Annotated in this window: 45 protein-coding genes and 1 pseudogene (2 of these 46 running past the window's edge); 22 read left to right on the plus strand and 24 right to left on the minus strand. The window is 65.1% G+C overall.

Annotation, left to right across the window (positions count from 1 at the left end; translation table 11 throughout):
* Both ACZ5BO_RS16430 and ACZ5BO_RS16435 read right to left on the minus strand, forming a co-directional pair.
* A protein-coding gene (locus tag ACZ5BO_RS16430; protein ID WP_025128353.1) for an efflux RND transporter permease subunit crosses the window boundary here: on the minus strand, positions 1–2,642 show its 5' portion. Its footprint begins 457 nt before the window's first position; the window shows 2,642 of its 3,099 coding nt (coding positions 1–2,642); the start codon lies at positions 2,640–2,642; its stop codon lies beyond the left edge, outside the window.
* Positions 2,643–2,652: 10 nt separating this feature from the next.
* Positions 2,653–3,807 (minus strand): efflux RND transporter periplasmic adaptor subunit, encoded by a 1,155-nt coding sequence (locus ACZ5BO_RS16435; protein ID WP_025128354.1) that lies wholly within the window; start codon positions 3,805–3,807, stop codon positions 2,653–2,655.
* 202 nt (positions 3,808–4,009) lie between these two features.
* Here ACZ5BO_RS16435 and ACZ5BO_RS16440 point away from each other — a divergent pair, with 202 nt between their 5' ends.
* The 5 genes from ACZ5BO_RS16440 (at position 4,010) to nudC (ending at position 8,992) form a co-directional block, all read left to right on the plus strand.
* Positions 4,010–4,711, plus strand: a complete 702-nt coding sequence (locus ACZ5BO_RS16440) for a response regulator (RefSeq protein ID WP_025128355.1) — start codon at positions 4,010–4,012, stop codon at positions 4,709–4,711.
* 4 nt (positions 4,712–4,715) lie between these two features.
* Entirely contained in the window at positions 4,716–6,020 is a 1,305-nt protein-coding gene (locus ACZ5BO_RS16445) for an ATP-binding protein (RefSeq protein WP_464701070.1), read from the plus strand.
* Positions 6,021–6,398: 378 nt separating this feature from the next.
* A complete protein-coding gene (locus ACZ5BO_RS16450; RefSeq protein WP_464701072.1) occupies positions 6,399–7,175 on the plus strand; it encodes a class I SAM-dependent methyltransferase in 777 nt (258 codons plus the stop codon).
* Positions 7,176–7,342: 167 nt separating this feature from the next.
* Positions 7,343–8,155, plus strand: coding sequence for a crotonase/enoyl-CoA hydratase family protein (locus tag ACZ5BO_RS16455; protein ID WP_464701074.1), 813 nt, complete (start codon positions 7,343–7,345; stop codon positions 8,153–8,155).
* Positions 8,156–8,161: 6 nt separating this feature from the next.
* Positions 8,162–8,992 (plus strand): NAD(+) diphosphatase, encoded by an 831-nt coding sequence (nudC, locus tag ACZ5BO_RS16460; protein ID WP_025128359.1) that lies wholly within the window; start codon positions 8,162–8,164, stop codon positions 8,990–8,992.
* Here the strand turns inward: nudC and ACZ5BO_RS16465 are convergent.
* Both ACZ5BO_RS16465 and ACZ5BO_RS16470 read right to left on the minus strand, forming a co-directional pair.
* Positions 8,960–9,739: a TSUP family transporter gene (locus ACZ5BO_RS16465; protein WP_025128360.1), complete on the minus strand. Its 780-nt coding sequence runs from the start codon at positions 9,737–9,739 to the stop codon at positions 8,960–8,962. The genes nudC and ACZ5BO_RS16465 overlap by 33 nt on opposite strands.
* A 605-nt stretch (positions 9,740–10,344) precedes the next feature.
* On the minus strand, positions 10,345–11,580 hold the full coding sequence (locus ACZ5BO_RS16470; RefSeq protein WP_464701077.1) for an acyl-CoA dehydrogenase family protein: 1,236 nt from the start codon (positions 11,578–11,580) through the stop codon (positions 10,345–10,347).
* A gap of 356 nt (positions 11,581–11,936) precedes the next feature.
* On the opposite strand from ACZ5BO_RS16470, the gene sfnG reads away from it, so the two are divergent.
* The gene (gene sfnG / locus ACZ5BO_RS16475) at positions 11,937–13,031 is read left to right on the plus strand and encodes a dimethylsulfone monooxygenase SfnG (RefSeq protein ID WP_025128362.1); all 1,095 of its coding nucleotides are present in this window, start codon (positions 11,937–11,939) and stop codon (positions 13,029–13,031) included.
* Between the two features lie 411 nt (positions 13,032–13,442).
* On the opposite strand, the gene ACZ5BO_RS16480 is transcribed toward sfnG, so the two are convergent.
* Both ACZ5BO_RS16480 and ACZ5BO_RS16485 read right to left on the minus strand, forming a co-directional pair.
* Positions 13,443–13,922 (minus strand): nuclear transport factor 2 family protein, encoded by a 480-nt coding sequence (locus tag ACZ5BO_RS16480; RefSeq protein WP_025128363.1) that lies wholly within the window; start codon positions 13,920–13,922, stop codon positions 13,443–13,445.
* Between the two features lie 58 nt (positions 13,923–13,980).
* A complete protein-coding gene (locus tag ACZ5BO_RS16485; protein ID WP_025128364.1) occupies positions 13,981–14,544 on the minus strand; it encodes a TetR/AcrR family transcriptional regulator in 564 nt (187 codons plus the stop codon).
* A gap of 239 nt (positions 14,545–14,783) precedes the next feature.
* On the opposite strand from ACZ5BO_RS16485, the gene pssA reads away from it, so the two are divergent.
* Positions 14,784–16,127 (plus strand): CDP-diacylglycerol--serine O-phosphatidyltransferase, encoded by a 1,344-nt coding sequence (gene pssA / locus ACZ5BO_RS16490; protein ID WP_025128365.1) that lies wholly within the window; start codon positions 14,784–14,786, stop codon positions 16,125–16,127.
* Between the two features lie 80 nt (positions 16,128–16,207).
* Here pssA and ACZ5BO_RS16495 read toward each other — a convergent pair whose 3' ends face one another.
* The 8 genes from ACZ5BO_RS16495 to ACZ5BO_RS16530 form a co-directional block, all read right to left on the minus strand.
* Positions 16,208–17,413, minus strand: coding sequence for an MFS transporter (locus tag ACZ5BO_RS16495; RefSeq protein WP_464701080.1), 1,206 nt, complete (start codon positions 17,411–17,413; stop codon positions 16,208–16,210).
* Between the two features lie 397 nt (positions 17,414–17,810).
* Positions 17,811–18,635 (minus strand): iron uptake system protein EfeO, encoded by an 825-nt coding sequence (gene efeO / locus ACZ5BO_RS16500; protein ID WP_025128368.1) that lies wholly within the window; start codon positions 18,633–18,635, stop codon positions 17,811–17,813.
* Between the two features lie 35 nt (positions 18,636–18,670).
* Positions 18,671–19,981, minus strand: a complete 1,311-nt coding sequence (gene efeB, locus ACZ5BO_RS16505; protein ID WP_464701082.1) for an iron uptake transporter deferrochelatase/peroxidase subunit — start codon at positions 19,979–19,981, stop codon at positions 18,671–18,673.
* Between the two features lie 16 nt (positions 19,982–19,997).
* Positions 19,998–21,197, minus strand: coding sequence for an iron uptake system protein EfeO (gene efeO / locus ACZ5BO_RS16510; protein ID WP_464701084.1), 1,200 nt, complete (start codon positions 21,195–21,197; stop codon positions 19,998–20,000).
* 8 nt (positions 21,198–21,205) lie between these two features.
* Positions 21,206–22,054 (minus strand): iron uptake transporter permease EfeU, encoded by an 849-nt coding sequence (efeU, locus tag ACZ5BO_RS16515; protein WP_025128371.1) that lies wholly within the window; start codon positions 22,052–22,054, stop codon positions 21,206–21,208.
* A gap of 607 nt (positions 22,055–22,661) precedes the next feature.
* The gene (locus ACZ5BO_RS16520) at positions 22,662–23,567 is read right to left on the minus strand and encodes an AraC family transcriptional regulator (RefSeq protein WP_025128372.1); all 906 of its coding nucleotides are present in this window, start codon (positions 23,565–23,567) and stop codon (positions 22,662–22,664) included.
* Between the two features lie 179 nt (positions 23,568–23,746).
* Complete coding sequence (locus tag ACZ5BO_RS16525; protein ID WP_464701087.1) at positions 23,747–25,048, minus strand: glycosyltransferase; 1,302 nt, start codon at positions 25,046–25,048, stop codon at positions 23,747–23,749.
* A gap of 75 nt (positions 25,049–25,123) precedes the next feature.
* Positions 25,124–25,483, minus strand: coding sequence for a response regulator (locus ACZ5BO_RS16530; protein ID WP_025128374.1), 360 nt, complete (start codon positions 25,481–25,483; stop codon positions 25,124–25,126).
* 254 nt (positions 25,484–25,737) lie between these two features.
* On the opposite strand from ACZ5BO_RS16530, the gene ACZ5BO_RS16535 reads away from it, so the two are divergent.
* The 5 genes from ACZ5BO_RS16535 (at position 25,738) to ACZ5BO_RS16555 (ending at position 32,852) form a co-directional block, all read left to right on the plus strand.
* Entirely contained in the window at positions 25,738–29,232 is a 3,495-nt protein-coding gene (locus ACZ5BO_RS16535) for a response regulator (RefSeq protein WP_464701090.1), read from the plus strand.
* Positions 29,232–30,047, plus strand: a complete 816-nt coding sequence (locus ACZ5BO_RS16540; protein WP_025128376.1) for a CheR family methyltransferase — start codon at positions 29,232–29,234, stop codon at positions 30,045–30,047. The genes ACZ5BO_RS16535 and ACZ5BO_RS16540 overlap by 1 nt, the downstream gene beginning before the upstream one ends.
* Complete coding sequence (locus ACZ5BO_RS16545; RefSeq protein WP_464701092.1) at positions 30,044–30,649, plus strand: chemotaxis protein CheB; 606 nt, start codon at positions 30,044–30,046, stop codon at positions 30,647–30,649. Before ACZ5BO_RS16540 ends, ACZ5BO_RS16545 begins: the two co-directional genes overlap by 4 nt.
* Positions 30,643–31,827, plus strand: coding sequence for a hybrid sensor histidine kinase/response regulator (locus ACZ5BO_RS16550; protein WP_025128378.1), 1,185 nt, complete (start codon positions 30,643–30,645; stop codon positions 31,825–31,827). The genes ACZ5BO_RS16545 and ACZ5BO_RS16550 overlap by 7 nt, the downstream gene beginning before the upstream one ends.
* Before the next feature lie 647 nt (positions 31,828–32,474).
* On the plus strand, positions 32,475–32,852 hold the full coding sequence (locus ACZ5BO_RS16555; protein WP_025132190.1) for a response regulator: 378 nt from the start codon (positions 32,475–32,477) through the stop codon (positions 32,850–32,852).
* Positions 32,853–32,861: 9 nt separating this feature from the next.
* Here ACZ5BO_RS16555 and ACZ5BO_RS16560 read toward each other — a convergent pair whose 3' ends face one another.
* From ACZ5BO_RS16560 to mexE, 7 genes are all read right to left on the minus strand, one after another.
* Entirely contained in the window at positions 32,862–34,532 is a 1,671-nt protein-coding gene (locus ACZ5BO_RS16560) for an ATP-binding protein (RefSeq protein ID WP_464701095.1), read from the minus strand.
* Positions 34,529–36,031 carry an ATPase domain-containing protein gene (locus ACZ5BO_RS16565; protein ID WP_025132188.1) on the minus strand — a complete coding sequence of 501 codons (1,503 nt, stop codon included), beginning with the start codon at positions 36,029–36,031 and terminating at the stop codon, positions 34,529–34,531. The genes ACZ5BO_RS16560 and ACZ5BO_RS16565 overlap by 4 nt, the downstream gene beginning before the upstream one ends.
* 140 nt (positions 36,032–36,171) lie before the next feature.
* Positions 36,172–37,227: a tetratricopeptide repeat protein gene (locus tag ACZ5BO_RS16570; protein ID WP_464701097.1), complete on the minus strand. Its 1,056-nt coding sequence runs from the start codon at positions 37,225–37,227 to the stop codon at positions 36,172–36,174.
* Positions 37,228–37,300: 73 nt separating this feature from the next.
* The gene (locus ACZ5BO_RS16575) at positions 37,301–38,200 is read right to left on the minus strand and encodes a bestrophin family protein (protein WP_464701099.1); all 900 of its coding nucleotides are present in this window, start codon (positions 38,198–38,200) and stop codon (positions 37,301–37,303) included.
* 904 nt (positions 38,201–39,104) lie between these two features.
* Positions 39,105–40,526 (minus strand): efflux transporter outer membrane subunit, encoded by a 1,422-nt coding sequence (locus ACZ5BO_RS16580; RefSeq protein WP_464701101.1) that lies wholly within the window; start codon positions 40,524–40,526, stop codon positions 39,105–39,107.
* Positions 40,523–43,702 carry an efflux RND transporter permease subunit gene (locus ACZ5BO_RS16585; RefSeq protein WP_464701103.1) on the minus strand — a complete coding sequence of 1,060 codons (3,180 nt, stop codon included), beginning with the start codon at positions 43,700–43,702 and terminating at the stop codon, positions 40,523–40,525. Before ACZ5BO_RS16585 ends, ACZ5BO_RS16580 begins: the two co-directional genes overlap by 4 nt.
* Before the next feature lie 15 nt (positions 43,703–43,717).
* A complete protein-coding gene (gene mexE, locus ACZ5BO_RS16590; protein ID WP_464701105.1) occupies positions 43,718–44,971 on the minus strand; it encodes a multidrug efflux RND transporter periplasmic adaptor subunit MexE in 1,254 nt (417 codons plus the stop codon).
* A gap of 314 nt (positions 44,972–45,285) precedes the next feature.
* Between mexE and ACZ5BO_RS16595 the strand changes: the two genes are divergently transcribed.
* The 6 genes from ACZ5BO_RS16595 (at position 45,286) to ACZ5BO_RS16620 (ending at position 52,015) form a co-directional block, all read left to right on the plus strand.
* Complete coding sequence (locus ACZ5BO_RS16595) at positions 45,286–45,729, plus strand: CopD family copper resistance protein (protein WP_464701107.1); 444 nt, start codon at positions 45,286–45,288, stop codon at positions 45,727–45,729.
* 105 nt (positions 45,730–45,834) lie between these two features.
* On the plus strand, positions 45,835–47,178 hold the full coding sequence (locus tag ACZ5BO_RS16600) for an oxygen-independent coproporphyrinogen III oxidase (RefSeq protein ID WP_464701109.1): 1,344 nt from the start codon (positions 45,835–45,837) through the stop codon (positions 47,176–47,178).
* A 135-nt stretch (positions 47,179–47,313) separates the two neighbouring features.
* Positions 47,314–48,108, plus strand: a complete 795-nt coding sequence (locus ACZ5BO_RS16605) for an AAA family ATPase (protein ID WP_464701111.1) — start codon at positions 47,314–47,316, stop codon at positions 48,106–48,108.
* A 123-nt stretch (positions 48,109–48,231) separates the two neighbouring features.
* The gene (locus ACZ5BO_RS16610) at positions 48,232–48,672 is read left to right on the plus strand and encodes a c-type cytochrome (protein ID WP_464701113.1); all 441 of its coding nucleotides are present in this window, start codon (positions 48,232–48,234) and stop codon (positions 48,670–48,672) included.
* A 3-nt stretch (positions 48,673–48,675) separates the two neighbouring features.
* Positions 48,676–50,100 carry a cbb3-type cytochrome c oxidase subunit I gene (locus ACZ5BO_RS16615; protein WP_464701115.1) on the plus strand — a complete coding sequence of 475 codons (1,425 nt, stop codon included), beginning with the start codon at positions 48,676–48,678 and terminating at the stop codon, positions 50,098–50,100.
* A 76-nt stretch (positions 50,101–50,176) separates the two neighbouring features.
* Entirely contained in the window at positions 50,177–52,015 is a 1,839-nt protein-coding gene (locus tag ACZ5BO_RS16620) for a nitric oxide reductase activation protein NorD (protein ID WP_464701117.1), read from the plus strand.
* Between the two features lie 21 nt (positions 52,016–52,036).
* Here ACZ5BO_RS16620 and ACZ5BO_RS16625 read toward each other — a convergent pair whose 3' ends face one another.
* Entirely contained in the window at positions 52,037–52,219 is a 183-nt protein-coding gene (locus ACZ5BO_RS16625; protein WP_464701297.1) for a protein DnrP, read from the minus strand.
* A gap of 5 nt (positions 52,220–52,224) precedes the next feature.
* On the minus strand, positions 52,225–52,908 hold the full coding sequence (locus tag ACZ5BO_RS16630) for a Crp/Fnr family transcriptional regulator (protein WP_464701119.1): 684 nt from the start codon (positions 52,906–52,908) through the stop codon (positions 52,225–52,227).
* Between the two features lie 482 nt (positions 52,909–53,390).
* Here ACZ5BO_RS16630 and ACZ5BO_RS16635 point away from each other — a divergent pair, with 482 nt between their 5' ends.
* Together ACZ5BO_RS16635 and ACZ5BO_RS16640 are read left to right on the plus strand one after the other, a co-directional pair.
* Positions 53,391–54,581, plus strand: a complete 1,191-nt coding sequence (locus tag ACZ5BO_RS16635; RefSeq protein WP_464701121.1) for an NnrS family protein — start codon at positions 53,391–53,393, stop codon at positions 54,579–54,581.
* A gap of 17 nt (positions 54,582–54,598) precedes the next feature.
* Positions 54,599–55,036 carry a hypothetical protein gene (locus ACZ5BO_RS16640; protein ID WP_464701123.1) on the plus strand — a complete coding sequence of 146 codons (438 nt, stop codon included), beginning with the start codon at positions 54,599–54,601 and terminating at the stop codon, positions 55,034–55,036.
* A 71-nt stretch (positions 55,037–55,107) separates the two neighbouring features.
* On the opposite strand, the gene ACZ5BO_RS16645 is transcribed toward ACZ5BO_RS16640, so the two are convergent.
* Entirely contained in the window at positions 55,108–55,770 is a 663-nt protein-coding gene (locus ACZ5BO_RS16645) for a hemerythrin domain-containing protein (RefSeq protein WP_464701299.1), read from the minus strand.
* Here ACZ5BO_RS16645 and norR point away from each other — a divergent pair.
* A complete protein-coding gene (gene norR, locus ACZ5BO_RS16650; RefSeq protein WP_464701125.1) occupies positions 55,723–57,243 on the plus strand; it encodes a nitric oxide reductase transcriptional regulator NorR in 1,521 nt (506 codons plus the stop codon). The genes ACZ5BO_RS16645 and norR overlap by 48 nt on opposite strands.
* An 81-nt stretch (positions 57,244–57,324) precedes the next feature.
* Positions 57,325–57,538, plus strand: a pseudogene (locus ACZ5BO_RS16655) (pyridoxine/pyridoxamine 5'-phosphate oxidase); it runs 273 nt beyond the window's last position.

Raw genomic sequence — 57,538 nt, forward strand, 5'->3', positions numbered from 1 at the left:
CACAGGAACACGATCAGCAGCGACAGGCCCAGCAACAGTGGTGCCTGGCTGCCGGAGAGGCGCTCCTGCAGCGACAGGCCGGTCCATTCCAGGCCCAGCCCAGTGGGCAACTGGGCCACCAGGCGTTCGATTTCCTGCATCGCCTGGCCGGTGCTGTGGCCCGGGGCCGGCTCGCCGGAGACGGCAATCGCCGGGTAGCCGTTGTAGCGGGTCAGTTGCGCCGGGCCCAGGCTCCAGCTGGCGCGGACGAAGGCCGACAGCGGCACCATCTTGCCGGCGCTGTTGCGCACGTTCAGGCGCAGCAGGTCTTCGACCTGGCTGCGCTGGTCACCTTCGGCCTGGATCACCACTCGCTGCATCCGCCCCTGGTTGGGGAAGTCGTTGATGTAGGACGACCCCAGGGCAGTGGACAGCAGGCTGCCGATATCGGCAAAGGACACGCCCAGGGCGTTGGCCTGCTTGCGGTCGACCTCCAGTTGCACCTGCGGCGCTTCGGCCAGGGCACTTTCCCGGACGTTGGCCAGGATCGGGCTCTTTTCCGTAGCCTTGAGCAACTCGTCCCGGGCCTGCATCAGGGCCGCGTGGCCGACGCCGCCACGGTCCTGCAGGCGGAACTCGAAGCCGCTGGAGGTGCCCAGGCCATCGATCGGTGGCGGCAGCACGGCGTATACCACGGCATCCTTGATCGCGCTGAGGGCGGCGTTGGCACGGTCGGCGATGGACATTGCCGAATCCTTGCTGCCCCGTTGCGACCAGTCCTTGAGCGTGGTGAAGGCCAGCGCGGCGTTCTGCCCATTACCCGAGAAGCTGAAGCCGAGAATGATGGTGCTGTCGCCGACTCCCGGTTCACTGGCGTTGTGCGCTTCGATCTGCTCCACCACCTTGATCGTGCGGTTCTGGCTGGCGCCAGGCGGCAGCTGGATGTCGGTGATGGTGTAGCCCTGGTCCTCCACTGGCAGGAAGGAGGAGGGCAGGCGGCTGAACAGCAGCGCCATGATCACCAGCAGCACACCGTAGATCAGCAGGTAGCGGCCGCTGCGCTTGAGGGCATAGGTCACACCGCCCTGGTAGCTGTCGCTGAGGCGTTCGAAGCGCCGGTTGAACCAGCCGAAGAACCCCGTGCGTTCATGGTGTTCGCCCGCCGCGATGGGCTTGAGCAGGGTGGCGCACAGGGCCGGGGTCAGGGTCAGGGCGAGGAACGCCGAGAACAGGATCGAGGTGGCCATGGACAGCGAGAACTGCTGGTAGATCACCCCCACCGAGCCGGGCATGAAGGCCATGGGGATGAACACCGCCACCAGCACCAGGGTGATGCCGATGATCGCCCCGGTGATCTGCTGCATGGCCTTGCGCGTGGCTTCCTTGGGCGACAGGCCTTCGGTGGCCATGATCCGCTCGACGTTCTCCACCACCACGATGGCATCGTCCACCAGGATGCCGATGGCCAGCACCATGCCGAACATGGTCAGCACGTTGATCGAGAACCCCAGGGCCAGCATGGTGGCGAAGGTGCCCATCAGGGCCACCGGCACCACCAGGGTGGGGATCAGGGTGTAGCGGATGTTCTGCAGGAACAGGAACATCACCAGGAACACCAGGACCATGGCTTCGGCCAGGGTGTAGATCACCTTGGTGATCGAGACCTTGACGAAAGGCGAGGTGTCGTAGGGGATCTTGTACTCCACACCGGCCGGGAAATAGCGCGACAGCTCATCCATCTTGGCGCGGATCAGGGTCGCGGTATTCAGCGCGTTGGCCCCGGGGGACAACTGCACGCCCACCGCGGTGGACGGCTTGCCGTTGAGGCGGGTGCCGTACTGGTATTCCTGGCTGCCGACTTCCACCCGCGCCACATCGCCGATGCGTACCGTGGAACCGTCGGGGTTGGCCCGCAGGACGATATCGGCAAACTCTTCAGGGCTGGACAGCTGGCCCTTGACCAGGATGGTCGCGGTGATTTCCTGGCTGGCGGGGTTGGGCAGGTCGCCGATGCTGCCGGCCGGAACCTGGGCGTTCTGCGCTGCCACCGCGGCGTTGACGTCGGCCGGGGTCAGGTTGAAACCGATCAGTTTCTGCGGGTCGAGCCAGATCCGCATGGCCCGCTCGGCACCGTACAACTGGGCCTTGCCGACGCCATCGAGGCGGCGGATCTCGTTCATCACGTTGCGCGCCAGGTAGTCGCTGAGGGCAACATCGTTCAGGCGCCCGTCACTGGAGGTCAGGGTGATCAGCAAGAGGAAGCCGGCGGACACTTTCTCCACCTGCAGGCCTTGCTGGGTCACCGCCTGGGGCAGGCGTGGCTCCACCGCCTTGAGGCGGTTCTGCACGTCGACCTGGGCCAGTTCCGGGTTGGTGCCCGGCTGGAAGGTCGCGGTGATGGTGGCACTGCCCAGGCTGCTCTGGGACGAGAAGTACAGCAGGTGGTCGGCACCGTTGAGCTCCTGCTCGATCAGGCTGACCACGGACTCGTCCAGGGTCTGCGCCGATGCGCCAGGGTAGGCGGCGTAGATCTCGATCTGCGGCGGCGCCACGGTGGGGTACTGCGCCACCGGCAGCTGGGGAATCGCCATGGCGCCCGCCAGCAGAATGAAGAAGGCGACCACCCAGGCGAATACCGGGCGGTCAATAAAGAATTGCGGCATGTTGTACTACCTACTGGCCAGGGTTCTGGACGGACGCAAGGGGGCTGTCATCGATCTCGACCGGCGCGCCCGGGCGGGCATGCTGCAGGCCTTCGACGACGATGCGGTCGCCGGGCTTGAGGCCTTCGGTGACGATCCAGCGGTCTTTGAGCACACCACCCAGTTGCACCGGGTGTTGCACCACCTGGTTCTGGGCATCCACCAGCAGCACCTGGGCGATCCCCGCGCTGTCGCGCTGGATGGCCCGCTGCGGCACGCTGATGCCTTGCTGGTTGACGGCCTGCTCCAGGCGCACACGCACGAAGCTGCCGGGCAGCAGGTCGAGGTCCGGGTTGGGGAACTCGCTGCGCAGGATGATCTGCCCGGTGCCGGGGTCGACGCTGATGTCGGCGAACAGCAGCTTGCCCGGCAACGGGTAGAGGCTGCCGTCATCCTGGATCAGGGTGGCCTTGGCCTGGTCCTTGCCGACCTGCTGCAACTGTCCGGCACGCAAGGCTCGGCGCAGCTCGTTGAGTTCGCGGGTCGACTGGGTCAGGTCGGCGTGGATCGGGTCCAACTGCTGGATCAGCGCCAGGGGCGTGCTTTCGTTCTGGCCTACCAGGGCGCCTTCGGTGACCAGGGCGCGGCCGACACGCCCGGAGATCGGTGCAGTGACCGTGGCATAGCCGAGGTTGAGCCGGGCCCGCTGTACGGCTGCCTGGTTGGCGGCGACGTCCGCGGCGCTCTGGCGCGCATTGGCCCGGGCGTTGTCGTAGTCCTGGCCACTGATGGCGTGCTCGGCGATCAGCTTGGAGTAGCGCTGTTCTTGCAACTGGGCCTGGAAGGCCACGGCTTCGGCCTTGCGCAGGCTGGCCAGGGCGCTGTCGAGATCGGCCTTGAAGGGCGCCGGGTCGATGCGAAACAGCACGTCGCCCTGCTTGACGTCGGAGCCCTCGCGGAAGGTGCGCTGCAGCACCACCCCGGCAACCCGGGCGCGGACTTCGGCGATCCGCGGTGCGGCGATGCGCCCGCTGAGTTCGCTGGTGATCGACAATGCCTGGCTCTGGATCGTCTCGATCCGCACCTTGGCCGGCGGTGGTGCCTGTTCGCCCTCGTTGTTGCCACAGGCGCTCAGCGCCGCTGCCAGAACAATCAGGCAGGCTGGCGCAAAGAGTTTATTCGACATGCTGATACCCCAATAATGACCTCGGCATGCTAAGGGCATGGGTCAAGGCCCGCTGTGAAGCTGTGTAGGTGCTGTGTGAAAAAGTGTGAAGCGGGCGCGCCGCCATGGCCAGTGTTGTATATCCTTGGCGACTTGCTGGTGGTGCCCGGTGCTTTATAAGGGACGCCGGCGCTCTGTATTTCTTCAATAAAGACCCCATGTCATGCCCAACATCCTTCTCGTCGAAGACGACACCGCGCTCTCCGAACTGATCGCCAGTTACCTGGAGCGCAATGGCTATCAGGTCAGCGTGATCAGCCGTGGCGACCAGGTGCGGGAGCGGGCCAGGGCCACGCCGCCGGACCTGGTGATCCTCGACCTGATGCTGCCGGGCCTGGACGGCCTGCAGGTCTGCCGGTTGCTGCGCGCCGACTCGGCCACCTTGCCGATCCTGATGCTGACGGCCCGCGATGATAGCCACGATCAGGTCCTGGGTCTGGAAATGGGCGCCGACGACTATGTGACAAAACCTTGCGAACCGCGAGTGCTATTGGCTCGGGTCCGTACGTTGCTGCGCCGCAGCAGCCTCAGTGAACCGCAGACCGCCAGCGACCAGATCCTCATGGGCAACTTGTGCATCGACCTGTCGGAGCGCACCGTGACCTGGCGCGAGCAGCTGGTCGAGCTGTCCAGTGGCGAGTACAACCTGCTGGTGGTACTGGCCCGGCATGCCGGTGAGGTCCTGAGCCGCGACCAGATCCTCCAGCGCTTGCGAGGCATCGAGTTCAACGGCACCGACCGCTCGGTGGACGTGGCGATTTCCAAGCTGCGGCGCAAGTTCGACGATCACGCCGGCGAGGCCCGCAAGATCAAGACGGTGTGGGGCAAGGGCTACCTATTCAGCCGTTCCGAGTGGGAATGCTGAGACCATGCTGCGCATCCTGGTCCGGTTGTACCTGATCACCATCGTTGCGTTCAGTGCCTCGATCTACTTGATTCCCGACCTGGTGATCAAGGTCTTCCACGAGCGTTTCCTGGACTACAACCTGGACCAGTCCCGCGGGCTGCAGAGCCTGATCGTCAAGCAGTTCCGGGCTATGCCGGCGGTGCAGTGGCCGGCCCTGGCGGCAGAGATGGACCAGGAGTTCCACCCGTTGCAAGTGGCCCTGGTGCGCATCGACGACCCGGACTTCAGCAGCTACGAGCGTGAGCGCCTGCAGCGCGGCGAGAAAGTTGTGCGCCTGGGGGACTGGGGTTGGCGCACCCTGGCGGTGTCGCCGCTGGACGAGCAACTGGCGGTCAAGCTGGTGGTGCCGCCGGATCCGCTGGACGTCAACCTGCTGTACTGGAGCATCAACGTGCTCATCGTCGCGGTACTGCTGGCTTGCCTGCTGCTCTGGGTCCGGCCCCACTGGCATGACCTGGAGCGCCTCAAGCGCACCGCCGAACGCTTCGGCAAGGGCCACCTGAGCGAGCGCACGCAACTGTCCGCCCGCTCCAACATCGGCAGCCTGGCCCATGTCTTCGACACCATGGCCGGGGACATCGAGAACCTTCTCAACCAGCAGCGGGACCTGCTCAATGCGGTGTCCCACGAGTTGCGCACGCCCCTGACCCGGCTGGACTTCGGCCTGGCCCTGGTGCTCTCCGACGACCTGCCGGCCGCCAGCCGCGAACGCCTGCAAGGGTTGGTGGCGCATATCCGCGAACTGGATGAACTGGTGCTGGAGCTGCTGTCCTACAGCCGCCTGCAGAACCCGGCCTGCCTGCCGGAGCAGGTCGAGGTGTCCCTGGACGAGTTCATCGACAGCATCCTGGGCAGCGTCGACGACGAACTGGAATCGGACATCGTCATCGATGTGCTGCTGCACGGCACTCTGGAGCGTTTCACCCTGGACCCGCGCCTGACCGCCCGAGCCCTGCAGAACCTCTTGCGCAACGCCACCCGCTACTGCGAGAAGCGCATCCAGGTGGGGGTGCTGGTGAGCGATGAGGGCTGCGATATCTGGGTCGACGATGACGGCATCGGCATTCCCGACGACGAGCGCGAGCGGGTGTTCGAGCCGTTCTATCGCCTGGACCGCAGCCGCGATCGTTCCACGGGCGGTTTCGGCCTGGGCCTGGCCATCAGCCGTCGGGCCCTGGAGGCCCAGGGCGGGACCCTGACGGTGGAGGCCTCGCCCTTGGGCGGCGCGCGTTTTCGCCTGAGCCTGCCGCCCGCGCCCAGAGTCTGACTCCACCGCTCACGCCCGTAGGAGCCGGCAGCTAGACCGTGCCGTCCCCCGTAGGAGCCGGCTTGCCGGCGAAGAGGCCCTTGAGTCTTGCATCGCCCGTGTGGACGCCTTCGCTGGCAAGCCAGCTCCTACAGCAGTCAGACAGACCGTGCCGTTCCCCGTAGGAGCCGGCTTGCCGGCGAAGAGGCCTTTGAGCCTTGCATCGCCCGTGCGGACGCCTTCGCTGGCAAGCCAGCTCCTACAGCTGTCAGATAGTCCGTGCCGTTCCCCGTAGGAGCCAGCTCCTGCAGCGGGGGCAACTGACAGGAATTTCATGCGGTCTGTTGGCGGGCACGGTTTATCCTGATCGCCACTCACCCGCAATGAGGAGGTTCATTCATGAACGAGCAGGCGATTCATCATGCTGCGGCCGACGGCTATCAACAGGCCGCCGATACCTATGTGCGAGGGCGGCCGGACTATCCCTCAGCCCTCGACCCCTGGCTGCGGGAGACGCTGGGCCTTGAGCCGGGCAGGGTGGTGGTCGAGCTGGGCGCCGGCACCGGCAAGTTCACCGGCCGCCTGCTGGCCACCGGGGCCCAGGTGATCGCCGTGGAGCCGGTGGCCGAGATGCGCGCCAGGCTCGCCGCGGCCTTGCCTCTGGCCCAGGCCTTGGACGGCAGCGCCGAGGCGATTCCCTTGCGCGATGCCTCGGTGGATGTGCTGGTCTGTGCCCAGGCCTTCCACTGGTTCGCCAGCAACGCGGCGCTGGACGAGATCCACCGGGTGCTCAAGCCCGGCGGCAAGCTGGCCCTGGTCTGGAACCTGCGCGATGCCCGGGTGCCCTGGGTGGCGCGCCTGGACGGCATCGTCAATGCCTTGCAGGGCGATACCCCGCGCTATTACACCGGCGCCTGGCGCCAAGTCTTTCCCCACCCGGGATTCGGCCTCCTGCAGGAGCAGCACTTCAGCCAGGGGCACAGCGGCTCGGTGGAAAACGTGATTTTCAATCGTGTGCGCTCCACCAGCTTTATCGCCGCCTTGCCCGAGGCCGAGCGCCAGGCCGTGGACCGGCAGATTGCCGCACTGATCGACAGCGAGCCGCAACTACGCGGCCGGGCCGAAGTGACGGTGCCCTACGAGACCGCCGCCTTCCATTGCGTAAAGCCGGGCTGAGCCCTGTCGCCGCAACAGGGCTGGGCCGCACGCCAGCCCGCAAGGTCACAGGCAGCTGCCGGGGGGATGGGCCAGTCCCGCTTTTGTCCAATGCGCAGCCTTACGGCTCGCCGCTGCCCCTTGCTATAGTTCGGCCCTCATTTTCTGCCCAGTAAAGGATCACTGCCATGACCGAATACCAAGCCTTTCGCGTCGAACTCGTCGACAACATCGCCCATGTGCAGATCAACCGTCCGGAAAAGATCAACGCCATGAACGCCGCGTTCTGGAGCGAGATCGTCGAGATCTTCCAATGGATCGACGACACCGATGCGGTGCGGGTGGTGGTGCTGAGCGGCGCGGGCAAGCATTTCTCCTCGGGCATCGACCTGATGATGCTGGCCGGCGTGGCCAACGAGCTGGGCAAGGACGTGGGCCGCAATGCTCGCCTGCTGCGGCGCAAGATCTTCCAGCTGCAGGCTTCCTTCAATGCCGTGGACAATTGTCGCAAGCCGGTGCTGGCGGCGATCCAGGGCTATTGCCTGGGCGGTGCCATCGACCTGATCAGCGCCTGCGACATGCGTTACGCCGCCGACGATGCGCAATTCTCGATCAAGGAAATCGATATCGGCATGGCCGCGGACGTCGGCACATTGCAACGTTTGCCACGTATCATCGGCGACGGCATCCTGCGTGAGCTGGCCTACACTGGGCGCACCTTCGGCGCCGAGGAAGCACGCCGCATTGGCCTGGTCAACCGTACCTACAGCGATGCCGCAAGCCTGCTGGACGGGGTCATGGAGATTGCCCGGGAGATCGCCGCCAAGTCGCCGATCGCGGTCAGCGGCACCAAGGAAATGCTCAGCTACATGCGTGACCACCGGATTGATGACGGCCTGGAATATGTCGCCACCTGGAACGCTGCCATGTTGCAGTCCAACGACTTGCGCGTGGCCATCGCCGCCCACATGAGCAAACAGAAACCCGAATTCCTGGATTGATTGACGATGATTGAACGCTGGACCACCGCAGTACTCGACACCGACCTTCCCGGCGGCTGGGCCGTGGCCCGCGGCCCGGACGGTTTTCTCTATGACGACAACGGCGCGCTGTTCCCCCGGCACTGGCTCAAGGGCCAGGACCTGCCGCTGCTGGCGGAACACGGCATCGGCCACCTGGATGGCGAGCCGGTGTACCTGCTGGAGTTGAGCGCCCGCGCCGAAGTGCCGGGCTGCGGCTGGAAAGGCCTGCGGGCCTTCATGCTGGAGGGCGATCACACCCTGTACAAGGTTCTGGGCTATGCCGCGCAGATCGGCACCTGGGCCCGAGAGCATCGTTTCTGCGGCAGTTGCGGGCGGCCCATGGCCCAGGTGCCGGGGGAGCGGGCGATGTATTGCCAGCCTTGCGATCTGCGCAGCTACCCGCGCATCTCGCCGAGCATGATCGTGTTGATCACCCGCGGTGACGAAATCCTCCTGGCCCGTTCGCCGCGCTTCGTCACCGGGGTCTACAGCACCCTGGCAGGCTTTGCCGAGCCCGGCGAGTCGGCGGAGGATTGCCTGATTCGCGAGGTGCGCGAAGAGGTGAGCATCGAGGTCACGAACATCCAGTACGTGGGCAGCCAGTGCTGGCCGTTCCCCCATTCGATGATGCTGGGCTTTCATGCCGAATACGCCGGCGGCGAGATCATCCCCCAGGAAGACGAGATCGAGGACGCCCAGTGGTTCAGCGTGCATGCGCTACCGCCGTTGCCGGCCTCGCGCTCGATTGCCCGCTACCTGATCGATCTCTATGTGGCGCGCCGCCTAGGCCACGCTGAACCAGTGCTGCCAGGCTAGGCGCACGGTCAGCCCGAGGACCACGGTGATGAACACCGGGCGAATGAACTTGGCGCCACCGCTGATGGCGGTGCGGGCGCCGAAGAAAGCCCCGACCATCACCGACAGGCCCATGCTCAGGCCGATGATCCAGTCCACCTGCCCGGAAAAGATGAACACCGACAGCGCCGCGATGTTGCTGACGAAGTTCATGCTGCGGGCCACGCCGCTGGCCTTGACCAGGTCGATGGGGTAGAGCAGCAGGCTGCTCACCGTCCAGAAGGCCCCGGTGCCTGGGCCGGCCACGCCGTCATAGAAGCCCAGGCTGAAGCCCTGGCTCGATTGCCATTTCTTCTTGATCGGGGCATCGCTGTCCAGCGGCGCCTTGGGCGTACCGCCGAACAACAGGTACAGGCCACAGGCGAAGACGATCACCGGCAGCATCTTGTTCAGCCATTCCGCCGGCAGGTAGTGGGCGACGATGGCCCCGGTCAGGGCGCCCACCAGGGTGCCGACGATGGCGTGGGTCCACTGCCGGGGGTGGAACAGCTTGCGCCGATAGAAGGTGAAACTGGCGGTGGCCGAGCCGAAGGTCGAACTCAGTTTGTTGGTGCCCAGCACCAGGTGCGGCGGCAGGCCAGCGGTGAGCAGGGCTGGGGTGGTGAGCAGGCCGCCGCCGCCGGCGATGGCATCGATGAAGCCGGCGATGAAGGCCACGAGGGCGAGAATGGCGAGGGTGGTCAGGTCTACGCTGAGTTCGAAAGGCATGGGGTCGGCTTATTTCGGCGAGAAGCGCAAAGGGGGCTGCGCGAAAGTGCGACATATTACCTGCAACCCCGCCCGCTGCGCGACCGCCACGACCTTGGTCTGATGCCGCTCCCCGAGTGCGGCGTCCGTCTGGATGACGCCTTCGCTGGCAAGCCAGCTCCTACGGGGCGGTACACCGAAATTTCGCTGTAGGAGCCGGCTTGCCAGCGAAGAGGCCCCCGAGCCGGGCGCCCATCCGGATGATGCCTTCGCTGGCAAGCCAGCTCCTACAGGGCGGTGCACCGAAATTTCGCTGTAGGAGCCGGCTTGCCGGCGAAGAGGTCCCTGAGCCGAGCGCCCGTCCGGATGACGCCTTCGCTGGCAAGCCAGCTCCTACGGGGCGGTGCGCCGAGATTTTACTGTAGGAGCCGGCTTGCCGGCGAAGAGGCCCCCAAGCCGTGCGCCCATCCGGATGACGCCTTCGCTGGCAAGCCAGCTCCTACGGGGCGGTGCGCCGAGATTTTACTGTAGGAGCCGGCTTGCCGGCGAAGAGGCCCCCGAGCCGAGCGCCCATCCGGATGACGCCTTCGCTGGCAAGCCAGCTCCTACAAGGGCTGTGCCTGAGGTCAGCGCTGGGGGCCGTTGCCGATCTGCCAGACAAAGGGCGGCTCGTTGCCGTTGATCTGCCAGTCGCCGACGATCCGCGCCTTGTAGATCACCGGGTTGTGCGAGGACAGGGTGCGGGCGTTGCGCCAGTGCCGATCCAGGGCCTTGCCCTGGCGAATGTCCGACGCCCCCAGGGCATTGAACAGTTCGCTGGTGGCGCGCTGGATCAGCTCGGTCACGGCCACCTGGGCCGTGGCCGACTCGATCTCCGCCGCCACGTTGGCTGCGCGTTCCCGCTGTTCATCCCCGGCAAAACGCGCAAGGTAGGCCCGTTGCGTCGGTGCTGCGGCGCGCAGTGTCGCAGCCTCGGCGGCGTACACCAGGGCGCCAATCTCGCCCACCACCTGCTGCACCTGGGCATCGGCGCTGACCCGTGAGGCGTTGCCGTGGCTGTAGACCCGCTTGCGTTCGCGCACTTCATGGGCCACATCGCGCAGGGCCGCGCGGCCGATGCCGGCCAGGGCCGCCAGCAGCACCAACTGGTAGAACGCGGTCTGGTATTTGAAGCGGGTGGCAAAGTCGATGATGTTCTCGGCGTCCACCTCGGCATCCTTGAAGCGCGAGGTGCCGCTGCCCGTGGTGCGCTGGCCGAAGCCGTCCCAGTCGTCACTTTGCTCGATGCCCGGCTGGTGGGTACGCACGGCGGCGATCACGTCGCCCCCGGTATCGCTGCGTCGGGCATAGACGTCGATCCAGTCGGAGAACAGGCTGCCGGTGCTGTAGAACTTTTCGCCGTTGAGGCGCCATTTCTCACCAAAGGGAGAGACTTGGGTGTTCACCTGGCCAATTTCCACCGCGCCGATCTCGGTCCAGGCGCAGCCGACGATGTCGCCTTCGACAAAACGCTTGAACCACAGGTCTCGGGCTGGGCCAGGCGGGGCATTCAGGCGGTCTTCGACAAAGGCGAAGTGGCCGCGCAGGGCCTGGGGCAGGTTGGCGTCGGCCTCGGCCAGTTCAATCAGCAACTGAAACAGCTGGGGCAGGGACGCGCCGCCCCCGCCATATTCCACGGGCACTCGCAGCGCACCGAAGCCTGCCGCCTTGAGCCACTTTATGGGTTCATGGGGCAGGTTGCGCTGCTGCTCGCGCTCCAGGGCGCCGGCGGCAATGCGCTGGAAGATCGGCCGAAACCCTTCAGCCAGGGCTTCGTAGTCGACGCCTACGGAGAGCGGGTTGATTACCTGATGTTCAGTCATGGTGTGGCTCCTGAGTGCGGCAGAAAAGAACAGTGCTGGCCGAAGCTGATTGCACACAGCATGCCGACTGGTGAAGGGGCGGTTTGCCTGGGGCCGAGGGCGCTTGATCCGCGAGCAACTGTTGCCCTGGCAACAGCCCATCAGCAAATCACCTGTTTTTTCAGGTTTTCAGGCGTTTCTGGCGCTAGCCCCTAAATGGGGGGAGCCGCCTTGCAGAGGCGGCTGTCGTTGAGCATCACGGCAGGGCCCGCGGGGCTTGCGGGCAGTCGCCCTGGGCTGCCTGGGGGCGGATGCGCGGGGCTGGCACGCTTGCTGCTCTGCTCCTTGCACCTTATCTGCGTCCCGAGGACCAAACCATGAGTCAGCAAGCCGTGAAATTTGCCTACTGGGTGCCCAACGTCAGCGGCGGTCTGGTGGTGAGCAAGATCGAACAGCGTACCCACTGGGGCATCGACTACAACCGCAAGCTGGCGCAGATCGCCGAGCAGGCCGGCTTCGAGTACGCCCTGACGCAGATCCGTTTTACCGCGGGCTACGGTGCCGAGTACCAGCATGAGTCGGTCGCCTTCAGCCATGCGCTGCTGGCGGCCACCCGCCAGCTCAAGGTGATTGCGGCGATCCTGCCCGGTCCCTGGCAGCCGGCCCTGGCGGCCAAGCAGTTGGCGACCATCGACCAGCTGACCGAGGGGCGGATCGCGGTGAACATCGTCAGCGGTTGGTTCAAGGGCGAGTTCCAGGCCATCGGCGAACACTGGCTGGAGCATGACGAACGCTACCGCCGTTCCGAGGAGTTCATCCGCTGCTTGCGTGGGGTCTGGAGCCAGGACAACTTCACCTTCAAGGGCGATTTCTACCGTTTCGACAACTACAGCCTCAAGCCCAAGCCCCTGGGCCAGCCGGAAATCTTCCAGGGCGGCAGCTCGCGAGCGGCGCGGGACATGGCAGCCAGGGTCTCGGATTGGTACTTCACCAACGGCAACAGCGTGGAGGGGATCAAGGCCCAGGTCGATGACATCCGCGCCAAGGCTGCGGCCAACCAGCATTCGGTAAGGATTGGCGTGAACGCTTTCGTGATTGCCCGGGACACCGAAGAGGAGGCGCGGGCGGTGCTGGCGCAGATCATCGACCAGGCCGACCCCGAGGCGGTCAATGCCTTTGGCGATGCAGCGAAGCAGGCAGGCAAGGCCTCACCGGAGGGCGAGGGCAACTGGGCCAAGTCGAGTTTCGAGGACCTGGTGCAATACAACGACGGCTTCAAGACCAACCTGATCGGCACCCCCCAACAGATAGCCGAGCGGATTGTCGCCTTGAAGGCGGTGGGGGTGGATCTGGTGCTGGCGGGCTTCCTGCATTTCCAGGAAGAGGTTGAATATTTCGGCAAGCGCGTACTGCCGCTGGTGCGCGAACTGGAAGCCCAGGCCCGGCTCAAGGACCAGGAAGTTGCCGCCTGAAGCGATCCGCCCCGGGCCGGGCTTGTCAGACTTACAGACGCCTTCGCTGGCAAGCCAGCTCCTACGGGGTGGTGGTTGCGCGAGCTATCTGTAGGAGCCGGCTTGCCGGCGAAAGGGCCCGAAAGCCTGGCGCAAGACTTACAGACGCCTTCGCTGGCAAGCCAGCTCCTACGGGGTGGTGGTGGCGCGGGCTATCTGTAGGAGCCGGCTTGCCGGCGAAAGGGCCCCAAAGCCTGGCGCAAGGCTTACAGACGCCTTCGCTGGCAAGCCAGCTCCTACGGGGTGGTGGTTGCGCGGGCTATCTGTAGGAGCCGGCTTGCCGGCGAAAGAGCCCGAAAGCCTGGCGCAAGACTTACAGACGCCTTCGCTGGCAAGCCAGCTCCTACAGGGGGTGGGTGTTGCGCGGGTCGGTTACAGGCCCAGGTCGGAAAGGCCCGGGTGATCATCCGGGCGGCGGCCCAGGGGCCAGTGGAACTTGCGTTCGCTGGCCTTGATCGGCATGTCGTTGATGCAGGCGAAGCGATGAGCCATCAGCCCTTGCTCATCGAACTCCCAGTTTTCATTGCCGTAGGAGCGGAACCAGTTGCCCGAGTCGTCATGCCATTCGTAGGCATAGCGCACGGCGATGCGGTTGTCGGTGAAGGCCCAGAGCTCCTTGATCAGCCGGTAATCCAGCTCCTTGGCCCATTTGCGAGAGAGGAAGGCCTTGGCTTCCTCGCGGTTGTGGGCGAACTCGGCGCGATTGCGCCACTGGGTGTCCAGGGTGTAGGCCAGGGATACCCGCTCCGGGTCCCGGGAATTCCAGCCATCTTCGGCCAGGCGAATCTTTTCAATCGCCGACTCGCGGGTGAAGGGGGGAAGCGGCGGGCGCAATTGTGGGTTAGATGACATGACCTGTCTCCAATGAAAGTTGCTGTTCAAACAAAAAAGTTACTCTTGTTTAAAACAATCAGAGGTCCAATAACTTACGCGCCATGCATTGCGCATTATCAGCAGCACAGTGATCGCCCATGACAAGGGCAACGGTAATGGCGCCATCGATCAGAATCAGCAGTTGGGCCGCCAATTGCGAGGGATGTTGCGCGCCATGGTCCTGGCAAAGCTCGCGCACATAGTCGAGCAGGTTGTGTTTATGCTGTTTCGCCACCAGGCGCACCGGGTCCAGGGGATCACCGGTTTCACCGCTGGTGTTGATAAAGGCGCAGCCGCGAAATCCTTCGGACTCGAACCACTCCCCGAGCACGCTGAACAGCGCCAGCAGTCGCAGTGCCGGGGTCGCGGCCTTGCCTACCTCGTTCTTGTACCAGTGCATCCAGCGTCGGTCGCGCCGTTCGAGGGCGGCCACCACCAACTCGTCCTTGTTGTCGAAATAGCGGTAGATGCTCTTTCTCGATACCCCGGCGGTTTTCACCAGAAGATCCATGCCAGTGGCGGCTATGCCGTTCTTGTAGATCAGCTTCTCGGTAACGTCGAGGATGATGTCGCGTGTTTCTGAGGGAATGATTTCGTTCATGCGAGCAAGAGTAGAACGATCGTTCTCCTTGGTCAACAACGATTATTTATCCTGGCTCGGGACAGGTTGGCGTGATGCGCCGCCAGCAACTCATGCGCCAGGCCAGGCAAGGTGCATGAGTTGCTGGCGGCGGTCCGGCCTGTTGCGTCAGCCAGGGCTTATCCGTGCCAGGGAGGGGACTCGGGCCGGCCCATGGTGTAAGCTCTTGCGCTCTTTGGATTTGAGCCACCGCGAGCCCTATGCCGTCGCTTTTCAAACGTTCCCTGCTGCCCAAGCTGCGCAGCTTCCCCCTGGCCGCCGAGGCCTTCACCACCCTTTGTGGCGCTGCGGAATTTCGCCGTACTCTGCTGGAGCAAATTGCCCAGGCCACCCGGCGTATCTATATCGTCGCGCTGTACCTGCAACAGGATGAAGCCGGCCAGGAAATCCTCGATGCGCTGCACGCCGCCAAGGCCGCCCGGCCGGAACTGGAAGTGCTGGTGGTGGTGGACTGGCTGCGCGCCCAGCGCGGCCTGATCGGTGCCGGCAAGCAGCCGGGCAACTCCGCCTGGTATCAGGACATGACCCGTAGCCACGCCAGCGAGGTGCCGATCTACGGCGTGCCGGTGCAGACCCGGGAGCTGTTCGGGGTGTTGCACCTCAAGGGCTTCGTGATCGACGACCGCGTGCTCTACAGCGGCGCCAGCCTGAACAACGTGTACCTGCACAAGTTCGACAAGTATCGCTTCGACCGTTATCACCTGCTGCACAACCAGGCCCTGGCCGACTCCATGCACCATCTGGTACAGCATGGCCTGGTGGCGTCGCGGGCGGTGCATCGCCTGGACCTGCCAAACCTGCCCACCACCCGCAGCCTGCGCAACGACATCGGTGACCTGCGCAGCCGGCTCAAGCACGCGACCTACGACACCACCGCTGGCGGCCTGGACAAGAGCGGGCTATCGGTCAGCCCCTTGCTGGGCGTGGGCAAGGGCAACCCGTTGAATCGGGTGATCTGCGAGCTGATTGCCGGGGCCCAGCACCAGCTGACCATCTGCACCCCGTATTTCAACCTGCCACTGGTGGTGACCCGGGAGATCAACCGCGCCCTGGAGCGCGGGGTGAAGATCGACATCATCGTCGGCGACAAGACCGCCAACGACTTCTATATCCCCCCCAGCGAGCCGTTCAAGGTCATCGCTGCGCTGCCGTACCTGTACGAGATCAGCCTGCGGCGTTTTGCCAAGCGTCACCAGAAGGCCATCGACAGCGGTCTGTTGAACCTGCACCTGTGGCGTGACGGCGACAACACCTACCACCTCAAGGGCATGTGGGTCGACGAGCGCTACACCTTGCTCACCGGCAACAACCTCAACCCGCGGGCCTTCCGCCTGGACCTGGAAAACGCGCTGTTGCTGGACGACCCCAAGGGCGAGTTGCTGGCGGCGCGCCAGGCCGAGCAGGCGCTGATCTACCGGCACACCCGGCGGATCGAGCACTTCCAGTACCTGGACAGCCTGGTGGACTACCCGGAGGCCGTGGGCAAGTTCCTGCGCCGGGTCAGCCGGGTGCGTATCGAGCGCCTGCTCTACCGCATGCTCTAGGCGCTGACGGTCTCCCGATCCATGTCCCGGCCCAGGGCCTGGGGCGCCGAGCCCGCCGCCTGGTGGGCGGCGGGGCCGTTTCAGTGGGCCTTGGTTTGCGGATTCGGCCAGATCGCTACCAGCACCAGCAGCACGGCGGCCAGCAGATAGGGCAGGCGCGGTTCGAGCGCATAGATCAGGCTTGCCGCCAACGGGCCGATGACCACGCCGAAACCTTGGGCGGCGCCGATGCTGCCGGCGGTCGCGCCCTGTTCCGAGGCCTCTACGGCATTGGCCGCCAGGGCCGAAAATGACGGAAAGACACCGCCCATGCCTGCCGCCGAGACAAAGAACGCCAGCCACAGGCCCCAGGCGCTGTCCACCAGCATGCTGCCGGCGTAACCCGCGGCTGACAGCAAGGCGCCGAAGCGGATCATCCGCAGGGGCGGCCATTCCAGTTTGCGCACCACCAGCTGCGAGCAGATCAGCGCCACCCCGACCATCGCCAGGGCGATCCCGGCCGTCTGGGCGGCGTCGGCCGGGCTCATGTGCAACCGGTCCAGGGCGTAGAAGCTGACGGTGATCTGGGCGATCGACACGCACAGCATGGCGACAAAGGCCACCACCATGGGCCGGCGCAGCCGTGGGTCACTCAGCCGCACCCGGCTGGGGGCCTGGGCCAGGTGCAGTTCCTGGCGCGGCAGTTTGTACAGCAATACAAAAAATGCCAGCAACGGCAGGATCGCCATGGCATAGAAGGGCAGGCTCAGGCTGTAGCGGGCCAGCAACGCGGCGACTGCCGGGCCCACCACCAGCCCCACGGCGTTGGCAGCGCCCAGGGTGGCCATGGCCCGCGCCCGATGCTGGGGTTCGACGTTGTCGGCGATCAGGGCGAAACCGCCTACGGGCACTGCGGCATAGAAGGCGCCGATCAGTCCGCGGCCCAGCATCAGTCCGATAAAGGCCACCGCGACGCTGGGCAGTGTCTGCAGGGACAGGTCGATAAACAGGCACAGCGCCCAGTACGCCAGGGTGAAGCCGGCGGTGCCCAGCAACAGCACCCGGCGTCGGCCGAAGCGGTCACTGGCCTGGCCCCAGGGGCGCGCCAGGAGCATCCAGATCACCCCGGACACGGTGACCGCGGCGCCGGCGTGCCAGGTTTGCAGGTGCAGGGCCCGAGAGATCGGGCCGATCAGCGAAACGAAGGCCATCATCGACATGGTGCAGGCCATGTAGGCGGCCATCAGTGGCACCAGGGAGAAGGGTCTGGCGGTCAGCGGCGCGCTGGCGGCTGTGGAGCGAGGCATGAAGGGTCTTCCATGAAAGCCGATGGGCCGTGAACGTTAACGGGATAACGTGTCACAGCCCAGGTTTATCTATATCGGTGATGGTGTTTTAGGCGAAGAGGGCCTTGAGGCGGGTGTCGAGTTCAAGATCGCTTTCGCTGGCAAGCCAGCTCCTACGGGTATGGCGGGGTGCTGTTCTGCCTGTGTAGGAGCCGGCTTGCCGGCGAAGAGGGCCTTGAGGCGGGTGTCGAACTCAAGATCGCTTTCGCTGGCAAGCCAGCTCCTACGGGTGTGGCGGGGTGCTGTTTTGCCTGTGTAGGAGCCGGCTTGCCGGCGAAGAGGGCCTTGAGGCGGGTGTCGAACTCAAGATTGCTTTCGCTGGCAAGCCAGCTCTTACAGGCGGAGCAGGGTTTGGGGCTCAGTTCAGGCCCAGCTTGCCGCGCAGGGTGGAGAGGTCTTCGGCCAGGGTGTTGACCGGGCCCACCAGGGCCTTGCGGTCGGCTTCCTTGACCTTGTCATAGGTCATGAAGCCGCCATCGGCGGTTTTGTACTTGGCGAGGATCTTGTTCACCGTGGCGAAGTTCTTGTCGACCTTGGCGACAAAGGCCTTGTCCTGCTTCTCGATCTGCGGACGGAACAGGTCGACGATTTTCTTCGCGCCGTCGATGTTGCCCTGGAAGTCGTAGAGGTCGGTGTGGCTGTAGCGGTCTTCCTCGCCGGAGATCTTGGTCGCGGCCACTTCTTCCAGCAGCGCGGCGGCGCCGCCGACGACTTTTTCCGGTGGGAAGGTCAGGCCGGCAACGCGGGTCTGCAGGTCCTTGACGTCCTTGTTCAGGCCGTCGGCCAACTCGCCCAGGCCTTCGGTGCTGTTTTCCGAGAACAGCGAGTATTCCAGGCGGTGGAAGCCGGTGAAGTCCTCGGCCTTGACGCCTTTTTCATGGTCGTCGACCCGGGAATCGATGGACGCGTCGAGGTCACTGAACAGCTCGGCAATCGGTTCGATCGACTCGTAGTAGACCCGGGTCGGCGCGTAGAGCTTCTTGGCAGCGGCCAGGTCGCCTTGCTTCACCGCGTCGGTGAATTGCTGGGTGTGGCTGGCCAACTCGTCGAGCTGTTCGGTGACGTAGATCTTGTAGTCGGAAATCGGCCCCACCAGCTCCAGGGGCGCGGTGGCGGCGAACGCCGAAAGCGGCGCGTGGAGCAAGCCAAGGGTCAGCAACACAGCGAGAGGCGACTTTTTCATGGGACTTTTCCGTGGGGGTTGTTGTGTCTTTGGTGTTAGGCGGTGGTGGTGGGGCGGGTCGCATCGAGCAGCGAGCGACCGATGAAATCCTGCTCGCCATTGACCCCCGGCAGGGTGAAGAAGTAGCCGCCGCCAGTGGGCTTGAGGTACTCCTCCAGGGGTTCGCCGTTGAGGCGGGTCTGTACCGCGATAAAGCCTTTTTCCAGGTCCGCCTGGTAGCAGATGAACAGCAGGCCCATGTCCAGTTGGCCGTTCTTGTTGACCCCGTTGGAGTAGTTGAACGGCCGGCGCAGGATCAGGTTCTGCTGGGTCTGCGCAGTGCGCGGGTTGGCCAGGCGAATGTGCGCGTCGAGCTTGGTGACCTTGCCGTGAGGGTCCCGGGCGTAGTCGGGCACCTGGCTTTCCTGGCGGCCGTCCATGGGGGCGCCGCTGGCCTTGATTCGGCCAATGATGCTTTCCTGCTCCTGCAGCGGGGTTCGGTCCCAGCGCTCGACGAAGTTGCGAATGATGCGCACCGCCTGGTAGCTGCCATGGGCCGCCCAGGCCGGCTCGTCGCTGCCGGGCTGGACCCAGACGATCTGCTGCATGGCTTTCTGGTCGTTGGAGTCGGGGTTGGCCGAACCGTCGCGAAAGCCCAGGAAGTTGCGCGCGCTCTGCGCCGGTTCGCCGGGCTTGGCCGGGGCCTGGGGCGGCACGCTGCCTTCCTGTTTCCAGCGCACCAGCAGCAGGTCCGGCAGGTTCTTGACGATGTCGCGCAGGGCATGGATGTTGGTGTCGGCGGTGTTGGAGCAGAACTGCAGGCTCAGGTCACCGTGGCAGCAGGCCGGTTCCAGGGCATCGTTGGGAAAGCCCACCATGCGCACCAGGCGCTTGGGCTTGGCGGCTTCCAGGCCGAAGCGCTCGTCGAACAGCGACTCGCCCACCGAGACGGTGATGGTCAGGTTGTCCGGGGTCACCACCGGGCCGAGGATCCCGGAATCCAGGGGCGGCAGTTTCGGGTCGACCTGGGCCACCGGGCCACCGTGCATGAGAAAGGCAATGCGCTCGTTGAGGGTTTTGAACAGCCGCTCCAGGTCATCGCGATCACTGGCCAGCACATCGAAGGACACCAGCATGCCGGAGGCGGGGCGCGGGGTGACGATGCCGCTCTGGTGCTGGCCGTGGAACGCGTGGCGGTCCTGGGTCTTGTCGCTGCTGGGGGCTTCGGTGACCTGGGCGGCAGGGGCGGCCATGGCCGGGCAGCTCAGGCTGCTGCCGGCCAGGGCCACGCCGGCGGCGCCCATGCCCAGCAGCACACGCCGGCGCTGGGCGGAAAAGGACGGGTTGGACGGATCTGAATCGTTCATTGAAGGCTCGTTCTGGTTACAGGCCGGAAAGGCCGAGTGCGGGATCGATACGGTCGAGGGCGTCGGCCAGGGCCTTGGCCTTGTCGGCGATCTCTTTGCGTTGTGCGGCGCTGACCTGGTCGTAGTCCACATAGCCGAAGCCGTCGCGCAGGCTGTCGAGGCGGGCGCCCAGGGCACTGGTGGCACTGTCCACCTGGGGCAGTACCGACGGCGCGGATTTGGCCAGCAGCGGCCGCAGTAGGTCGATGACCTTGCGGGTGGTTTCCAGGTTCGCGGCAAAGCCGTTGAGGTCGCTGTGGCTGTAGCGTTCCTCTTCACCGCTGCTGGCCCGCAGGTCGGCCAGGCTGCGGATGTTGCGTGCCACCACGCTGACCAGTTGCTCTGGGGGCAGGGTCTGGGCCAGCAGTTGCTCCTTGAGGCTGGCAACGTCGCTGGACAGGCGTTGGGCAACGGTGTCCAGGCCGGCCAGGTCGCGCTTCTGGAACAGGCCGTATTCCAGGCGGTGGAAGCCGCTGAACCCCGGATCCTGCTCGCGCTGCTCGAAGTAGTCGGCGCGGGCATTGATGGCGTTGTCCAGTTCGGCCAGGCGCTGGGCGGCCGGCGCCAGGCGCTGGTAGGCGGCGCGGGCCGGCAGGTACAGGGCCTGGGCCTGTTTCAGGTCGCCGGCGTCGATGGCCTGCTGCAAGGCGCTCACCGCCTTGATCAGGGCGCTGCCCTGGGTGCTCAGGTAGACCCTGAACTCCGACAGCGGGCCGATGAAGGCCACCATCGACGGCCGGGCCTTGGCCTGGGCATCGGACTCGGCGGTGGGGGTCACGTGCAAGGTGCCGCGGGGGTTGCTCAGCAGCCCGCAGGTGATGGCGTAGTCCCCGGGCAGCAGGTTGGCGTTGATCACCTGGCTCAGGCCGGGGGCGATGTTTTCCCGCTCTTCGACCACCAGCACGCCGTCGAGGATTTCCCACTCCACTGCGCGTTCCGATCGGTTGACGATGCGAAAGCTGGCACGCCCGGCCGGGACTGTCAGGGCATTGGGTTCGCAGCTGTGGGGATGGATGGTCACGGTGATTTCGCCCTGATGGGCCTGGCGCTTGCTGGCGGCCAGTTGCGAGGCGTAGTAGAACAGCCCGCCGGCGGCGATCATCACGATCACCGAGCCGGCAACCGCCCAGCGCAGTGCGCGGGGAGGTGAGGCCTGGGGGGAGGCTTGCTGGGTCATGGGGAGCCTTACTGACTGGAAACGGAAGACGAGGGGCCGGGTGCCTGGGTCGGGGCGCCGCCGGGCAGGAAGAACAGCACCAGGGTCACGCCCAGGTACAAGACATAGGCGCCGAGTGTGCTGATGGTGGGGGCGTCCTGGTAACCGAACATGCCGGCCAGCACCGAACCCAGCGGACCGTCCATGGGCAGGCTGGCGCTGAAATCGAAGAGCACGGTCTGCAGGTGGTTCCAGACCCCGGCTTCATGCAGGGCTTGCACCGAATTGGCGAGGATCCCGGCAGCCACCACCAGGATGAACAGCCCGGTCCAGCGAAAGAACGCACCGAGGTTCAGGCGCATGCTGCCGGTGTAGATCAGGAAGCCGACGATGATCGCGCAGATCAGCCCCAGCAGGGCGCCGATGGGCGCGCCCGGGCCTTCGCTCTGCTGGAACACCGCCAACAGGAAGAACACGGTTTCCAGGCCTTCCCGGGCGACGGCGAAGAACACCATGGCGATCAGCGCGATGACCTGGTGCCGAGACCCGGCCAGGGCGTGATCCAGGGATGCCTGCAGGGAATGCTTGATGGAGCGCGCCACCTTGCGCATCCAGAACACCATGGAGCTGAGGATGCCGACGGCCACCAGGCCGACGATGCCTTCGAAGAGTTCCTGTTGCTTCTGCGGGAACTCGGCGCTCATCAGCTCCAGACCGCCCCCCACCAGCAGGGCCAGGGCCGCCGCGAGAAACACCCCGATCCACACTGCGGGCATCCACTGGCCACGGCCAGTCTGCTTCAGGTAGCTGGCGATGATGCCAACGATGAGCGCGGCTTCAATCCCTTCGCGCAACATGATCAGAAATGGAACGAGCATTCATCACCAACGGGTAGCAAGGGGCGGAAAACAATTTGTAACATAATGATACTCATTGCTAAATGAAGATTATTGACAGCTGCTGAACGGAAGCTGAACGGGTCTCATTTACCAAGCCTAGACCGGTTTGTTGGTTGTGGGGGGGATTGTCCCGGGTGCTGGGCGTGGGGCCGCCTTCGCTGGCAAGCCAGCTCCTACAGCTGGCGCGATATCGGCGGTGTTCTTGTAGGAGCCGGCTTGCCGGCGAAGAGGCCCTTGAGGTTTGTGCGGGGCGTGAGGCCGCCTTCGCTGGCAAGCCAGCTCCTACAGGTGGCGCGATATCGGCGGTGCTCTTGTAGGAGCCGGCTTGCCGGCGAAGAGGCGCTTGAGGTGTGTGCGGGGCATGAGGCCGCCTTCGCTGGCAAGCCAGCTCCTACAGCTGGCGCGATATCGGCGGTGTTTTTGTAGGAGCCGGCTTGCCGGCGAAGAGGTCCTTGAGGTTTGCACCGGGCGTGAGGCCGCCTTCGCTGGCAAGCCAGCTCCTACAGCTGGCGCGATATCGGCGGTGCTCTTGTAGGAGCCGGCTTGCCGGCGAAGAGGCCCTTGAGCCCTGCGCCGAGCATGGGGCTCAGCCAAGGTTCTGTTCGGTCAGCCGTTGCACCGCCAGGCGGCGGTAGTGGGAGGGGGTCATGCCCTTGAGCTGCTGGAAGCGCCGGTTGAAGTTGGAAATGTTGTTGAAGCCCGACTCGAAGCACACGTCGGTGACCGGTTTGTTGCCATCGGCCAGCAGTTCGCAGGACTTGCTGATCCGCAGGCGATTGACGAACTCGATGAAGCAGCGTCCGGTGGCTTGCTTGAACACCCGGGAGAAATAACTGGGCTTCATGCCCAGGTAGTCGGCGACTTCTTCCAGGGGCAGTTCCCGGGCGTAGTGGGCAAAGATGTAGTCCACCGCTCGGTTGGTGCGGTCGATGCTGTGCTCATCCGCCAGTTGCATGCGGGTGGTGCCGGACAGCAACTGGTAGTCGTCGCAGGCGGCGAGCAGTTCCATGAGGATGAAGAAGTGCCCGAGGCGGGTGATGCCGCTGGAGTCGGCGATGCACTGCATCAGCGTCACGGCCTGGGCGATGGTGTGCGGGCAGCGGAATTCGATGCCGCACTGGGCCCGCTCCAGCAGCGGACCGAGGTTCTTCAGTTCGGCGAATACCTGGCTGGCGTTGTCGAACAACTCGTCGGTGAAGTTCACCAGCATGTCGCGCTTGCTCACCACTTCGTCCTCGGCCACCTGGCTGATCCAGTTGTGGGGCAGGTTGGGGCCGGTGAGAAACAGGGTCTGGGGATAGAAGTTGCCGATGTAGTCGCCGATGAACACCTTGCCGGAGCTGGCGACGATCAGGTGCAGTTCGTATTCCTTGTGAAAATGCCAGCGCACCAGCGGGCAGGGGAAACCGTGCTGGCGATAGATGATGGAACGGCCGTTGTGGTCGTCCATCAGTTCATAGGAGGGGTCGGTGATCTTGCCGGGTCGACTCATGGCGCGGGTCTGTTCTTGTTGTTGGCCGGGTTGATAATGCCTCGCCCCCGACGTGCGCACCAGCCTCGGTGGCCATGGCGGCACTGTGGCCGGCCGAGGTCGCAGCGGGCGTTGCCGTTGCGCAGCAACGCCGGGTCACGCCGCTGTGGTGGCGCTTGCCCCACGGCCGCAGTTGCCGATCAGGGGCTGGCCGGGCGGTTCTTGGCTTCGATCCATTGCGCCATGTACTGGGTGCTCTTGTGATGATGGTGACGCAGCATGGAACCGGTGAAGTTGTCCCGGCGCAACTGCGCCAGGTGCTGGCGGCAGTGCTCCAGGCGCTGGATCAGCGCCGGGCCATGCACTTGCTGGCAATAACGTGCCGCCAACAAGGCCACTCCCCGGGCCTGGGCCTGCTGCCAGCGGGCCTGATCCTGGTACAGCGCCACCGCCGCCGCGGCCAGGGCGCTGGCCGATTCGGCCACGGCTCCCGGCCAGGGCAGGCCCGCCTCGAGCATCGATTCGCTGCCCATCGGCGTGGTCACGCTGGGGGTGCCGCACAGCATGGCGTCGAGCAGCTTGCCCTTGATTCCGGCGCCAAAACGCAGGGGCGCCAGGCAGATGCGCGCAGCGCTCATCACCTGCAACGCATCCTCGGCCCAGTTCATGATGTGAAAGCCCTGGGCCGGATTGTGCAGCGCCGCGGCCTTGGGCGGGGTGTAGGCGCCGTACAGGTGCAACTGTGCGCCTGGCAGTTGCTGGCGGATCAGGGGCCACACACGATTCTTCATCCAGAGCACGGCGTCCCAGTTTGGCGCATGGCGGAAGTTGCCGATGCTGAGGAAGTGGGCTCGCTGCTCGAAGGGCATGAAGTCCCCGGCCAATGGCTCCACCATCAATGGGCACCAGTGCAGCAGGGCCGCTGGCAGGCCGAACTGCTCGACCAGCAACTCGATTTCCACCTGGGAAACCATCAGGCTCAGGTCGCAGCGGTAGAGGGCGGCGATTTCGCGCTTGGCCAGGTCGGTTTCGGCCATGTGCCGGAACTCTTCGATCGCGGCCTTGGCGAACAAGGGGCTGAAGTCGTCCTCGTCGGCATCGCGCTTGAGGTGCTCCTTGAGCCGCTGGTGCCGGGCATGGCGCAGGCATTGCAGGTCCGAGGTTTCCAGGACCCGCAGGGCGCTCGGGCAGTGTTGTTCCACGCGCCAGCCGAACTGTTCTTCCATCATGAACTGGTCGAACAGCACGATGTCCGGCGCCAGTTCGGCGACGAAGCGGTCGAAACTTGCGTTGTTGAGCTCGATCGGACACTCGCGGATGCCCAGGGCCTGGAGGTCCTCCTTGTGCTCGCCTTCATTGGCCGGGCTGCTGAAGGTCAGTTCCCAGCCCTGGTCGAGAAAGCACTGGAGGATCTGCATCATGTGCCCGCCGGCGGCGGAGGAGCGGGGCTCGGGCCAGACGTAACCAATGATCAGGACTTTGGTTGCGGCGGTGGGACTCATCAGCGGGCATTCCTGGCAGGCAAGGGCAAAAAAGGCCGCCATTAAACCACAGCCCAGGGCCGCCGACGGATGGGGTCAGCCGAGGATGGCGCGCACCTTGTCGCGCAACTGATCGATGGAGAACGGCTTGCCGATCACCGCCATGCCTGCGGGCACCTCGATCGACTCGGCGTAGCCACTGGCGAACAGTACCGGTAACTGGGGACGCAACCGGCGGGCCTGCTCCGCCAGTTCGCGACCGTTGATGCCGGGCAGGCCGACATCGGTCATCAGCAGGTCGATGGGCTGCTCCAGGTCTTGCAGCAGGCCCAGCGCCGCCTCGCCGCCGTCGGCCTCGACAACGCTGAATTCGAGCTCTTCGAGCACATCGACAATCAGCATGCGCACGATGGCATCGTCTTCGACGACTAGGATGGTGGAAGCGCTGGCGGGCATAGGGACACTCTCAAGAAATGAATTCGGTGGGGCAGCGTAGCAATGGGCCCTGTGCATCAGTAAGTGGCGGCTTGTCACAAGTTCCCGAAGCTGTACAAAAAAACGCAGCTGTACAAGCGTTGCCAAGAATAACCGCTTCCCTTGTCCCGGGGCAGGTCAAATCGCAATGGCGGGGCCGACGCTTATAAAAAATAGCTGTCATGGCCGAATGTGGGGCAAACTTCGTTTTTTTAACTGGCAGCCAGGTCCGTCAAATGATTCGTCCGTCCTCGGTTGATGAGCAGAGTTTTCGCAAGCTGCTGACCCGCAACATCAGCCTGCCGCTGGGTGTTGGCGTGCTCAGCGCGGTTTTTTTCGTGTCCCTGATCACCTACCTGCTGTCGGTCATCCAGTGGGTGCAGCACACTGACCGGGTGATCAACAACCTCAATGAGGCCGCGCGCCTGACCATTGACCTGGAAACCGGCATGCGCGGCTTCCTGATCACCGGCGACGAGCATTTCCTCGACCCCTATGAGGTGGCCAAGCCCCGTATCATCAGCGAACTGCGCGGTTTGCAGGAGCTGGTGGCGGACAACCCGCAGCAGGTGGACCGCCTCAAGCGCCTCGAAGCCCTGCAGGTGGAGTGGAACAACTACGCCCAGGGCATGATCGACTTGCGCCGCCAGAGCGGCGACTACCGGGCGGCGGTGCAGGCCGGGCGCGGCAAGCGGCTGACCGACGAGGTACGCAAGGAGTACGACAATGCGGTGGCCATGGAGCAGCAGCTGCGCCTGGAGCGCAATGAAAACGTCAGCCGCACGACGATTTTCAGCGTGGTTCTCTATCTGCTGTTCGTGGTGGGCATCAGCGGCCTGTTGGCCTATGTCGGGCGCCGCGACCTGCTGAGCCTGTCCAGAAGCTACAGCGACAACCTCGAGGCCCAGGAAAAAAGCGCCCGGCGCCTGGAGCAGCAGGCCTGGCTGCGCAACGGCCAGACCGAACTGGCCGAGCAGATGCTCGGGCAACTGACCCTGAACCTGCTGGGCCGCAACATCCTGCAGTTCTGCGCCCACTACCTGGATACCCCGGTGGCGGCGCTGTATGTCCGTGAAGAGCACGGCGGTCTCAAGCGCGTGGCCAGCTATGGCTTCTCCCGGGAGCAGGAACAGCAGGAGCAGTCGCTGTACAGCGATGAAGGCCTGGTGGGCCAGGCTGCACAGCACAAGCGCCTGATCCGCCTGGACCAGGTGCCGGCGGATTACTTCAAGGTCAGCTCCGGCCTCGGCGAGGGCGCGCCACGCAGTGTGCTGGTGGTGCCGACCACCGACGACGGCCGGGTCAACGGGGTGATCGAGCTGGGGTTCCTGCGGGCCTTGAGCGACCGCGATGTGGAACTGCTGGAACTGATTGCCGCCAACATCGGCACCTCCATCGAGGCTGCGCGCTATCGCCAGCGCCTGCAGGAAGTGCTGGCCGAGACCCAGCAGCTCAATGAAGAGCTGCAGGTGCAGCAGGAAGAACTCAAGACCGCCAACGAAGAGCTGGAAGAGCAGTCGCGGATTCTCAAGGAATCCCAGGCGCACCTGGAAACCCAGCAGGTGGAGCTGGAGCAGACCAACGAACAACTGGCGGAGCAGGCCCAGGTACTGGCCGACCAGCGCGACGCCATGGACCACAAGAACGGCGAGCTGAACGAGGCGCAGCTCCAGCTCGAGGCCCGTGCCGAGGAGCTGCAGCGCTCGAGCAAGTACAAGTCCGAGTTCCTCGCCAACATGTCCCACGAGCTGCGCACGCCGCTCAACAGCTCACTGATCCTGGCCAAGCTGCTGGCGGAGAACCCCCAGGACAACCTCAGCGCCGAGCAGGTCAAGTTCGCCGAGTCGATCTATTCCGCCGGCAATGACCTGCTGAACCTGATCAACGACATCCTCGATATTTCCAAGGTCGAGGCGGGCAAGCTCGAAGTGCGCCCGGAGAACGCCAGTGTGCCGCGCCTGGTGGACGGCCTGCGCAGCCTGTTCCAGCCGCTGACGGCGGACAAGGGCCTGGAGTTCAAGGTGGAGCTGCAACCGGGTGTGCCGCAGATGCTGTTCACCGATCGCCAGCGGGTCGAGCAGATTCTCAAGAACCTGTTGTCCAACGCGGTCAAGTTCACCGAGAAGGGCCAGGTCAGCCTGAGTGTCAGCGCCCATCCGGACGCCGGCATCGCCTTTGCCGTGCAGGATTCGGGGATTGGTATCGCCGGGGACCAGCAGGAGAGCATTTTCGAAGCCTTCCGCCAGGCCGATGGCACCACCAACCGACGCTATGGCGGTACCGGCCTGGGGCTGTCGATCTCCCGGGACCTGGCGACCCTGCTCGGCGGCTCCATCAGTGTCAGCAGCGAGCCGGGGCGTGGCAGCGTGTTCACCCTGGTGCTGCCGGAGCACTACAGCGAGGCTGCCGCGCCGGTGCTGGCGCCTCAGGTTCCGGTCGCCGCGCTGGCGCCGCCAGCGCTCGCCGCCCCTGCCGTGGCAGTGGTCGAGGCGGACAGCCTGCAGATCCCGCGTTTTGCCGATGACCGCGACAAGGCGCCGTTCAGCAGCCGTTGCATCCTGGTGGTGGAGGACGAGGCCAACTTCGCCCACATTCTTTTCGACCTGGCCCACGAGCTGGGTTACCACTGTCTGGTGGCCCATGGCGCCGACGAAGGCTACAGCCTGGCCTGCGAGTTCCTTCCCGATGCGATCCTGCTGGACATGCGCCTGCCCGACCATTCCGGGCTGACCGTATTGCAGCGGCTCAAGGAGCATGCCCAGACCCGGCACATTCCGGTGCATGTGATCTCGGTGGAAGACCGGGTGGAAGCGGCCATGCACATGGGCGCCGTGGGCTATGCGGTAAAACCCACCACCCGCGAGGAGCTCAAGGACGTCTTCGCCCGCCTCGAAGCCAAGCTGACGCAGAAGGTCAAGCGCGTGCTGCTGGTGGAGGACGACGACCTGCAGCGCGACAGCATTGCTCGGCTGATCGGCGACGATGACATAGAGATCACCGCCGTGGGCCTGGCCCAGGATGCCCTGGACCTGCTGCGCGAGAACGTCTACGACTGCATGATCATCGACCTCAAGCTGCCGGACATGCTCGGCAACGACCTGCTCAAGCGCATGTCCACCGAGGACATCTGCTCCTTCCCGCCGGTGATCGTCTACACCGGGCGCAACCTGACCCGGGACGAAGAGGCCGAGCTGCGCAAGTATTCACGCTCGATCATCATCAAGGGCGCACGCTCGCCGGAGCGCCTGCTGGATGAAGTGACGCTTTTTCTGCACAAAGTCGAATCCCAGTTGTCCCATGAACGGCAGAAGATGCTCAAGACCGCCCGCAGCCGCGACAAGGTGTTCGAGGGGCGCAAGATCCTCCTGGTGGATGACGACGTGCGCAACATCTTCGCCCTGACCAGCGCCCTGGAACACAAGGGCGCGGTGGTGGTGATTGGCCGTAACGGCCATGAAGCCATCGCGAAACTCAATGAAGTCGAGGACATCGACCTGGTGCTGATGGACGTGATGATGCCGGAGATGGACGGTTTCGAGGCAACGGTGCAGATCCGCAAGGACCCGCGCTGGCGCAAGCTGCCGATCATCGCGGTAACCGCCAAGGCCATGAAGGATGATCAGGAGCGCTGCCTGCAGGCGGGCTCCAACGACTACCTGGCCAAGCCCATCGACCTCGACCGGTTGTTCTCGTTGATCCGAGTCTGGCTACCCAAGATGGAAAGAATTTAGTGGAGCGTAATACCGAAATCGAACTGCGCTTGTTGATCGAAGCGATTTATCTCAAATACAGCTACGACTTCCGCGACTATTCCGGTGCTTCGATCAAGCGCCGGGTCAGCCACGCCCTGCGCCAGTTCGACTGCAAGACCATCTCGGCGCTGCAGGAGCGGGTGCTGCACGACCCCACGGCGTTCATGCAACTGCTGCAGTTCCTGACCATTCCGGTGAGCGAGATGTTTCGCGACCCCTCGCATTTCCTGGCGATCCGCCAGGAAGTGGTGCCGCTGCTCAAGACCTACCCGTCGATCAAGATCTGGATCGCCGGCTGCAGCACTGGCGAGGAGGTCTATTCCATGGCCATCCTGCTGCGCGAGGAAGGGCTGCTGGAGCGCACCATCATCTACGCCACGGACATCAACCCCAGTTCCCTGGAAAAAGCCAAGCAGGGCATCTTCTCCCTGGAGAACGTGCGGGCCTATACCCACAACTACCAGCAGGCCGGTGGCCAGCGTTCCTTTGCCGACTACTACACCGCGGCCTACGATTACGCGATCTTCGACAAGAGCCTGCGGGAGAACGTGACCTTTGCCGATCACAGCCTGGCAACCGATAGCGTATTCTCAGAAACTCAATTAATTTCATGTCGTAACGTATTGATTTATTTCAATAAAAAACTTCAGGATCGGGCCTTCGGACTGTTTCACGAGTCACTCTGCCATCGTGGTTTCTTGGTACTGGGCAGCAAGGAGACCCTGGACTTTTCTGCCTACGGCAAGCACTTCGAGCCCCTGGTCAAACAAGAACGGATCTATCGCAAGACATGAACCGGGAGAATGCCAAGCCGCATTGGCGGCGGCGGGTCGAAGCCATAGTGGTCGGTGCATCCGCCGGTGGCGTCGAGGCGCTGTTGAACCTCTTCAGTGATTTCCCCGAGGGCTTCCAGCTGCCGGTGATCGTGGTCCTGCACCTGCCCGACGAGCGCCGCAGCCAGTTGGCCGACGTCTTCGACCGGCGCCTGGCGCTGCCGGTGAAGGAGGCCGACGACAAGGAGCAGATCGTTCCCGGCACCCTGTATTTCGCGGCGCCCGGCTATCACCTGTCGGTGGAGCAGGACCGTAGCCTGTCCCTGAGCCAGGAGGAGCGGTTGCACCATTCGCGCCCGGCCATCGACTACCTGTTCGAATCGGCCGCCGATGCCTATGGCCACAACCTGGCGGCGGTGCTCCTGACCGGCGCCAACCAGGACGGTGCCCGGGGCCTGGCCGAGGTCAAGCGCCAAGGCGGCCTGACCATCGTCCAGGACCCCGATGAAGCCCATGTCTCGACCATGCCGGACGCGGCCCTGGCCCTGCACCAACCGGATTACATTCTCCCTTTGCGCGGCATCAGCCGTCTGCTTGCCGAGCTGGAACGAATCCCATGCTAAGTAATATCCAAGCCAAGCTGCTGATCGTCGACGATCTGCCGGAGAACCTGCTGGCCCTCGAAGCCTTGATCAAGCGTGAGGACCGCACGGTGTACAAGGCACTGTCGGCCGACGAAGCCTTGTCGCTGCTGCTCCAGCATGAGTTCGCCATGGCCATCCTCGATGTGCAGATGCCCGGCATGAACGGCTTCGAGCTGGCCGAACTGATGCGCGGCACCGAGAAGACCAAGAACATTCCGATCGTTTTCGTCAGCGCCGCTGGACGCGAGCTGAACTACGCGTTCAAGGGCTACGAGAGTGGCGCCGTCGATTTCCTGCACAAGCCCCTGGACATCCATGCGGTGAAAAGCAAGGTCAACGTGTTCGTCGACCTGTATCGCCAGAGCAAGGCCATGAAGCAGCAAGTCGAGGCGCTGGAGCAGAGCCGTCGCGAGCAGGAAGCCTTGCTGAAAAAGCTCCAGGCCACCCAGGGCGAACTGGAGCAGGCGGTGCGCATGCGCGATGACTTCATGTCCATCGTCGCCCATGAGGTGCGCACCCCCCTCAATGGCCTGATCCTGGAGACCCAGCTGCGCAAGATGCACCTGGCCCGGGAGAACGCCGCGGCCTTCAGCCTGGACAAGATGCACGCCATGGTCGACCGCGACGAGCGCCAGATTAAAAGCCTGATCCGCCTGATCGAGGACATGCTGGACATCTCGCGGATCCGCACCGGCAAGCTGTCGATCCGCCCGTCACGGTTCGACCTGGCGCAGCTGGTGCGCGGGCTCGTGGAGAACTTCGCGCCCCAGGTGGAGGCGGCGCAATCGTCCCTGACCCTGCAGGCCGAAGAACCGCTTGAGGGCAACTGGGACGAGTTCCGCATCGAGCAGGTGGTGTCCAACCTGCTGACCAATGCCCTGCGCTACGGAGCCAAGAGCCCGATCGAGGTGCGGGTGTTTGCCGAGGCCGGGGAGGCGTGCGTGGAAGTCCGCGACCATGGGATCGGCATCAGCGAAGAAAACCAGGCGCGGATCTTCCAGCAGTTCGAGCGAGTCAGTGCCAGCCATGTGTCGGCGGGCCTGGGCCTGGGGCTGTTTATTTCCGAGCAGATCGTCACCGCCCACGGCGGCACCATCAGTGTCGAAAGTCGGATTGGCGAAGGTGCACTGTTCCGCGTAAGCCTGCCCCTGGCCTGACTGTAGGAGCCGGCTTGCCGGCGAAGAGGGCCTTGAGTCGTGTGGTGTTCTGGCGGGCGCCTTCGCTGGCAAGCCAGCTCCTACGGCTGGCAGGGAATGTGCGGATATTTGTAGGAGCCGGCTTGCCGGCGAAGAGGGCCTTGAGTCGTGTAGCGTTGTGGCGGGCGCCTTCGCTGGCAAGCCAGCTCCTACGGCTGGCAGGGAATGCCTGGATATTTGTAGGAGCCGGCTTGCCGGCGAAGAGGGCCTTGAGTCGTGTGGTGTTCTGGCGGGCGCCTTCGCTGGCAAGCCAGCTCCTACGGTTGGCAGGGAATGTGCGGGTATTTGTAGGAGCCGGCTTGCCGGCGAAGAGGGCCTTGAGTCGTGTGGTGTTCTGGTGGGCGCCTTCGCTGGCAAGCCAGCTCCTACGGCTGGCAGGGAATGCGTGGATATTTGTAGGAGCCGGCTTGCCGGCGAAGAGGGCCTTGAGTCGTGTGGTGTTCTGGCGGGCGCCTTCGCTGGCAAGCCAGCGCCTACGGTTGGCAGGGAATGCCTGGATATTTGTAGGAGCCGGCTGGCCGGCGAAATCGCGAAAAGCGTCACGCAGACGCAACCTCTGCGTGACCCAATGGTCGTAACAGCAGCAATTGACCGAACAAAGGTTTTCCATGAGTGAAGATGCACAAGACGTCGTACTGATCGTCGAAGATGAACCCGTGATCCTGATGCTCCTGGCCGACTACCTGTCGGGCCTGGGCTACTGGGTGCTGCAGGCCGAAAACGGCGAGCAGGCATTCGAGATCCTCGCCAGCAAGCCGCACCTGGACCTGATGATCACCGACTACCGGCTGCCGGGCGGCATTACCGGGGTGATGATCGCCGAACCGGCGGTCAAGCTGCGCCCGGATCTCAAGGTGATCTTCATCAGCGGCTACCCCAACGAGATCCTTGAATGCGCCAGCCCCATCACCCGCAAGGCGCCGATCCTGGCCAAACCCTTCGACCTCAACAGCCTGCACGAACAGATCCAGCGGTTGCTGGCCTGAACCGGGCCCTCAGTCGCGGATCATCTCCCGTACCTTGGCGGTCAACAGGTCGAAGGTGAAGGGCTTGGTGATCAGTTGCATGCCGGGGTCGAGGAAGCCGCCACGCACGGCGGCGTGCTCGGCGTAGCCGGTGATGAACAGCACCTTCAGTTCCGGGCGGATCTGCCGCCCGATCTCCGCCAGTTGCCGGCCGTTCATGCCCGGCAGCCCGACGTCGCTGATCAGCAGGTCGATGGGTTGCGGCGAATCGAGGATCGGCATCGCGCTGCGTGCATCGGCGGCCACCAGAAAGGCGTAGCCCAGCTCGCTGAGTACCGCGCTGACCAGCACCCGCACTGCCGGGTCATCCTCGACAATCAGTACGGTCTCGCCGTTCTGTGCGGCCAAGGGTTGCTGTGTCTGTGGGTCCTCGTCCTGTTCCAGGGCGCCGCCAAAACGCGGCAGGTAGAGGCTGACCTCGGTGCCGCGGCCAACCATGCTGTTGAGCGAGACGTGGCCGCGGGACTGCTTGCTGAAGCCGTAGATCATCGACAGCCCAAGGCCGGTGCCCTGGCCGATGGGCTTGGTGGTGAAGAAGGGGTCGAACACCCGGTTGATGATGGCCTCGGGCATGCCGCAGCCATTGTCGCTGACCCGCAGCAGCACATAGTCGCCGGGGTCGAGATTGTCGTGGGCCTCGGTAAAGTCCGGGGCCAGGCGCTGGTTGAGGGTCTCCACCAGCAGGCGGCCACCATGGGGCATGGCGTCCCGGGCATTGAGCACCAGGTTGAGCAGGGCGCTTTCCAGCTGGTTCGGGTCGGCCTCGGCGACCCACAGCTGCGGATCGAGCTGCATGTCCAGCTGGATGCTTTCGCTCAGGCTGCGCTGCAGCAATTCGCCCATGGACGCCACCAGGGCGTTCATCTCCACGGGCTTGGAATCCAGTGACTGGCGCCGGGAGAACGCCAGCAGCCGATGGGTCAGGCCGGCGGCGCGGTTGGCCGAGGTGACCCCCAGGTCGATCAGGCTGTCCAGGTCTTCGGTGCGGCCCCGGGCCAGGCGCCGACGCAGCAGTTCCAGGCTGCCGATGATGCCGGTCAGCATGTTGTTGAAGTCATGGGCGATGCCGCCGGTGAGCTGGCCCACCGCTTCCATTTTCTGCGACTGGCGCAGGGCTTCCTCGTTGTGCCGCAGTTGCGCGGTGCGCTCTTCCACTTGTTGTTCGAGGGTTTCCAGGGTTCGTTGCAGGCGCAGTTCGCTTTGGCTCAGGTCGATCAACCGGTCCCGGGCTTCGTACTGCCGACGGCGGCCGCGCAGGGCGGCGCTGACCAGGCTGATCAGGGTCGCGGGATGGAAGGGCCGTTCAAGAAAGCTGACGTTGCCCAACAGTGGGCTGAAGCGTGACGCCGGGTTCTGTTCGGGGCCGCCGTGCTGGGTCAGCAGCACGATCGGCAGGTCCGACCAGGCAGGTTGCTGGTCCAGATGGCGCAGCAGGGGTTCCAGGTCCGCCCCGCGCAGGGCTTCGGCGGCGATGATCACCAGGCCTGCGCCTTGCTCCAGAGCCTCGCACAGCGCCGGCAGGTGAGGGGTGACCAGGCTGCGAAAGCCGGCTTCGTCGAGCATCGTCTGCGCCAGTTGGCTGTCACGCCCGTGGGGCGTGAGCACCAGGGTACGCTCGGCGAAGGCCAGGTCAGTGCTCATTGCCCCTCGTCCCCGAGCAGCGGTTTGCCCTCGCCGAGGTAGGTAGGCACACCCCGCAGCACGCCCTGGAAGGCTTCCAGGGGTTCGCCAATGGTCAGCCCGTGGCCGCTGATGCGGTACTCGCGGATGGTCGACTCATGGCTGCCGGTGCGTTTCTTGATGATCGAGATGGCCCGGCGTACCTTGCCCAGGGCCTCGAAGTAGCGCAGCAGGATCACCGTGTCCGCCAGGTAGGTGATGTCCACCGGGGCCTGCATGTCGCCCACCAGCCCATGCTGGGCCACGGTCATGAAGGTCGCCGCACCCTGGCGGTTGAGGTACAGCAGCAACTCGTGCATGTGCAGCACCAGGGCGTTTTCCTCGGGCATGGCGGCCTGGTAGCCATTGATGCTGTCGATCACCACGGTCTTGATCTGGCCCAGGTCGACACAGCGCCGGACCCGATGGGAAAACTCTCCGGGCGACAACTCGGCAGCGTCCACCTGCTCGATCAGCAGGTTGCCCGAAGCCTGCAGTGCCTTCAGGTCGATGCCCATGTTGGCCATGCGCTCGAACAGCAGCCCCAGCTCTTCGTCGAAGATGAACAGCGCGGCTTTCTCGCCCCGGGCCACGGCTGCGGCGGCGAAGATCATCGAGATCAATGATTTGCCGGTGCCCGCAGGGCCGAGGATCAGGGTGCTGGAGCCGGTCTCGATGCCACCGCCGAGCAGCGCATCCATTTCCCGGATGCCGCTGGTCAGGGTCAGGCGTTCGTAGCGGCCACGGTGCTCGGCGGCCACCAGGCGCGGGAACACGTGCACCCCGTCGCCCATGATGGTGAAGTCATGGAAGCCGCCGCGGTACTTCTGGCCGCGGTACTTCACTACCCGTATGCGCCGGCGCTCGGCGCCGTAGCTGGGGGTCAGTTCCTCCAGGCGGATCACCCCGTGGGCCACGCTGTGCACGGTTTTGTCCAGGGATTCCGTGGTCAGGTCGTCCAGCAGCAGGACGGTGGCGTCATAGCGCACGAAGTAGTGCTTGATCGCCAGGATCTGTCGTCGGTAGCGCAGGGAGCTCTGGGCCAGCAGGCGGATTTCCGAGAGGCTGTCGAGCACCACCCGGGTCGGCTTGACCCGTTCCACCACCTCGAAGATCTGCCGCGTGGCTTCCCCCAGCTCCAGGTCCGAGGAGTACAGCAGGCTTTGCTGATGCTCGGCATTGAGCAGGCTTTCCGGTGGGGTCAGCTCGAACAGGTGGATATTCTCATCCAGCTCCCAGCCGTGGGATTGCGCGCCCTGGCGCAGCTCGCGCTCGGTTTCCGAGAGGGTGATGTACAGGCAGCGTTCACCGGCCTGGGCGCCGGCCCGCAGGAATTGCAAGGCCACGGTGGTCTTGCCGGTGCCGGGTTCGCCTTCCAGCAGGAACACGTGGCCGCGGGACAACCCTCCGCTGAGGATATTGTCCAGGCCTTCGATGCCGGTGGCGGCTTTGGGGTTGAGCAACGCGGTTGAGGTCGACAATCAATGCCCTCGCACAATGGGTCCAGTTGGCCAGCGACGGCGCGAACGCTTTGCCATCGCTGCTTGTTCACTTGACCGTCGGCGGCGAAAGCGGTTCAACCTTTTATCCAGGGGGCGCTGGCGGGCAGGGCGCAGGGGGCTTATAGCCCCTGCTGCAACGCCGGGTCATCGGGGTTCTGCTGTTCCAGCTGAGCCAGCAGCACCTGGACATTCTGCAACTGGCCGCTTTCCTTCCAGTAGTTGATCAGCAGCACCCGTGCCTTGCGGTTGTAGGGCTGGCGCTGGACGATTTCCTCCAGCTGCTTCTGTGCGGCTTCCAGTTCTTTCTCGCTGTACAGGGTGGTGGCCAGGTCGTAGCGGTAGGCGGCGTTGTTGGGTTCCAGCTCCACCGCCCGGGACAGGCCCAGCAGCGCGAACTCCCCCTGGCCGTGGTGCAGCAACCAGAGCCCCAGGGCATGTTGCAGGTAGGCCGAGTCCTGCTGGGCCTGCAGCTGCTTGGCCAGCAACTGGCGGGCGGCGTCGCTCTGGCCCTGCTTGTCCAGCACTTCGATCTGCAGCACCACCGCCTGCAGGTTGTCCGGCGCCAGGCGCAACGCCTGTTCCAGGGTCTGCTGGGCCTTGATTAAGTCGGCGTTGTGCAGGTACAGGCGCGCCAGCTGGTACTGGGCCTCGACGTTGTCGCCCTGGGTCTTGAGCACTTGGGTGTACTCGTCGATCACCTGCTGCAACGGGCCGAAGTACAGCCCCTGGTCATCGGGCGACAGCCCCAGCAGGGCATCCACCGCGGCAAAGCGCACGCTCTGTTCTTGATCATCGAGCAACGGGCCCAGGAGCAGGCTGCGCTGGCCGCTGGGCACCAGGCCAAGCACGCTCTTGATCGCCGCCTTGCGGACCTCGGCCGAGGGGTGCAGGAGGTCGGCGTCCGCCAGTTTCAGGGCCTGGGGGCTGGGGTAGTTGGGCAATACCGCCAGCAGGCGGATGCGCTGCTGGTCGCTGAGGTCGGGCCGTCCCAACTGCTGATAGAGCACCCGTGCCGCACCAGGCTGGCCGGTGCGGGCCTTTTCCAGGGCCTGGCCATAGCCGTGCTTGATGGCCTCGGGAACCGCTGGCGGGCTGCTGCGCAGGAAGCTCCAGGCGAGGGCCAGGACGATGACGACAAGCAGGCTGAGCAGCAGGTAGCGGCGGGGCTGGGTCATGCAGGAATCCATGGCTGACGACTTTTTGAAGGCGCAAGCTTCGGTCAGGAACCGGCCCGAGTCAAACCCCGGCTCAGGTCAGGACGAATTCCTGCGGAGCCAGCGGCGGTGGCAGTTCAGACTGCCCCAGGGCCGCCAGGACTTCGCGCTCCAGCCCGCGCAGCAAGGCGCTGCAGGGCAGGTCGTTGTCGTCGTAGCCAAAGGGGTCTTCCAGATCGTTGCCGATCTCGTCCAGGCCCAGGAAGGTGTAGCTGATGATGGCGGTGAAGATTGGCGCCAGCCAGCCCAGGGGCTCGGCCATGGCGAATGGCAGGATGATGCAGAACAGGTAGATGGTGCGGTGCAGCAGCAGGGTGTAGGGAAAAGGCAGCGGGGTGTTCTGGATCCGCTCGCAGGAGGCCTGCACCAGGCTCAGGCTGACCAGCCGGGTTTCCAGCTGGGTGTAGCGCCATTCACTGATCAGCCCTTGCCCGGCCCATTGCGAACAGCGTTGGCCGATGCGCTGCAACTGGGCATCGGTGAGGTTCGGGTGGCCGGGGTCGAGGCTGGCCTGGGCCCAGGGGCGCAGGGCGGGGGCCTCGTCTTCATGGCGCAGGCGGGCGATCAGGCTGTGGGCGAAACCGCACAGGTCCCGCAGCAGGCCCTCGCGCTCCGGATTGCCCTCGATCACCAGGCTTTCCCGGATCAGCGAACGCACTTCGATGATCAGTTGCCCAAGTTGCTTGCGGCCTTCCCACCAGCGGTCGTAGCAAGCGTTGTTGCGAAAGCTCATGAAGATCGACAGCGACAGCCCCAACAGGGTGAAGGGCGTGGCGTTGACCTTGGAGAAATAGCTCGGCTCCAGGGTTTCTATCAGCACGATGGCCGAGGCCAGCAGGGTCACCAGCGCGCAGCGCCAGGCAATGCGCTTGGCGATCGAACCCTTGAGGGCGAAGAGGATGCTGATCAGGTTGGGCTTGGGACGGACAATCATCGGGGATGGGCCAGGGCGACTACACGGCGGGTGAAGATTAGGAGCCTGCCGGCAGCCTGTCCAATCGCTATGCCCGACTGCATGATCGACGGTCTCTATCACCACGCCACCTCCCACGGCTGGCAGGGAATGTGGGGAGATTTGTAGGAGCCGGCTTGCCGGCGAAGAGGGCCTTGAGTCGTGTGGTGTTCTGGCGGGCGCCTTCGCTGGCAAGCCAGCTCCTACGGCTGGCAGGGAATGTGCGGATATTTGTAGGAGCCGGCTTGCCGGCGAAGAGGGGCTTGAGTCGTGCGGTGTTCTGGCGGGCGCCTTCGCTGGCAAGCCAGCTCCTACGGCTGGCAGGGAATGTGTGGATATTTGTAGGAGCCGGCTTGCCGGCGAAGAGGGCCTTGAGTCGTGTGGTGTTCTGGCGGACGCCTTCGCTGGCAAGCCAGCTCCTACGGCTGGCAGGGAATGCGTGGGTATTTGTAGGAGCCGGCTTGCCGGCGAAGAGGGGCTTGAGTCGTGTGGTGTTCTGGCGGGCGCCTTCGCTGGCAAGCCAGCTCCTACGGCTGGCAGAGGGAATGTGGGGAGATTTGTAGGAGCCGGCTTGCCGGCGAAGAGGGCCTTGAGCCGTGTGGCGTTCTGGCGGGCGCCTTCGCTGGCAAGCCAGCTCCTACGGCTGGCAGAGGGAATGTGCGGATATTTGTAGGAGCCGGCTTGCCGGCGAAGAGGGCCTTGAGCCGTGTGGTGTTCTGGCGGGCGCCTTCGCTGGCAAACCAGCGCCTACGGCTGGCAGGGAGTGCGTGGATATTTGCCGGCGAAGGCGTCCGCGAGACGAGCAAAAAAAAGCCCCGCGACCGAATGATCCACGGGGCTAAACATTGGTTGGTTGCGGCCAACCAAAGGAGCTCGTTGCAAATCCTTACTTGCTGGCCAGCGTGTCCGGCTGCCAGCCGCCACCGAGGGCCTTGTAGATGGCGACGATGCCGCGGTACTGGTCGACCTCGGCCTGGGCCTGGCTGTCTTCGGCGGCCAGGCGCTCACGCTGGGCGTCCAGCAGCACCAGGAAGTCCACGGTGCCTTCGCGGTAGCGGATCTCGGCCAGGTCGGCGGCGGCGCGGCTGGATTCGCTCTGGCGAATCAAGGAGATCAGCCGTTGCTGGCGCTTGCCGTAGTCGCTGAAGGCGTTTTCCGACTCTTCCAGGGCCAGCAGCACTTGCTGTTCGTAATTGGCCAGGGCGCCATCGGCGTTGGCATTGGCACCCCGCAGCCGGGCTCGGACGCTGCCCAGGTCGAAGGCTGCCCAGGTGATGCTCGGGCCCAGGGCCCAGGCGTTGGCCGCCGAGGAGCCGATCTGTGAACCGCGCCCGGCGGTGAAGCCGAGGAAGCCGCTGAGGCTGACCTTGGGAAACAGGTCGGCCTTGGCCACGCCGATGCGCGCCGTGGCTGCCGCCAGCTGGCGTTCGGCACTGAGGATGTCCGGACGCCGTTGCAGCAGTTCGCCCGGGTCACCGATGGGCAGGGCCTTGGCGATCGCCGGCAACTGCGCCGGCGACAGGTCGACGCTCAATTGATCCGGGCGCTGGCCCAGCAAGGTGGCGATACGGTTGCGCTGGCGCACCTGTTCCGCCTGCAGTTGCGGCACGCTGGCCTCCACCGAGGCCAGGCGCGCATCGGCGCGGACCACGTCGAGCTGGTCGCCGACCCCGGCGTCGCGCAGGCTTTCGGTGATCTTGCGCGACTCCTGCTGGTTGTTCAGGTTGGCCAGGGCGATCTTTTCCCGCAGTTGCGCACCGCGCAGTTGGCCGTAGGCGTCCACCAGCTCGGCGATCAGGGTCACCTGCAGCTGGTACAGGTCAGCCTCGGCGGCCTGCTGGTCGGCGTCGGTGGCTTCCAGGTTGCGCTGGATGCGGCCGAACAGGTCCAGCTCCCAGGCCATGTCCAGGCCCAGGTCGTAGCGCTCGCTGTTGACCCGCTTGGTGGTCTGGCCGGGGATCTGCCCCTTGGCCAGGTCGCTGCTGGCGCGGCTGGTGATGGTCGGCATGGCGTCATTGCTGGCGTCATCGCGAATCGCCCGGGCGGCCCGCAGGCGGGCAAAGGCCACCCGCAGTTCACGGTTGCCCTGCAGCGACTGGGTTACCAACTGGTTGAGGGTCGGGTCGTCGAACTGCTGCCACCAGATGCCTTCGAAACGTGCGCGGTCGAAGTTCTTCTGCCCGGCGGCGCCATCGGTGGCGGCGCTGATGTGCGCCGCCTCGGTGGTCGGGGTCTGGTAGTCCGGGCCCACGGCGCAGGCGCTCAGGGCCAGCACCAGCAGGCTCGGCAGGAACACTTTGGAACTCATTGTTGCGCCTCCAGTTGCAGAGCGCGGGCGGCCTTGCGCGCCTCGCTGCGCTCCACATAGTTGCGGATCAGTACATAGAACACTGGGGTCAGCAGCAGGCCGAAGAAGGTCACCCCGAGCATCCCGGAGAACACCGCGACACCCATGGCGTGACGCATTTCCGCACCGGCGCCGCTGGAGATCACCAGGGGCACCACGCCCATGATGAAGGCGAAGGAGGTCATCAGGATCGGCCGCAGACGCAGGCGGCAGGCTTCCAGAACCGCGGCCAGCGGGTCGAGGCCTTCCTCTTGCTTGTCCTTGGCGAACTCGACGATCAGGATCGCGTTCTTGCAGGCCAGGCCCACCAGTACGATCAGGCCGATCTGGGTGAAGATGTTGTTGTCGCCACCGGAGACGATCACCCCGGTAATCGCCGACAGCAGGGTCATGGGCACGATCAGGATCACCGCCAGCGGCAGGCTCCAGCTTTCGTACTGAGCCGCCAGCACCAGGAAGGCCAGCAGTACGCAGAGCGGGAAGACGAACAGCGCGGTGTTACCAGCCAGGATCTGCTGGTAGGTCAGCTCGGTCCATTCGTAGGTCATGCCGTTGGGCAGTTCTTCCTTGAGCAGTTTCTCGATCGCCGCTTCCGCCTGCCCGGAGCTGTAGCCCGGGGCCGCTGCGCCGTTGATTTCCGCGGTGACAAAACCGTTGTAGTGCATCACGCGGTCGGGGCCTGCGGTGTCGCTGACCTTGATGAAGGTCGCCAGGGGGATCATCTCGCCCTTGTTGTTGCGCACTTTCAGCTGGCCGATCTGCTCGGGTTCGAGTCGGAACTGCTGCTCGGCCTGGACGTTGACCTGGTAGGTGCGGCCAAAGCGGTTGAAGTCGTTGGCATACAGCGAACCCAGGTAGATCTGCAGGGTGTCGAAGATGTCGGAGATCGCCACGCCGTGGGTCTTGGCCTTTTCCCGGTCGATGGCAGCATCGACCTGGGGCACGTTGACCTGGTAGCTGGTGAACAGCCCGGCCAGTTCCGGCACGCTGCGGCTCTTGGTGATGACGTTCTGCACTTCCTTATACAGCTCGTCGTAACCCAGCCCGCTGCGGTCCTCCACTTGCAGGCGGAAGCCGCCGATGGTTCCCAGGCCCTGTACCGGCGGCGGTGGGAAGATCGCCATGTAGGCGTCCTGGATATCCGCGTACTTGCCGTTCAGGGCACCGGCGATGGCCCCGGCGGACATGCTCGGGTCCTTGCGTTCGTCGAAGGGTTTCAGGGTGACGAAGACGATGCCGTTGTTCGGGCTGTTGGTGAAACCGTTGATCGACAGGCCAGGGAAGGCCACCGCGCTTTCCACGCCCGGTTGCTTGAGGGCAATGTCGGACATGCGCTTGATCACGTCTTCGGTGCGGTCCAGGCTGGCGGCGTCCGGCAGTTGGGCGAAGGCCACCAGGTACTGCTTGTCCTGGGCCGGGACGAAACCGGTCGGGGTGTGGGCGAAGCCGAACCAGGTCAGCACCATCAGGCCGGCATAGAGGAACAGGGCGATGCCGCTGCCGCGGATAACCCGGCGCACGGTGCCGACGTAGCCATGGCTGGCGCGATCGAAGAAGCGGTTGAAGGGTTTGAACAGCCAGCCCCCCAGCAGCGTGTCGAGGATCCTCGAGAAGCGGTCCTTGGGCGCATGGTGTTCCTTGAGCAGTACCGCGGCCAGGGCCGGCGACAGGGTCAGGGAGTTGAAGGCCGAGATCACCGTGGAGATGGCAATGGTCAGGGCGAACTGCTTGTAGAACTGCCCGGTCAGGCCGCTGATGAAGGCCGCCGGTACGAACACCGCGCACAGCACCAGGGCGGTGGCGATGATCGGGCCGGTCACTTCACGCATGGCGCGCTTGGTGGCTTCCACCGGGTTCAGGCCCAGGCCGATGTTGCGTTCGACGTTCTCCACCACCACGATGGCGTCGTCCACCACGATGCCGATGGCCAGCACCAGGCCGAACAGCGACAGGGCGTTGAGCGAGAAGCCGAACAGGTGCATGACCGCGAAGGTGCCGATCAGCGACACCGGTACCGCGACCAGCGGGATGATCGAGGCGCGCCAGGTCTGCAGGAACAGGATCACTACCAGCACCACCAGGATCAGCGCTTCGAACAGGGTGTGCACCACCGCTTCGATGGAGCCACGGACGAAGATGGTCGGGTCGTAGACGATGCTGAAGTCCATGCCCTGCGGGAAGCTCTTCTTCAGTTCGGCCATCTTGGCCCGCACTTCATTGGAGATCTCGATGGCGTTGGAGCCCGGGCGCTGGAAGATCGGGATCGCCACCGCCGGCTGGTTGTTGAGCAGCGAACGCAAGGCGTACTGGCTCGACCCCAGCTCGATGCGGGCGATGTCCTTGAGGCGAGTGATCTCACCGTCGTCGCCGGAGCGGATGATGATGTTCTCGAACTCTTCCTCGGTGACCAGGCGGCCCTGGGTGTTGACCGACAGCTGGAAGCTGGTGGCGGTCGGCGCAGGCGGCGCGCCCAGGGCACCGGCGGCCACCTGGCGGTTCTGTTCACGGATGGCGGTGACCACGTCGGTGGCGGTCAGGTTGCGCGAGGCGGTCTTGTTCGGATCCAGCCAGACCCGCAGCGAGTAGTCGCCCATGCCGAACAGCTGCACATCCCCGACACCGCCCAGGCGCGCCAGCTCATCCTTGATGTTGAGCAGGGCGTAGTTGGACAGGTAGAGCATGTCGTAGCGTTTGTCCGGCGAGGTCAGGTGGACCACCATGGTCAGGTCCGGAGAGGCCTTGTCCACGGTGATACCAATGCGCGTCACTTCTTCCGGCAGCTTGGGCTGGGTACGGGTCACGCGGTTCTGTACCTGCACCTGGGCGTTGTCCAGGTCGGTGCCCAGGGCGAAGGTGATGGTCAGGGTGATCTTGCCGTCAGCGGTGGATTGCGAGGACATGTAGAGCATGTTCTCGACCCCGGTGATCGCCTGTTCCAGGGGCGCGGCCACGGTTTCACCGATGACCTTGGGGTTGGCCCCCGGGAAGTTGGCACGCACCACCACGGTGGGCGGCACCACTTCCGGGTATTCGCTGATGGGCAGCTGGAACAGCGAGATGGCACCGGCGATCAGGATCAGCAGCGACAGCACCGCGGCGAAGATCGGCCTGGATATGAAGAACTGGGAAAAATTCATCTTGAGAGTCGTCCCTTAACCGCGCGGTGTCGCAGCGGCGAGTTTCACGGCGGGAGCCGCAGCGCCTTTGGCAGGGGTGACCTGCGGCAGGTTGCTGGCTTCCAGCGCTTGGCGTTGTTGGGCCAGGGCGGCGAGGGTTTCCTTGCTGGCCATGGGGATCACTTCAGGCGTGACCGGTGCGCCCGGACGTGCCCGTTGCAAGCCCTTGACGATGATGGTGTCGTCCTTGCTCAAGCCGTTGCGCACGATGCGCAGGCCTTCGATCTTCGGCCCCAGTTCCACGGCGCGGTAGGCCGGCTTGTTGTCGGCGTCCATCACCAGTACGAACTTCTTGCCCAGGTCGGTGCCCACGGCTTCATCGCTGATCAGCATTGCCGAGTAGGTGCCGCTGCCTACCAGTTTCAGGCGCGCATAGAGGCCCGGGGTGTAGCTGCCGTCGTTGTTGTCGAACACCGCACGGCCACGGATGGTGCCGGTCTTGGGGTTGACCTGGTTGTCGACGAAGTTCATCTGCCCCAGGTGCGGGTGGCCTTCTTCATTGGACAGGCCCAGGTACACCGGGGTGGTCTGGCCGCGCTGGCCCTGGCGGGCGAGTTGGGTGTACTTGAGGTACACGCGCTCGTCGGCGTCGAAGTAGGCGTAGACCTTGTCGGTGGAGACCAGGCTGGTGAGCGGGGTGACATCGGCGGTCACCAGGTTGCCGGCGGTGATCTGCGCGCGGCTGACCCGGCCACTGATGGGCGCCACCACCCGGGTGAAGCTCAGGTTGAGCTTGGCCACATCCAGTTGCGCCTGGATCGCGTCGACCCCGGCCCGGGCTTCCTGGGCGGCGCTGGTACGGGTGTCGGCCAGTTCGGCGGAAATCGCGTTGCTGGTCAGCAGGCGCTGGCCGCGCTGGGCTTCGTTGGCACTGCGGGTGGCGGTGGCGCGGGCCTGTTGCAGCTGGGCTTCGAGGCGGCGTACTTCGGCCTGGAAGGGGCGTGGGTCGATCTGGAACAGCAGGTCGCCTTTCTTCACCAGGGCGCCTTCGGTGAAGGCCACCTGATCGATCTGGCCCGAGACCCGCGGGCGGATTTCCACGGTTTCCGGCGCTTCCAGGCGCCCGGTGAATTCATCCCATTCGTTGACCGGCTGTTCCAGCACCTTGGCCACGCTGACTTTGGCGGCGGGCGGGGCGGAGGCGGTTTCCGGGGCTTTGCCGCAAGCGCTCATCACCAGCACGGCAAGCACGGCTAGTGGAAAACGTAAGAGTTTGACTGACTGGTCCATGGGTACATCCGCCAAGGTAATTTGAGATGGGCGGATGATGCTCGGCAGGGTGATATCTCACGAATCGAATGAAGCGAAGGTAACTATCATTCGGAATGATATGAGACTCGAGCGAGCCCTCTAGCATGCACCTTTCGTTAGGGTGCTATCAATTCCTTCCGACGCAAATATCTATTGCGCCCTGGGTAACATTGCCTTGGGACCAGCCCCATGCCGATTGGTACCGGCAGCGACGATTTACTTGATTGGCATCAAGCGCGCCGGGCAGCCGCAGCGCTAGGCTGGGGTCCGCTCCGGCCATTCATGAGGGGATGATGATCTATCCCGTGCTGCTGACCCTGCACCTGTTCGCCGCCCTGATATTTATTGGCACGGTGTTCTTCGAGGTGCTGTTTCTGGAAAGTTTCCGCCGGCAGTTGCCGGCCAGGGTCATGCTGCTGCTCGAGCAGGCCATCGGCCGCCGGGCCCGGCAGTTGATGCCCTGGGTACTGCTGGTGCTGTTCGGCGCCGGCATTGGCATGCTCTGGCTGCGCTACTGGCCGTTGCTGGCGGCGCCTTTGCAGTCATCGTTCGGCACCTTGCTGTCGTTGAAGATCCTGCTGGCCATCAGCGTGCTGGTGCATTTCCTTGGCGCCATGCTGTTGTTTCGCACCGAGCGCATGACCGCCCGCTGGGTGAGCTTCATCCACCGCAGCGTCTTCATTCACTTGCTGGCCATAGTGGTGCTGGCCAAGGCCATGTTCTACATCGCCTGGTAGCCACGGCACCTCACCGGCACCCCGGTCGGGTTTGATGCAGGTCAAGACCCCAGGGCGGTTGCCGGTCGACACTGCGGTTTTGCGGCCCGTCTCGGAGCTTGTGTCATGTTCGAAGTCTTTCACTCTCGCAGCGGGCGGGGCGTGCGGCATGATCCAGGGGCGCTCGATCCCCATTGTCATGTCGAGGAAGGCTGCTTCCACGCCGGCGTCGGCTCCCTGGATGTGCTGCGGGCATTGCGCGCCAGTCGGCAGCAGCCCCGGCCCCTGGCGCTGAACCTGCAACTGCCCGCTACGCTGGCGGCCCCAGGCCAGGCCAGCGAGGCCTACCTGGCTGCCCTGTCCCGGGAAATCCGCCTGGTGACCTGCCACCTGGGCAATGTGTCGGGGGTGGAACAGTTCCACTTCACCGGCGGCGGCCTGGACTCCGCGCCTCTGCAACGGCTGATGGGCCTGCTGCGCGAGCGCTTCAACTTCCTCGACCACGACAGCGGCGACTACAGCGTCGATGTCGACTTGCCCGGCAGCGACTGGGCGAGCATGAAGCGGCTGCGCGACCTGGGTTTCAATCACGTGAGCATCGGCGTGCCGGACAGCGGTTGCGCCTGCGAGGGTGCGCCGGCCCGTCACCAGGACCCGGGACCTATCCAGTCGCTGCTCGACGCGGCGCGTACCTTCGGTTACCGCAAGGTGAGCGTTGACCTGGGGTATGGTCGCGGCTGGCAGACCCCGGACAGCTTTGCCCACAAGCTCTGTTCCCTGGTCGAGCTCGAGCCCGACCGGCTGCAGGTGTTCGACTATGCCCAGCCGCCACGGCGTTATGCCCAGGGGCCGCGGCAAGCCCCCAGCAGCCCGCAGGACAAGGCCCTGATGCGGCGTTTGTGCTTCGAACACCTGCCTCAGGCGGGCTACCTGCATATTGGCCTGGGGCTGTTCGTGCGCCCCGATGACGACCTGGCCATGGCGCAGGAGCGCGGCGGCCTGAGTCGCAATTACCAGGGGTTCACCCGGCATGGCTACTGCGACCAGATCGGCCTGGGGCTGGGCGCGGTCAGCCGGTTCGATGGGCTGCATGCGCAGAACAGCGAGGTGCTGGGCGATTACCTGGGCCAGTTGCAGCAGGGGCAACTGGCCACCTGGCGCGGCTGGCGTCACCTGGCGGGGGCGCAGATCCGCCAGCAGGTGATGGAGCGCCTGGCCTGCGACCTGGAACTGGATGTGCGAGCCATAGAACGGCGCCATGGCCTGGTCTTCCGGCAGTTCTTCCCGGGTGCCTGGCTCCGGCTCGAGGCCATGAATCGCGCCGGCCTGGTGGCGTTGCGGGAAGATTTCATCAGCATCCTGCCGGCCGGGCGCCTGGAGGTGGATGCCATCTGCCAGCTGTTCGAGCAACCGACGCCGCCGTCGCCGGCGTCCAGCCTTGACTGGCTGGACCACGACACTCGCCGCTGACAGCGGGGCGGGGCAGGTGTGCCGCAGCATGGCGCGGCGCGCTTGATCGCGATCAAGTTTGCTCAGCGCGATGCTTGCCGGGTTGCCGCCGGGGCTCTTAGCGTGACCGCCAACCCGTCGCTATCCAGGTATCCCATGGACCTTTCCGAACCCCGCTGCGAACCCTTCTACCAGGCTCAGGGCAATGAGCCGCTGCTGTTTGAACACGCCTGGCGCCACGGCCTGCCGCTGCTGATCAAGGGCCCGACCGGCTGTGGCAAGACGCGTTTCGTCCAGCATATGGCCCAGCGCCTGCAACTGCCGCTGTACACCGTCGCCTGCCATGACGACCTGAGCGCCGCCGATCTGGTGGGGCGTCACCTGATAGGTACCGAGGGCACCTGGTGGCAGGACGGCCCCCTGACCCGGGCAGTGCGCGAGGGCGGCATCTGCTACCTCGACGAAGTGCTGGAGGCGCGCCAGGACACCGTGGTGGTGTTGCATCCCCTGGCCGACGATCGCCGCGAACTGTTCCTGGAGCGCACCGGCGAGGTGCTCAAGGCTCCGCCCTCGTTCATGCTGGTGGCCTCCTACAACCCCGGTTACCAGAACCTGCTCAAGGGCATGAAGCCCAGCACCCGGCAGCGCTTCGTGGCCATGCGCCTTGGCTACCCGGACGTGGCGCAAGAGGAGCAGATCGTCCGCCGCGAGGCCGGGGTCGATGGCGCCCTGGCCAGCCAGTTGGTCAGGCTCGGCCAGGCCCTGCGCCGGCTCGACCAGCATGACCTGGAGGAGGTGGCCTCGACCCGCCTGCTGATCTTCACCGCGCGCCTGATCGGTGCCGGCATGGACCCGCGCCAGGCCTGCCTGGCGTGCCTGGCCGAACCCCTCAGCGATGACCCGGTGACCGTCGCGGCGCTGATGGATGTGATCGATGTGCACTTTTCCTGAACCGGGTTCGGCACCCGCAGTGGCAATACCTGAGTAAAACTATCGGGCTTTCTTGATTGCCATCAAGTCGCTCTCGACCGCGCGCTTTCTATCATGGCCACGCCAAGCAATGAGGACGCGAGCATGTCAGAGACCTTCACCAAAGGCATGGCCAGGAACATCTATTTCGGCGCAAGTGTGTTCTTTTTCCTGATCTTCCTGGCCTTGACCTATCACACCGAACAGACCTTTCCCAAACGCAGCAACCAGGCGCAGTTGACCGAGGCGGTGGTGCGCGGCAAGACGGTCTGGGAGCAGAACAACTGCGTCGGCTGCCACACCTTGCTGGGCGAGGGTGCGTATTTCGCGCCAGAGCTGGGCAACGTCTACCAGCGTCGTGGCGGCGAGGAGGGGTTCAAGCCCTTTATGCAGGCCTGGATGAAGATGCAGCCGCTGGGCGTGCCCGGGCGCCGGGCCATGCCGCAGTTCAACCTGAGCGAGCAAGAGGTCGACGATATCGCCGAATTCCTCAGGTGGAGCTCGAACATCGACACCAATGGCTGGCCGCCAAACAAGGAGGGCTGAGTGATGAGCATTGCCAATCCACATCTGAAATTCGCTTCGCAGGCCGTGGCCAAACCCTACTTCGTGCTGGCCCTGATGCTGTTTCTCGGACAGGTGCTGTTCGGCCTGATCATGGGCCTGCAATACGTGATCGGCGACTTCCTGTTCCCGGCCATTCCGTTCAACGTGGCGCGCATGGTGCACACCAACCTGCTGATCATCTGGCTGCTGCTGGGCTTCATGGGCGCGGCCTACTACCTGATTCCGGAGGAGGCCGATCGCGAGCTGCACAGCCCGAAACTGGCGCTCCTGCTGTTCTGGGTGTTCGCCGTGGCCGGGGTACTGACCATTCTCGGCTACTTGCTGGTGCCCTATGCGGGCCTGGCCCGGCTGACCCACAACGAGCTGCTGCCGACCATGGGCCGCGAGTTCCTGGAACAGCCGACCATCACCAAGCTGGGCATAGTGCTGGTGTGCCTGGGGTTTCTCTACAACATCGGCATGACCCTGCTCAAGGGCCGCAAGACCACGGTCAGCATGGTGATGATGACCGGCCTGATCGGGCTGGCGGTGTTCTTCCTGTTCTCCTTCTACAACCCCGCCAATCTGGCCCGGGACAAGTTCTACTGGTGGTGGGTGGTGCATCTCTGGGTGGAAGGCGTGTGGGAGCTGATCATGGGTTCGATGCTGGCCTTCGTGCTGATCAAGATCACCGGCGTCGACCGTGAGGTGGTGGAGAAATGGCTGTATGTGATAGTCGCCATGGCGCTGATCAGCGGGATCATAGGGACCGGCCACCACTTCTTCTGGATTGGCGCGCCGCAGGTCTGGCTGTGGCTCGGCTCGATCTTCTCGGTGCTGGAGCCGCTGCCGTTCCTGGCCATGGTGCTGTTCGCCTTCAGCATGGTGCGCAACCGTCGACGCCAGCACCCCAACCGCGCCGCCACGCTGTGGGCCAAGGGCACCACGGTCACCGCGTTCTTCGGGGCCGGGGTCTGGGGGTTCCTGCACACCCTGGCACCGGTCAACTTCTACACCCACGGCACGCAACTGACCGCGGCTCATGGTCATCTGTCGTTCTACGGGGCCTACGCGATGATCGTCATGACCTTGATCAGCTACGCCATGCCCCGCTTGCGCGGGCTGGGCGAGGCGCCGGATGAGCGGGCCCAGACCCTTGAGGTCTGGGGGTTCTGGCTGATGACCCTGTCGATGGTGATGATCACCCTGTTGCTCACCGCCGCCGGCGTGGTGCAGATCCTGCTGCAACGCTGGGCCGAAGACGGCAGCGCCTTGCCGTTCATGTCCACCGTCGAGCACTTGCGCGGGTTGTTCTGGGCGCGCCTGGTCAGTGGCCTGGGGTTCATGGCCGGGCTGCTCTGCTACCTGTCGAGCTTCCGCCAGCGTGGCCGCGCAGACCCGGCGGCGGTCCGGGTGGTGCGCTCCTGAGTCCGGCGGTGCCGACACAACGCGGCCCGGCTGCACGCTGGGCCGCTTCCTGCGGGGTAGGGGAGGAGACGCCCGAATGGCCTTTACGCTTGAACTGGAAGAATGGATCGGCAGTGCCTGGCATCGTTTCATCACCCGCCGGGCCAGCAGTGATTTTCCCGCGGCGCGGGTCGAGCTGGCCCCCCGACAGCGGGCCCTGGGGCTGCTTTACCGAGCCATGGGCGGCGCCGCCGGCAACAGCGTCGAGGCCGCCAGCGAACGCGAGCTGTTGCTGCGCCGCAACCTGCTGCAGCAAATCGCCGGGACTTGCCGGCATGCGCCGCTGGCCTGCTGCGACGGGCAACACCTGCATCTGCCGGCGAGCCTGGCGGTGTTTGCCGATCGGCACCTGAACGAGGAACTCTATCGCTGGCTGGCGCTGCTTGCCGCCCGCGCCGAGCCCATGCGCCACTGGGGCCGGGACAACCAGCGCTGGACCCGGGCGCTGCTGGCGGATTACCCGGGGCTGGCCGGGCGCTACCGGCGCCTGGTGGACGCCCACCTGCAACTGCGCCCCGATCCGGCCTCGCTGAACCCTGCCGAGGCGGCCCTGGAGCGTGCCCTGCGCCAGGCCCTGCGCGAGCCGGGCAGTGTCCAGCAGTTTCCCCGCAGCGAGCGGGCCGCCTGGCCGTTGCCACTGTGGTTGTACCCGCCGCAACACCTGGCCAGCCCGCAAGCGGTGGCGATTGAAGAGAGCGACTACCAACTGCCGGCCAGCACCGGCGAGCAGCAGGGTGGACGCAAGCGCGCCACACGCATCGACGACGCGCCGGCCAAGGGAGGGCTGCTGATCGTGCGCCTGGAGAACCTGTTCAGCTGGACCGAGCACGTTGCCCTCGACCGCTGGGAGGACCACAGCCAGGACCCGGACGCCGCCCGGGTGGCCGAGGATCTTGAGCACCTGACGCTGTCCCGGACCCGCACCCGCAAGGGGGGCGGCCTCAAATTGCACCTCGACCTGCCGCCGGCGGACGTCGACGACTTGCCCCTGGGCGAGGGCATCAAGTTGCCGGAATGGGATTATCGCCTGGGCCGCCTGCAGGACAACCGGGTCAACCTGCAGCTGTTCGAGCCCAGGGATTGCCAGCCGCAAGCCCTGCCGGACCACCTGCAGGCGCCGGCGCGGCGCTTGCGCCGTCAATTCGAGCAGTTGCGCAACCAGCGCCAGTGGTTGCACCGACAGCCCCAGGGCAGCGAGCTGGACCTGCAAGCCTGGCTCGACTTCCAGGTCGAGCGTCGCCATGGCCGCAGCGTCGAGCGCGGCTTGTTCCTGGAACGCCGCCAGACCCGGCGTGACCTGGCCTGCCTGCTGCTGGCGGATGTGTCGATGTCCACCGATGCGCACCTGAATGATGAACAGCGGGTGATCGAGGTGATCCGCGACAGCCTGCTGCTGTTCGGCGAGACCCTGTCGCTGCTCGGTGACGAGTTCGCCTTGTACGGCTTTTCCTCGCTGCGTCGGCAGCAGGTGCGCATGACGCTGCTCAAAAGCTTCGAACAGGCCTACGACGCGCAAACCCGTGGCCAGATCCAGGGACTCAAGCCCGGCTACTACACCCGCATGGGCGCGGCGATCCGCCAGGCCACGCGCCTGCTGCAGGGGCGCAAGCGGCAGCGCAAGCTGCTGTTGCTGCTCACCGATGGCAAGCCCAATGACCTGGACCTGTACGAGGGTCGCTACGGGATCGAGGACACCCGCGAGGCGCTGCGTGAAGCCCGGTGCCAGGGGCTGACGCCGTTCTGCATCACCATCGACCGCGAGGCCGGCGCCTACCTGCCGTACCTGTTCGGCAGCAACGGCTACAGCCTGATCCATCAGCCCGAGCAGTTGCCCCTGCGCCTGCCGCAGCTCTATCGTCAGCTGACCCAGCCCTGAAGCCGGGCCAGGCTCGCCCGCCTAGCGTGGCAGCCACACCACCATGACCAGGCAGAACAGCGTCAGGCCGATGCAGAACCACAGAAAGCGCCGTTGCCGGCGAGCCCCGAGCTGCGCCGCCGCGGTCGGCAGCGGCATGCCGCAGTGCTGGCAGTGGCTGGCCCGGGCCCCATTGTCCTGTTGGCAATACAGGCATTGGCACAGGGCGCTCATTCGAACTGCTCCAGCCGTGGCTGGTCGAGGATCACGATAAGCCGGCCATCCTGGCTGATGATCTTGTCGTCGATCAGGCGGCGGATGATCCGCGAGAAGGTTTCCGGCTGGATCGCCAGGTGCCCGGCGATCAGTTGCTTGGCCATCGGCAGTTCGAACTGGCGTTGCACCGGCTGGGCCTGCGTCAACTGCGTGAGCAGATAGCGCACCACCCGGTGGGTGGCGTTCTTCAGTGACAGCGTCTCGATTTCGTTGACCCGCTGGTGCAGACGCATGCAGAGCTTGCCCAGAAGCGCGAAGGTCAGGCGGCTGTTGCGCTGCAGCAGGCGGACATAGGCGGCATTCGACAGCCGATAGAGCTGCGACGGGCCGACGGCCTCGGCCGAGGCCACGTAGTTGGCGGTGTCCATCAGCATCATGGCTTCGGCGAAGGTCTGCCGCGGGCCTATGACCTCGAAGACCTTTTCCTGGCCCTCCGGGGTCAGCCGGTAGATCTTCACCGCCCCGGCAATCACGAAATAGAACGCCTCGGCCGGTTCTCCCTGGCGGAACAGTGGTTCGCCCTTGTCGATGTTCAGCAGTTGGCTGTTGGCCAGCAGCTCGTCGAGCTGTTCGTCGTCCAGGGGCTCGAACAGGTGATGGCTGCGCAGGATCTGGTGATGGACTCGGTGAAACACCATGGCTACTTGTCCTCGTGGGTAAAAGGGAAGGGCGCGAACTCAGAACAGGCTCAGCGAGAGGCCGCTGGCGGTGGCCAACAGGGCACCGAGGACGAAGAACCAGGCCAGGGGCTGGATGAGGTTTTTCATGATGACTCCAGGAACTGTGGGTAGGGCTGCGGAGCAAGACCCGGACCAGGCTGCGGCCTGGACAATTCCCGGCCTGTGGCAGCGCTAGGGTTGAAATGACCCTGATGAATAGGGTTGAAATGACCGTGATCGGGTTGTTTTGACCCTGTTGCGGTTGCCGACTCGCCGGCCGGCCGTTGCCCGGCCCAGGGCACGACCCTTGCACAGTTGCCTGGGACAGCCATGCCGGTCGCTGTGGCTAACTCGCTCATCCAGCGCTTGATTGATGTGCAGCAGCGACAACCGCCGGTATAGGGCAGAAGGTGGTGGCCGGAGGTCGTCTATGGCACCGGCAACAAGCTAAGGAGTGGTTCATGCAAGTACTTGATCGCCGTAAGGCCCTGGCCGTAGTGCCGTTGCTGCGCCTGGCGTTCCGTCCGATGTTCCTCGCCGGCTGTGTCCTGGCCCTGTTGGCGGTGCCGCTGTGGCTCGCGGCGCTGCAGGGCTTGCTGGGTAACTGGCAGCCGGCCGGCGGCTGGCTGGCCTGGCACCGCCATGAGTTGGTGTTCGGCTTCGGGCTGGCGATCATCGCCGGCTTTCTGCTGACCGCGGTACAGACCTGGACCGGCCAGCCGGGACTGTCCGGCAAACCGCTGGCGGGGCTGGCGCTGTTGTGGCTGGCGGCACGGCTGGCCTGGCTGGCGAACCCGCCCTGGCCTCTGCTGGTAGTGCTTGAGCTGGGGTTCCCGCTACTGGTGGCAGGGGTGATGAGCAGAACCCTGTGGCGGGTGCGCCAGCAACGCAATTACCCGCTGGTGGTGGTCCTGCTGTTGCTCGCGGCGGTTGATGGCCTGGCGCTGTACGGCCTGGTGCAAGGTGACGAAGGCTGGCAGCGCCAGGCGGTGCTCGCGGCGATCTGGCTGGTGGCGGCGATCATGGGCCTGATCGGCGGACGGGTGATTCCCTTCTTCACCCAGCGCGGGCTGGGGCGCACCGCGGCGGTGGCGCCTTGGCCGTGGCTCGACTGGCTGTTGCTCGGGGGCTCGGCGCTGGTGGCCCTGCTGTATGCCGGTGGCCTGGCGCTGACCCCGAACCGGTGGCTGGGCCTGTTGTTCGCCGCCCTGGCGGGTGGGCATCTGCTGCGCTTGTGGCGCTGGCATGATCGCGGCCTGTGGCAGGTGCCTTTGCTCTGGTCGCTGCACCTGGCCTATGCCTGGCTGGCGCTGGCGTGCCTGGGCATGGCCCTGTGGCATGGCGGTGTGGCGCTGAACCCGAGCCTGGCGGTGCACTGCCTGACCATCGGCGCCATGGCCGGAATGATCCTGGCGATGATCGCCCGAGTCAGCCTGGGCCATACCGGGCGGCCGTTGCAGCCGCCGGCGGGCATGACCCTGGGGTTTATCCTGATCAACCTGGCCGGTGCCTGCCGGGTGCTGCTGGTGCCCTGGCTGCCGCTGGCCGGGCTGTGGCTGGCGGGCCTGTGCTGGGCCCTGGCCTTTGCCCTGTACGCCTGGCGCTATGGGCCGATGCTGCTGCGGCCACGGGTCGACGGCCACCCAGGTTGAGTGCCGGGAGAGCCTGAATGTTCTATCCCTATCTGTTGCTGATTCACCTGCTGGCGGCCATTGCCTTCATCGGCACGCTGTTCTTCGAACTGACCATCTGGCCGGCGGTGCGCCGCCAGATACCGGCCACGGCCCAGGCCGGGGTCGACCAGGCGCTGTCGGTGCGCTCGCGCAAGGTCCTGCATGGGGTGGTGCTGTTGCTGTATGGCGCCGGACTGGGCCTGGCCTGGCACCATCGCCTGGCCCTGGCGCAGCCCCTGGCCAGCCCTTTCGCCAGCCTGCTGGGGCTGAAGATCGTGCTGGCCCTGAGCATCATCGGCCATTACCTGTTGCTGGCGTTCTGGTTGCTCGGCGGGCGCTTGAGCGAAGCTCGGGCGCTGGGCATCCGCCGCAGCATCCTGGGCCACATGCTGTTGATCGTGATCCTGGCCAAGGCCATGTTCTATTGGCATTGACCGGCCGGGTCCGGCCCGCTCCCCAGGGGGCGGGCCGGTGCGGGAGGGCGCTTGGGCGCAGGGCGGGGGGGTTATTGCAGGGCCTGGGTGAACAGCACGTCGTTTTCCAGCTGGATATGCTCCAGCAGATCGTCGCGAAACTCCTGCAGGCCGCTGTACAGGGTGCGCCAGGTGTTGCACGCGCCATCCGGGGTGGTGATCTGGTCGGTCAGTTGCATCAGTCGCTCCAGGGCGTCGCCATGCTGGTCGTGCTCCAGGCGCATCACCTGGATCGGCGCCGAGGCCTGGCGTCCCATGCCTCGCTGCAGCATCGGGAACAGCACCTGTTCCTCCTTGAGCATGTGGCCTTCCAGTTCCTGCTGCATGCCCTGCAAGTGCTCGGCCAGGCCAGTGGGGCAGCGGTCGTCGGCGGCATGCACCTGCTCCACCCGGCGGGCCAGGTGGATCAGTTCCGGCAACTGCTGGCGGTGGCGCTGGTGATAACGCGACAGAATGTGCGCGATGATTTCGCTCGGGGACTGTGTCTGGTTCATCAGGGAAATCCTGGTCTGTGGTAGGGATTTCCCGGGTGGCTGCATCAGCCATGCCAGCTTTACTTGCGCGGAATCAATGGCCGATTCATGCAGTGTGGTGAAATCCACCCCGATACATCCGGGTAGATATGACCACATAGGGTGAGGACTACCATGTTGCGAGAAAGCCTGGCCGCCGACCTGATCGTCGAGTTGCCCAATGCCGTGCGGTTGCAACGCCTGGTGCAGACCCTGCGGGAATACTTCAACTGCGGCGCGGTCGGCCTGCTGCGCCTGGAAGACGACAGCCTGCGGCCGCTGGCCACCGTCGGCCTGGTGCACGAAGCCCTCGGCCGGCGTTTCGTGATTGCCCAGCACCCCCGCCTGGCGGCGATCATGGCGTCGCGCGAGCCCACCTGGTTCGAGCCCGACAGTCGCCTGCCGGACCCCTACGACGGCTTGCTCGACACGGCCCTCAGCGAGCCCCTGGCCGTGCATGACTGCATGGGCGTCAGCCTGTACGTGGAGGGCCGCATCTGGGGCGCGATCACCCTGGATGCCTTGCAGGCCGGGACCTTCGACGCGCATGCTCGGGACGAGCTCAAGCGCTGCACCCTGCAGATCGAGGCCGCGGTGCGGGTCACCCGTCTGGAGCAGGAAAACCGCAGCCTGCGCCTGTCGCGCAGCGAGCCTGCGGATATGCGCCGGCCGCAGGACGAGGGCGAGATCCTCGGCCAGAGCGAGGTACTGCACCAATTGCTCAATGAGCTGGATGTGCTGGCCGATTCCGAGCTGCCGGTGCTGCTGCTGGGGGAAACCGGGGTCGGCAAGGAGCTGTTCGCCCGGCGCTTGCATCGTCTGTCGCGGCGCAGCCACAAGCCGTTGGTGCAGGTGAACTGCGCGGCCCTGCCTGAATCCCTGGCCGAGAGCGAGCTGTTTGGCCATGTCAGGGGCGCGTTTTCCGGCGCCACCAGCGATCGTGCCGGGCGCTTCGACGCGGCCAATGGCGGCACACTGTTTCTCGATGAGGTGGGCGAGCTGCCCCTGAGCGTCCAGGCCAAGCTGCTGCGCACCCTGCAAAATGGCGAGATCCAGCGGCTGGGGGCGGACAAGCCGCTGTACGTCAATGTGCGGATCATCGCCGCCACCAACCGCCACTTGCCCGACAGCATCCGCGATGGCCAATTTCGCGCCGATCTCTATCACCGGCTGTCGGTGTACCCGGTGCCGATTCCGCCGCTGCGCGAGCGTGGCAACGATGTGCTGATGATTGCCGGGCACTTCCTCGAGCTCAATCGCACCCGCCTGGGGCTGCGCGGCCTGCGCCTGTCGGCGGCGGCCGAGCGCACGCTGCTGGGCTACCACTGGCCGGGCAACGTGCGTGAACTGGAGCACGTGATCGGCCGCGCCGCGCTCAAGCAGCTCAGTCGCGATGGCAGTCGCAGCCTGATCATCACCCTGGAACCCGAGGTGCTGGACCTGGACAGCGCGACGGCGTTGCCGCAGCCGCCGCAGCAGGCAGTCGAACCGGGGCAGCCTTTGGCCTCCCTCGGCGATGCGGTGGATGCCTGCCAGCGCCAGTGCATCGTTCAGGCCCTGCGCCAGAGTGGCGACAACTGGGCCGGCGCCGCGCGGTTGCTGGCGGTGGACCCGAGCAACCTGCACAAGCTGGCCAGGCGCCTGCGGCTCAAATAGCTCCGGTTGCGTTGATGGCGGTCAAGGTGCGCCGGGGGTGGCCCTTACAGACTGCGGGTCATTTCCCTGGAGATCACCGCCATGCCTCTGTCCCTTGCCCAGATGCGCCGTAACTACACCCTAGGTGGCCTGCGCGAAGAGCGCGCGCTGGACGATCCGCTGCTGATGTTCGGCCAGTGGCTGGAGCAGGCCCGGGAAACCGAAAGCCCGCCAGTGGAGGCCAACAGCATGCACCTGGCGACGGTGGACCCCGAGGGCCGGCCCCACTGCCGGGTGCTGTTGCTCAAGGGCGTGA

This window comes from Pseudomonas sp. FFPRI_1 (assembly GCF_055384485.1).

What these genes read in the sequence shown, in the direction of transcription:
- ACZ5BO_RS16465 (WP_025128360.1), bottom strand. Translation starts at nt 9,739, where the DNA reads ATGCCTTTCGAACTCAGCGTAGACCTGACCACCCTCGCCATTCTCGCC.
- mexE (WP_464701105.1), bottom strand. Translation starts at nt 44,971, where the DNA reads ATGGACCAGTCAGTCAAACTCTTACGTTTTCCACTAGCCGTGCTTGCC.
- ACZ5BO_RS16545 (WP_464701092.1), top strand. Translation starts at nt 30,044, where the DNA reads ATGAACCGGGAGAATGCCAAGCCGCATTGGCGGCGGCGGGTCGAAGCC.
- ACZ5BO_RS16630 (WP_464701119.1), bottom strand. Translation starts at nt 52,908, where the DNA reads ATGGTGTTTCACCGAGTCCATCACCAGATCCTGCGCAGCCATCACCTG.
- ACZ5BO_RS16450 (WP_464701072.1), top strand. Translation starts at nt 6,399, where the DNA reads ATGAACGAGCAGGCGATTCATCATGCTGCGGCCGACGGCTATCAACAG.
- ACZ5BO_RS16455 (WP_464701074.1), top strand. Translation starts at nt 7,343, where the DNA reads ATGACCGAATACCAAGCCTTTCGCGTCGAACTCGTCGACAACATCGCC.
- nudC (WP_025128359.1), top strand. Translation starts at nt 8,162, where the DNA reads ATGATTGAACGCTGGACCACCGCAGTACTCGACACCGACCTTCCCGGC.
- ACZ5BO_RS16470 (WP_464701077.1), bottom strand. Translation starts at nt 11,580, where the DNA reads ATGACTGAACATCAGGTAATCAACCCGCTCTCCGTAGGCGTCGACTAC.
- ACZ5BO_RS16555 (WP_025132190.1), top strand. Translation starts at nt 32,475, where the DNA reads ATGAGTGAAGATGCACAAGACGTCGTACTGATCGTCGAAGATGAACCC.
- ACZ5BO_RS16520 (WP_025128372.1), bottom strand. Translation starts at nt 23,567, where the DNA reads ATGAGTCGACCCGGCAAGATCACCGACCCCTCCTATGAACTGATGGAC.
- ACZ5BO_RS16580 (WP_464701101.1), bottom strand. Translation starts at nt 40,526, where the DNA reads ATGAGTTCCAAAGTGTTCCTGCCGAGCCTGCTGGTGCTGGCCCTGAGC.
- ACZ5BO_RS16445 (WP_464701070.1), top strand. Translation starts at nt 4,716, where the DNA reads ATGCTGCGCATCCTGGTCCGGTTGTACCTGATCACCATCGTTGCGTTC.
- ACZ5BO_RS16635 (WP_464701121.1), top strand. Translation starts at nt 53,391, where the DNA reads ATGCAAGTACTTGATCGCCGTAAGGCCCTGGCCGTAGTGCCGTTGCTG.
- ACZ5BO_RS16525 (WP_464701087.1), bottom strand. Translation starts at nt 25,048, where the DNA reads ATGAGTCCCACCGCCGCAACCAAAGTCCTGATCATTGGTTACGTCTGG.
- sfnG (WP_025128362.1), top strand. Translation starts at nt 11,937, where the DNA reads ATGAGTCAGCAAGCCGTGAAATTTGCCTACTGGGTGCCCAACGTCAGC.
- ACZ5BO_RS16585 (WP_464701103.1), bottom strand. Translation starts at nt 43,702, where the DNA reads ATGAATTTTTCCCAGTTCTTCATATCCAGGCCGATCTTCGCCGCGGTG.
- ACZ5BO_RS16485 (WP_025128364.1), bottom strand. Translation starts at nt 14,544, where the DNA reads ATGAACGAAATCATTCCCTCAGAAACACGCGACATCATCCTCGACGTT.
- ACZ5BO_RS16595 (WP_464701107.1), top strand. Translation starts at nt 45,286, where the DNA reads ATGATCTATCCCGTGCTGCTGACCCTGCACCTGTTCGCCGCCCTGATA.
- norR (WP_464701125.1), top strand. Translation starts at nt 55,723, where the DNA reads ATGTTGCGAGAAAGCCTGGCCGCCGACCTGATCGTCGAGTTGCCCAAT.
- pssA (WP_025128365.1), top strand. Translation starts at nt 14,784, where the DNA reads ATGCCGTCGCTTTTCAAACGTTCCCTGCTGCCCAAGCTGCGCAGCTTC.
- ACZ5BO_RS16435 (WP_025128354.1), bottom strand. Translation starts at nt 3,807, where the DNA reads ATGTCGAATAAACTCTTTGCGCCAGCCTGCCTGATTGTTCTGGCAGCG.
- ACZ5BO_RS16605 (WP_464701111.1), top strand. Translation starts at nt 47,314, where the DNA reads ATGGACCTTTCCGAACCCCGCTGCGAACCCTTCTACCAGGCTCAGGGC.
- efeO (WP_464701084.1), bottom strand. Translation starts at nt 21,197, where the DNA reads ATGACCCAGCAAGCCTCCCCCCAGGCCTCACCTCCCCGCGCACTGCGC.
- ACZ5BO_RS16495 (WP_464701080.1), bottom strand. Translation starts at nt 17,413, where the DNA reads ATGCCTCGCTCCACAGCCGCCAGCGCGCCGCTGACCGCCAGACCCTTC.
- ACZ5BO_RS16610 (WP_464701113.1), top strand. Translation starts at nt 48,232, where the DNA reads ATGTCAGAGACCTTCACCAAAGGCATGGCCAGGAACATCTATTTCGGC.
- ACZ5BO_RS16575 (WP_464701099.1), bottom strand. Translation starts at nt 38,200, where the DNA reads ATGATTGTCCGTCCCAAGCCCAACCTGATCAGCATCCTCTTCGCCCTC.
- ACZ5BO_RS16620 (WP_464701117.1), top strand. Translation starts at nt 50,177, where the DNA reads ATGGCCTTTACGCTTGAACTGGAAGAATGGATCGGCAGTGCCTGGCAT.
- ACZ5BO_RS16535 (WP_464701090.1), top strand. Translation starts at nt 25,738, where the DNA reads ATGATTCGTCCGTCCTCGGTTGATGAGCAGAGTTTTCGCAAGCTGCTG.
- ACZ5BO_RS16570 (WP_464701097.1), bottom strand. Translation starts at nt 37,227, where the DNA reads ATGACCCAGCCCCGCCGCTACCTGCTGCTCAGCCTGCTTGTCGTCATC.
- ACZ5BO_RS16640 (WP_464701123.1), top strand. Translation starts at nt 54,599, where the DNA reads ATGTTCTATCCCTATCTGTTGCTGATTCACCTGCTGGCGGCCATTGCC.
- ACZ5BO_RS16560 (WP_464701095.1), bottom strand. Translation starts at nt 34,532, where the DNA reads ATGAGCACTGACCTGGCCTTCGCCGAGCGTACCCTGGTGCTCACGCCC.
- efeO (WP_025128368.1), bottom strand. Translation starts at nt 18,635, where the DNA reads ATGAAAAAGTCGCCTCTCGCTGTGTTGCTGACCCTTGGCTTGCTCCAC.
- ACZ5BO_RS16615 (WP_464701115.1), top strand. Translation starts at nt 48,676, where the DNA reads ATGAGCATTGCCAATCCACATCTGAAATTCGCTTCGCAGGCCGTGGCC.
- efeU (WP_025128371.1), bottom strand. Translation starts at nt 22,054, where the DNA reads ATGCTCGTTCCATTTCTGATCATGTTGCGCGAAGGGATTGAAGCCGCG.
- ACZ5BO_RS16600 (WP_464701109.1), top strand. Translation starts at nt 45,835, where the DNA reads ATGTTCGAAGTCTTTCACTCTCGCAGCGGGCGGGGCGTGCGGCATGAT.
- ACZ5BO_RS16530 (WP_025128374.1), bottom strand. Translation starts at nt 25,483, where the DNA reads ATGCCCGCCAGCGCTTCCACCATCCTAGTCGTCGAAGACGATGCCATC.
- ACZ5BO_RS16440 (WP_025128355.1), top strand. Translation starts at nt 4,010, where the DNA reads ATGCCCAACATCCTTCTCGTCGAAGACGACACCGCGCTCTCCGAACTG.
- ACZ5BO_RS16480 (WP_025128363.1), bottom strand. Translation starts at nt 13,922, where the DNA reads ATGTCATCTAACCCACAATTGCGCCCGCCGCTTCCCCCCTTCACCCGC.
- efeB (WP_464701082.1), bottom strand. Translation starts at nt 19,981, where the DNA reads ATGAACGATTCAGATCCGTCCAACCCGTCCTTTTCCGCCCAGCGCCGG.
- ACZ5BO_RS16550 (WP_025128378.1), top strand. Translation starts at nt 30,643, where the DNA reads ATGCTAAGTAATATCCAAGCCAAGCTGCTGATCGTCGACGATCTGCCG.